The organism is Brevibacillus laterosporus DSM 25 (genome assembly GCF_002706795.1).
Lineage (GTDB): Bacteria > Bacillota > Bacilli > Brevibacillales > Brevibacillaceae > Brevibacillus_B > Brevibacillus_B laterosporus.
The window spans coordinates 2,492,501-2,550,171 of sequence record NZ_CP017705.1 but is presented as its reverse complement, the minus strand read 5'-3'; the positions used below and the strand labels follow the sequence as shown (position 1 = coordinate 2,550,171).

The 57,671-nt window shown below is 41.1% G+C and carries 55 protein-coding genes, 11 tRNA genes, 1 rRNA gene and 1 pseudogene (2 of these 68 running past the window's edge); 7 read left to right on the top strand and 61 right to left on the bottom strand.

The window, feature by feature from the left end:
- The 6 genes from alr to pstB (BrL25_RS12235) form a co-directional block, all read right to left on the bottom strand.
- Window positions 1-391: the start of an alanine racemase gene (alr, locus tag BrL25_RS12260; RefSeq protein ID WP_018673804.1), read on the bottom strand. Its footprint begins 815 nt before the window's first position; the window shows 391 of its 1,206 coding nt (coding positions 1-391); its start codon is at window positions 389-391; its stop codon lies beyond the left edge, outside the window.
- Window positions 392-394: 3 nt separating this feature from the next.
- Window positions 395-838, bottom strand: coding sequence for a hypothetical protein (locus BrL25_RS12255; protein WP_018673805.1), 444 nt, complete (start codon window positions 836-838; stop codon window positions 395-397).
- A gap of 232 nt (window positions 839-1,070) precedes the next feature.
- Window positions 1,071-2,102: a DUF4367 domain-containing protein gene (locus BrL25_RS12250; RefSeq protein WP_018673806.1), complete on the bottom strand. Its 1,032-nt coding sequence runs from the start codon at window positions 2,100-2,102 to the stop codon at window positions 1,071-1,073.
- A 347-nt stretch (window positions 2,103-2,449) separates the two neighbouring features.
- A complete protein-coding gene (locus tag BrL25_RS12245) occupies window positions 2,450-2,782 on the bottom strand; it encodes a gamma-type small acid-soluble spore protein (RefSeq protein ID WP_018673807.1) in 333 nt (110 codons plus the stop codon).
- Window positions 2,783-2,989: 207 nt separating this feature from the next.
- Complete coding sequence (locus BrL25_RS12240) at window positions 2,990-3,322, bottom strand: ArsR/SmtB family transcription factor (protein WP_018673808.1); 333 nt, start codon at window positions 3,320-3,322, stop codon at window positions 2,990-2,992.
- A 185-nt stretch (window positions 3,323-3,507) separates the two neighbouring features.
- Window positions 3,508-4,260: a phosphate ABC transporter ATP-binding protein PstB gene (gene pstB / locus BrL25_RS12235; protein ID WP_018673809.1), complete on the bottom strand. Its 753-nt coding sequence runs from the start codon at window positions 4,258-4,260 to the stop codon at window positions 3,508-3,510.
- A gap of 193 nt (window positions 4,261-4,453) precedes the next feature.
- On the opposite strand from pstB (BrL25_RS12235), the gene BrL25_RS12230 reads away from it, so the two are divergent.
- Window positions 4,454-4,648 carry a DUF378 domain-containing protein gene (locus tag BrL25_RS12230; protein WP_018673810.1) on the top strand — a complete coding sequence of 65 codons (195 nt, stop codon included), beginning with the start codon at window positions 4,454-4,456 and terminating at the stop codon, window positions 4,646-4,648.
- Between the two features lie 102 nt (window positions 4,649-4,750).
- Here the strand turns inward: BrL25_RS12230 and BrL25_RS12225 are convergent, their stop codons facing one another.
- The 6 genes from BrL25_RS12225 to BrL25_RS12200 form a co-directional block, all read right to left on the bottom strand.
- Window positions 4,751-5,272: a GerMN domain-containing protein gene (locus BrL25_RS12225; RefSeq protein ID WP_018673811.1), complete on the bottom strand. Its 522-nt coding sequence runs from the start codon at window positions 5,270-5,272 to the stop codon at window positions 4,751-4,753.
- A gap of 21 nt (window positions 5,273-5,293) precedes the next feature.
- Complete coding sequence (locus BrL25_RS12220; protein WP_018673812.1) at window positions 5,294-6,970, bottom strand: N-acetylmuramoyl-L-alanine amidase family protein; 1,677 nt, start codon at window positions 6,968-6,970, stop codon at window positions 5,294-5,296.
- 269 nt (window positions 6,971-7,239) lie between these two features.
- Window positions 7,240-7,665, bottom strand: a complete 426-nt coding sequence (locus BrL25_RS12215) for a hypothetical protein (RefSeq protein ID WP_018673813.1) — start codon at window positions 7,663-7,665, stop codon at window positions 7,240-7,242.
- 71 nt (window positions 7,666-7,736) lie between these two features.
- The gene (locus tag BrL25_RS12210; protein WP_018673814.1) at window positions 7,737-7,994 is read right to left on the bottom strand and encodes a stage VI sporulation protein F; all 258 of its coding nucleotides are present in this window, start codon (window positions 7,992-7,994) and stop codon (window positions 7,737-7,739) included.
- A gap of 156 nt (window positions 7,995-8,150) precedes the next feature.
- Complete coding sequence (locus BrL25_RS12205) at window positions 8,151-9,770, bottom strand: peptide ABC transporter substrate-binding protein (protein ID WP_018673815.1); 1,620 nt, start codon at window positions 9,768-9,770, stop codon at window positions 8,151-8,153.
- Between the two features lie 183 nt (window positions 9,771-9,953).
- Window positions 9,954-11,591 carry a peptide ABC transporter substrate-binding protein gene (locus tag BrL25_RS12200; protein ID WP_018673816.1) on the bottom strand — a complete coding sequence of 546 codons (1,638 nt, stop codon included), beginning with the start codon at window positions 11,589-11,591 and terminating at the stop codon, window positions 9,954-9,956.
- Between the two features lie 657 nt (window positions 11,592-12,248).
- On the opposite strand from BrL25_RS12200, the gene BrL25_RS12195 reads away from it, so the two are divergent.
- Together BrL25_RS12195 and BrL25_RS12190 are read left to right on the top strand one after the other, a co-directional pair.
- Window positions 12,249-13,409 (top strand): HesA/MoeB/ThiF family protein, encoded by a 1,161-nt coding sequence (locus BrL25_RS12195; RefSeq protein ID WP_018673817.1) that lies wholly within the window; start codon window positions 12,249-12,251, stop codon window positions 13,407-13,409.
- 15 nt (window positions 13,410-13,424) lie between these two features.
- Complete coding sequence (locus tag BrL25_RS12190; protein ID WP_018673818.1) at window positions 13,425-14,648, top strand: PqqD family protein; 1,224 nt, start codon at window positions 13,425-13,427, stop codon at window positions 14,646-14,648.
- A 140-nt stretch (window positions 14,649-14,788) separates the two neighbouring features.
- Here BrL25_RS12190 and BrL25_RS12185 read toward each other — a convergent pair whose 3' ends face one another.
- From BrL25_RS12185 to BrL25_RS12075, 23 genes are all read right to left on the bottom strand, one after another.
- Window positions 14,789-15,643 carry a MetQ/NlpA family ABC transporter substrate-binding protein gene (locus BrL25_RS12185; protein ID WP_018673819.1) on the bottom strand — a complete coding sequence of 285 codons (855 nt, stop codon included), beginning with the start codon at window positions 15,641-15,643 and terminating at the stop codon, window positions 14,789-14,791.
- A 36-nt stretch (window positions 15,644-15,679) separates the two neighbouring features.
- On the bottom strand, window positions 15,680-16,363 hold the full coding sequence (locus tag BrL25_RS12180) for a methionine ABC transporter permease (protein WP_018673820.1): 684 nt from the start codon (window positions 16,361-16,363) through the stop codon (window positions 15,680-15,682).
- Window positions 16,363-17,394 (bottom strand): methionine ABC transporter ATP-binding protein, encoded by a 1,032-nt coding sequence (locus tag BrL25_RS12175; protein WP_018673821.1) that lies wholly within the window; start codon window positions 17,392-17,394, stop codon window positions 16,363-16,365. Before BrL25_RS12175 ends, BrL25_RS12180 begins: the two co-directional genes overlap by 1 nt.
- Window positions 17,395-17,617: 223 nt before the next feature.
- Window positions 17,618-18,658 (bottom strand): LCP family protein, encoded by a 1,041-nt coding sequence (locus tag BrL25_RS12170; protein WP_026315336.1) that lies wholly within the window; start codon window positions 18,656-18,658, stop codon window positions 17,618-17,620.
- Between the two features lie 125 nt (window positions 18,659-18,783).
- Complete coding sequence (locus tag BrL25_RS12165; RefSeq protein WP_018673823.1) at window positions 18,784-19,062, bottom strand: hypothetical protein; 279 nt, start codon at window positions 19,060-19,062, stop codon at window positions 18,784-18,786.
- 51 nt (window positions 19,063-19,113) lie between these two features.
- Window positions 19,114-21,822, bottom strand: a complete 2,709-nt coding sequence (locus BrL25_RS12160; RefSeq protein WP_051088623.1) for a calcium-translocating P-type ATPase, SERCA-type — start codon at window positions 21,820-21,822, stop codon at window positions 19,114-19,116.
- Between the two features lie 259 nt (window positions 21,823-22,081).
- Window positions 22,082-22,729 carry a sporulation membrane protein YtaF gene (gene ytaF / locus BrL25_RS12155; protein ID WP_018673825.1) on the bottom strand — a complete coding sequence of 216 codons (648 nt, stop codon included), beginning with the start codon at window positions 22,727-22,729 and terminating at the stop codon, window positions 22,082-22,084.
- Window positions 22,730-22,941: 212 nt separating this feature from the next.
- Window positions 22,942-23,373 carry a BrxA/BrxB family bacilliredoxin gene (locus BrL25_RS12150; protein WP_018673826.1) on the bottom strand — a complete coding sequence of 144 codons (432 nt, stop codon included), beginning with the start codon at window positions 23,371-23,373 and terminating at the stop codon, window positions 22,942-22,944.
- A gap of 84 nt (window positions 23,374-23,457) precedes the next feature.
- The gene (rnjA, locus tag BrL25_RS12145) at window positions 23,458-25,056 is read right to left on the bottom strand and encodes a ribonuclease J1 (protein ID WP_236847786.1); all 1,599 of its coding nucleotides are present in this window, start codon (window positions 25,054-25,056) and stop codon (window positions 23,458-23,460) included.
- 378 nt (window positions 25,057-25,434) lie between these two features.
- A complete protein-coding gene (gene pstB / locus BrL25_RS12140; protein ID WP_018673828.1) occupies window positions 25,435-26,211 on the bottom strand; it encodes a phosphate ABC transporter ATP-binding protein PstB in 777 nt (258 codons plus the stop codon).
- A gap of 17 nt (window positions 26,212-26,228) precedes the next feature.
- The gene (gene pstA / locus BrL25_RS12135) at window positions 26,229-27,119 is read right to left on the bottom strand and encodes a phosphate ABC transporter permease PstA (protein WP_018673829.1); all 891 of its coding nucleotides are present in this window, start codon (window positions 27,117-27,119) and stop codon (window positions 26,229-26,231) included.
- The gene (gene pstC, locus BrL25_RS12130; RefSeq protein WP_018673830.1) at window positions 27,119-28,105 is read right to left on the bottom strand and encodes a phosphate ABC transporter permease subunit PstC; all 987 of its coding nucleotides are present in this window, start codon (window positions 28,103-28,105) and stop codon (window positions 27,119-27,121) included. The genes pstA and pstC overlap by 1 nt, the downstream gene beginning before the upstream one ends.
- A gap of 50 nt (window positions 28,106-28,155) precedes the next feature.
- The gene (locus BrL25_RS12125) at window positions 28,156-29,088 is read right to left on the bottom strand and encodes a phosphate ABC transporter substrate-binding protein (protein WP_018673831.1); all 933 of its coding nucleotides are present in this window, start codon (window positions 29,086-29,088) and stop codon (window positions 28,156-28,158) included.
- A 244-nt stretch (window positions 29,089-29,332) separates the two neighbouring features.
- The gene (locus BrL25_RS12120; RefSeq protein ID WP_018673832.1) at window positions 29,333-29,953 is read right to left on the bottom strand and encodes an SCO family protein; all 621 of its coding nucleotides are present in this window, start codon (window positions 29,951-29,953) and stop codon (window positions 29,333-29,335) included.
- Between the two features lie 10 nt (window positions 29,954-29,963).
- A complete protein-coding gene (locus BrL25_RS12115) occupies window positions 29,964-30,386 on the bottom strand; it encodes a hypothetical protein (RefSeq protein ID WP_018673833.1) in 423 nt (140 codons plus the stop codon).
- A gap of 19 nt (window positions 30,387-30,405) precedes the next feature.
- Window positions 30,406-30,717: a rhodanese-like domain-containing protein gene (locus BrL25_RS12110; protein ID WP_018673834.1), complete on the bottom strand. Its 312-nt coding sequence runs from the start codon at window positions 30,715-30,717 to the stop codon at window positions 30,406-30,408.
- Between the two features lie 117 nt (window positions 30,718-30,834).
- A complete protein-coding gene (locus BrL25_RS12105; protein WP_018673835.1) occupies window positions 30,835-31,857 on the bottom strand; it encodes a cytochrome d ubiquinol oxidase subunit II in 1,023 nt (340 codons plus the stop codon).
- A gap of 19 nt (window positions 31,858-31,876) precedes the next feature.
- Window positions 31,877-33,193 carry a cytochrome ubiquinol oxidase subunit I gene (locus BrL25_RS12100; RefSeq protein ID WP_018673836.1) on the bottom strand — a complete coding sequence of 439 codons (1,317 nt, stop codon included), beginning with the start codon at window positions 33,191-33,193 and terminating at the stop codon, window positions 31,877-31,879.
- Between the two features lie 430 nt (window positions 33,194-33,623).
- Window positions 33,624-34,202, bottom strand: coding sequence for a signal peptidase I (gene lepB, locus BrL25_RS12095; RefSeq protein WP_018673837.1), 579 nt, complete (start codon window positions 34,200-34,202; stop codon window positions 33,624-33,626).
- 49 nt (window positions 34,203-34,251) lie between these two features.
- Window positions 34,252-35,295 carry a hypothetical protein gene (locus BrL25_RS12090; RefSeq protein WP_018673838.1) on the bottom strand — a complete coding sequence of 348 codons (1,044 nt, stop codon included), beginning with the start codon at window positions 35,293-35,295 and terminating at the stop codon, window positions 34,252-34,254.
- A gap of 70 nt (window positions 35,296-35,365) precedes the next feature.
- Entirely contained in the window at window positions 35,366-36,145 is a 780-nt protein-coding gene (locus BrL25_RS12085; RefSeq protein WP_236847785.1) for an apolipoprotein A1/A4/E family protein, read from the bottom strand.
- Between the two features lie 43 nt (window positions 36,146-36,188).
- Window positions 36,189-36,662: a hypothetical protein gene (locus BrL25_RS12080; protein ID WP_018673840.1), complete on the bottom strand. Its 474-nt coding sequence runs from the start codon at window positions 36,660-36,662 to the stop codon at window positions 36,189-36,191.
- Entirely contained in the window at window positions 36,662-36,979 is a 318-nt protein-coding gene (locus BrL25_RS12075) for a hypothetical protein (protein ID WP_018673841.1), read from the bottom strand. Before BrL25_RS12075 ends, BrL25_RS12080 begins: the two co-directional genes overlap by 1 nt.
- A 268-nt stretch (window positions 36,980-37,247) precedes the next feature.
- Here BrL25_RS12075 and BrL25_RS12070 point away from each other — a divergent pair.
- A protein-coding gene (locus tag BrL25_RS12070; protein WP_099327220.1) for an IS3 family transposase occupies window positions 37,248-38,410 on the top strand; the annotation gives its coding sequence in 2 pieces (ribosomal slippage) (window positions 37,248-37,527 and window positions 37,527-38,410; 1,164 coding nt in all).
- 110 nt (window positions 38,411-38,520) lie between these two features.
- Here BrL25_RS12070 and BrL25_RS12065 read toward each other — a convergent pair.
- Genes BrL25_RS12065 through BrL25_RS12055 form a run of 3 tightly spaced genes read right to left on the bottom strand, consistent with a single transcriptional unit; the run spans window position 38,521 to window position 41,869 of the window.
- Window positions 38,521-39,648, bottom strand: coding sequence for an HD-GYP domain-containing protein (locus tag BrL25_RS12065; protein ID WP_018674319.1), 1,128 nt, complete (start codon window positions 39,646-39,648; stop codon window positions 38,521-38,523).
- A gap of 45 nt (window positions 39,649-39,693) precedes the next feature.
- Complete coding sequence (locus BrL25_RS12060) at window positions 39,694-40,317, bottom strand: response regulator (protein WP_018674320.1); 624 nt, start codon at window positions 40,315-40,317, stop codon at window positions 39,694-39,696.
- Entirely contained in the window at window positions 40,289-41,869 is a 1,581-nt protein-coding gene (locus BrL25_RS12055) for a sensor histidine kinase (protein ID WP_018674321.1), read from the bottom strand. The genes BrL25_RS12060 and BrL25_RS12055 overlap by 29 nt, the downstream gene beginning before the upstream one ends.
- 276 nt (window positions 41,870-42,145) lie before the next feature.
- Between BrL25_RS12055 and BrL25_RS12050 the strand changes: the two genes are divergently transcribed.
- The 3 genes from BrL25_RS12050 to BrL25_RS12040 are packed head-to-tail and all read left to right on the top strand — an operon-like array spanning window position 42,146 to window position 45,656.
- Entirely contained in the window at window positions 42,146-43,087 is a 942-nt protein-coding gene (locus tag BrL25_RS12050; protein ID WP_018674322.1) for an AAA family ATPase, read from the top strand.
- On the top strand, window positions 43,088-44,344 hold the full coding sequence (locus BrL25_RS12045; protein ID WP_018674323.1) for a DUF58 domain-containing protein: 1,257 nt from the start codon (window positions 43,088-43,090) through the stop codon (window positions 44,342-44,344).
- Window positions 44,334-45,656: a DUF4129 domain-containing protein gene (locus BrL25_RS12040; protein WP_018674324.1), complete on the top strand. Its 1,323-nt coding sequence runs from the start codon at window positions 44,334-44,336 to the stop codon at window positions 45,654-45,656. Before BrL25_RS12045 ends, BrL25_RS12040 begins: the two co-directional genes overlap by 11 nt.
- 146 nt (window positions 45,657-45,802) lie before the next feature.
- Here the strand turns inward: BrL25_RS12040 and BrL25_RS12035 are convergent, their stop codons facing one another.
- The 23 genes and pseudogenes from BrL25_RS12035 to BrL25_RS11920 all read right to left on the bottom strand — a co-directional run.
- Window positions 45,803-46,903 (bottom strand): citrate synthase/methylcitrate synthase, encoded by a 1,101-nt coding sequence (locus BrL25_RS12035; protein ID WP_018674325.1) that lies wholly within the window; start codon window positions 46,901-46,903, stop codon window positions 45,803-45,805.
- 421 nt (window positions 46,904-47,324) lie between these two features.
- Entirely contained in the window at window positions 47,325-48,224 is a 900-nt protein-coding gene (locus BrL25_RS12030; RefSeq protein WP_018674327.1) for a LysR family transcriptional regulator, read from the bottom strand.
- A 19-nt stretch (window positions 48,225-48,243) separates the two neighbouring features.
- Window positions 48,244-49,161, bottom strand: a complete 918-nt coding sequence (locus tag BrL25_RS12025; RefSeq protein ID WP_236848105.1) for an NAD(P)H-dependent flavin oxidoreductase — start codon at window positions 49,159-49,161, stop codon at window positions 48,244-48,246.
- 235 nt (window positions 49,162-49,396) lie between these two features.
- Window positions 49,397-49,777, bottom strand: a complete 381-nt coding sequence (locus tag BrL25_RS12020; protein ID WP_018674328.1) for a cupin domain-containing protein — start codon at window positions 49,775-49,777, stop codon at window positions 49,397-49,399.
- Between the two features lie 80 nt (window positions 49,778-49,857).
- The gene (locus tag BrL25_RS12015; RefSeq protein WP_018674329.1) at window positions 49,858-50,034 is read right to left on the bottom strand and encodes a cold-inducible protein YdjO-related protein; all 177 of its coding nucleotides are present in this window, start codon (window positions 50,032-50,034) and stop codon (window positions 49,858-49,860) included.
- A 110-nt stretch (window positions 50,035-50,144) separates the two neighbouring features.
- Window positions 50,145-50,390, bottom strand: coding sequence for a hypothetical protein (locus BrL25_RS12010; protein WP_018674330.1), 246 nt, complete (start codon window positions 50,388-50,390; stop codon window positions 50,145-50,147).
- Window positions 50,391-50,602: 212 nt separating this feature from the next.
- Window positions 50,603-51,007 (bottom strand): annotated as a pseudogene (locus BrL25_RS12005) (ATP-dependent Clp protease proteolytic subunit); the annotation flags it as partial.
- Window positions 51,008-51,146: 139 nt separating this feature from the next.
- Window positions 51,147-51,797 (bottom strand): response regulator, encoded by a 651-nt coding sequence (locus BrL25_RS11995; RefSeq protein WP_018674332.1) that lies wholly within the window; start codon window positions 51,795-51,797, stop codon window positions 51,147-51,149.
- Window positions 51,776-52,600: a sensor histidine kinase gene (locus BrL25_RS11990; RefSeq protein ID WP_018674333.1), complete on the bottom strand. Its 825-nt coding sequence runs from the start codon at window positions 52,598-52,600 to the stop codon at window positions 51,776-51,778. Before BrL25_RS11990 ends, BrL25_RS11995 begins: the two co-directional genes overlap by 22 nt.
- 219 nt (window positions 52,601-52,819) lie before the next feature.
- Window positions 52,820-53,374: a signal peptidase I gene (lepB, locus tag BrL25_RS11985; protein WP_018674334.1), complete on the bottom strand. Its 555-nt coding sequence runs from the start codon at window positions 53,372-53,374 to the stop codon at window positions 52,820-52,822.
- A 551-nt stretch (window positions 53,375-53,925) separates the two neighbouring features.
- Window positions 53,926-54,906 (bottom strand): hypothetical protein, encoded by a 981-nt coding sequence (locus BrL25_RS24795; RefSeq protein ID WP_236848104.1) that lies wholly within the window; start codon window positions 54,904-54,906, stop codon window positions 53,926-53,928.
- Window positions 54,907-55,446: 540 nt separating this feature from the next.
- Window positions 55,447-55,520: transfer RNA gene (locus BrL25_RS11975), tRNA-Gly, on the bottom strand.
- 4 nt (window positions 55,521-55,524) lie between these two features.
- Window positions 55,525-55,601: transfer RNA gene (locus BrL25_RS11970), tRNA-Arg, on the bottom strand.
- Window positions 55,602-55,606: 5 nt separating this feature from the next.
- Window positions 55,607-55,682: transfer RNA gene (locus BrL25_RS11965), tRNA-Gly, on the bottom strand.
- A gap of 109 nt (window positions 55,683-55,791) precedes the next feature.
- Window positions 55,792-55,867: transfer RNA gene (locus BrL25_RS11960), tRNA-Lys, on the bottom strand.
- Window positions 55,868-55,874: 7 nt separating this feature from the next.
- Window positions 55,875-55,949 (bottom strand) — tRNA-Gln (locus BrL25_RS11955).
- Window positions 55,950-55,956: 7 nt separating this feature from the next.
- Window positions 55,957-56,032 (bottom strand) — tRNA-Thr (locus BrL25_RS11950).
- A gap of 36 nt (window positions 56,033-56,068) precedes the next feature.
- A tRNA-Asp gene (locus tag BrL25_RS11945) sits at window positions 56,069-56,145 on the bottom strand.
- Between the two features lie 7 nt (window positions 56,146-56,152).
- Window positions 56,153-56,229, bottom strand: a tRNA-Met gene (locus BrL25_RS11940).
- A gap of 18 nt (window positions 56,230-56,247) precedes the next feature.
- Window positions 56,248-56,323, bottom strand: a tRNA-Val gene (locus BrL25_RS11935).
- A 9-nt stretch (window positions 56,324-56,332) separates the two neighbouring features.
- Window positions 56,333-56,409 (bottom strand) — tRNA-Glu (locus tag BrL25_RS11930).
- Between the two features lie 12 nt (window positions 56,410-56,421).
- Window positions 56,422-56,498 (bottom strand) — tRNA-Met (locus BrL25_RS11925).
- A 46-nt stretch (window positions 56,499-56,544) separates the two neighbouring features.
- Window positions 56,545-57,671: ribosomal RNA gene (locus BrL25_RS11920) — 23S ribosomal RNA — on the bottom strand (it continues 1,802 nt past the right edge of the window).

The window sequence follows — 57,671 nt, the reverse complement described above, 5'->3', positions numbered from 1 at the left end:
CTTTTACATGAACCTCCAGTTGATGAGAACTATCTACCAATAGATTGGCAGCCTCGTGCAACCACTGAAGATGATAAACAGTCAATTGAATATTCTCTTCTACAGCGGTTTGCATAGCATCTACGGGGGTATAACCTAAAACAAGGATCGGTGCTGTAATACCTGCTCGTCGCAACACAAGCGCCTCATCTAGAGCAGCTACCGCTAGTCTGGTAGCTCCATGCGCCAGTGCTTCTCTGGCCGTATATTCTGAACCATGACCATATCCATCCGCTTTAACTACTGCCATAATTTCTGAGTGGGCAGGGATATGTTGGCGCAGGGCAGAGACATTAGCCGCAATCGCATCCAAATCAACTTCTATCCATGTATCGCGGGCATATGGCTTCATGAATTATCGCCTCTTATTCTTTCTGTTAATAACATGCAGTCTCTCATTTAAATGAGCTAGAAATTTATGAGATATCATGAGGGGCATACGTTTCCCATTAATACGGTACATATGTCTCCCTTCAATAATCGGCTCTACTTGCGTTAGTGGATACGCTGTTTCTTGTCCACGAATATTGATAATGAGATGAGATTTCGTCACAGTGTAAACAGGACGAAGGCTCCATTTATAAAAGAAAGGAGCTAATCCCACCAGTGCCACGGCACTTGCAATGGCGAATACCTTAAATACTGTGCTATCCCGATCTCCAAACAAACCCGAAAGCAGAATCATTATTATCACAAAAAGTACTGTTTCCATAATTCTCATCTTTGCATTTTTACGTAAGAATAAATCTGAATAGGTCGCTTTTTCGTGATAGAGTACCTCACCGTATTCATGTTTCATCTAAGCTGAATCACCCCTTATAAATAACTCGTTACGTATCTTACCGTTTTTTTAGGGAGCCTGTCAATGAAGCAACATGAAATGTCAGAAAAATTTGTATATATTTGTCGGTTTGATATTGCTAGGATAGACACCTAAAATCCCTAGATAATAAATATTTTGGTACTTTTTATAGAACGACAACATAGAAAAAGAGACGAAGACTTCCTTCGCCTCTTTTAGCTTTAACATCTTATTTACCGCCTACTCCATAAGTAGATTGTGCTACTTTTAGCATTTCATCTTCAGGAAGATCGCCAGATAGTGTGAATTCGACACCATCCAACTCCCATTTCAGAATGCGTTTTTCTTCAGCAGTCTGATATAGAACACCAATGGTAAAACCTAGATCAACAGGCATGCCTTGTTCATAGGAGACTGTAGCAGCAGTTGGCCGGCTTTCCATCAAAGAATAGTTGTACTCTCCTTTATACTGTAACAATACGCTCTTTTCTTTATTATGCGTCACCGGTTCAATGTTGTTTAGCTTAATTCCTGCTGGTACATAAGTAGGTTGTATCACCCCAAATTGGCTCGTAGGTTTCTTCACACCTGTTTCAGCTAGACCCATAGTGGGAACAGAAGGGAGCGCACTTGTCATGTTCTTATCTTTATCGAACGCATCTTTTGGAAATTCAGGATTAAAGTTGAACTCAGTGAAATTAATCTCTACCAGCTTATTCATGTTATTATCCATAATCTCTGCTCTCATCGGTCTCAAATCATTGCTCATCCAAATCTTTTGCTTACTAAAAGAACGATTACCACTGTAATTAGCTTTTACTTCAAAGACATACTCCTTATCATCCATTTTCAATTTACGCTCAGTATCATTTACGATGCTGTTAACCAACGTTTCATATAAGTAGAGGGGTCCATTATTTTCTGGCCATCCACTTTGGAAACGGAAGCTTTTTTTGAGATGTGGGGTTAAAACAAAAACACCTTCATCATTACGTAAAATGATTTGCGTAATGTTACGCTGTTTAGAAGTGAGGGCTACGCGATAATTGTTCTGCTTAGAATACCAGACCTCTACATCATATTCTTGTGGTGTCGTACCGGTCTGCAGAGTTAACACTGCATTGGTCTTGTAACCGGTAATTTTGTCCATTTTCCCTCCTAATTCATTCACTACATCCTCTGGTGTCTTTGTCCCGAAGCATCCCGTCACGAGCAACGAGAGCACCAATAGCATGACTAAACCTAAAGCTCTACGTTTCATTACCTCAACTCCCCTTGTCTGGTTTCGACAATGAAGGGCTTGACTGTCTATTTCCTAGGAAATTTGTCAGATCGTTATCCAGTTTCAGTCAACATATACTACAAGCTGACTGAATCTTGTACATTCCGCAAATATTCCTGCGCTAACAGAACTTTAGTAAGTCTGTAGAGCTAACAGTTTCCCCTCCTGCTCTATGCGTTATATATCTATGAGTCTTCTCGTCCCAATATGCAGACAAGTTGGAGTTTGTCTTGTATAGGATCAAAAAACCTGTGTTCCTTTCATATAGGGCTTCTGTACAAGAAAAAGACCCTCACCCTGAAGGTGAAGGTCTTTCGCGAAACCTATTATTTAGTAGCGTTGTTTTGTTGTGCAGCGCGAGCAGCAGAAGCTCGATTCTTTTGCACTTGAGCTACGTTTGTTTCGCTTGCGAACTCAGTCGCTGTATTTTGTTGGGCAGCACGAGCAGCAGAAGCTTGATTTTGGTTTTGCACTTGAGCTACGTTTGTTTCACTTGCAAACTCAGTTGCTGTGTTTTGCTGTGCAGCAGCACGAGCAGCAGAAGCTTGATTTTGTTTTTGTACTTGAGCTGCGTTTGTTTCACTTGCAAACTCAGTTGCTGTGTTTTGCTGTGCAGCAGCACGAGCAGCATTGTTCAAACCTTGTTGTTTGTTTTTCATGGATATCTCACCTCCCTTGATACACATATAATTTGTGCTTAATCAAAGGGGCGTATCCACACCTTATTTTAACAGGTATATCTCAAAATGATTTTTAAACAATCATTTAAATCCTATATTTTACCCGGAATTTTTTCGCCATTTCTTTATTGCATACAAAAAAAGAGCCTCTGCTAGCACTCCTTTTAGTATGATGGTCTTCCCTATTTAACTGCTTAAGGTTACGCGCTGTTGCTTTTCAACAAGTGGCTTAACATCAGGCAAATGCTCAAGAATAAGCTTCATAACTGGAGCAGCATCGTTGTTTAGGGAGTAAAATACCCAAGCCCCACGCCGCTCTTCTTTTACCAATCCTTGTCCTTTTAGTTTAGCTAAATGCTGCGAAACGGATGGCTGAGAAGCTTGTAAAATTTCTACCAAATCACGTACACATAGAGATTGAACTTGTAACAAAGCCATAATGGTTAATCTCGTCTTGTCACCGAGTAGTTTGAATAGGTCAGCAAGCACCATCATTTGAATCATATCTGTGGTTTCCATATTCTTCCCACCTTTGTATAAACTTTCTTCACCAAGTATACTATATGGATAGTGATAATTGGAATCCAAGGTTTTGATTTCTCTGAGTAATAGCACGATTTTTACAGTTACACTGGAATTGAGGTAAAAAAAAGAACGGCTTTAGCCGCTCTTCAAAATAAAGGGGGTATAACTGTATCTCATAATCAGCCAAAACGGCCGGAGATATAATCCTTCAGGCGTTGATCTGTTGGATTCTCAAACACCTCAGTGGTTTGCTTCATTTCAATGCACTCACCTTGTAAAAAGAAAGCGGTTTGATCGGAAACGCGAGCAGCTTGTTGCATGTTGTGCGTTACCATAACCAGCGTATAGCTTTCCTTTAATTGTATCAATAGCTCCTCTATTTTAGCTGTAGCAATAGGATCAAGAGCAGATGTCGGTTCATCTAACAGGATGACCTCCGGCTCTACGGCTAACGCCCGTGCAATACATAAGCGTTGCTGTTGCCCCCCAGATAAACCATGTGCTGGTTTATGCAAACTATCCTTTACCTCTTCCCACAAAGCCGCTTTTTGCAAGCTTGCCTCAACCAATTCCTCTAGTCGCTTCTTATCTCGAATACCATGCAACTTCGGACCATATACAATGTTTTCATAAATGCTTTTTGGAAAAGGAGTAGGCTTTTGAAACACCATTCCAACTTGCTTACGTAATTGTTCCACATCCCAATTAGCGTCATATATATTTTTACCCGCAATCTGAATGCTTCCTGTAATTTTAACTTGCGGGATCATATCATTCATGCGGTTAATTGTCCGTAAAAAGGTTGATTTTCCACAGCCGGAAGGACCGATTAAAGCGGTAATTGACTTTGGTTCAATTTCCATTTCAATATGCTTTAAGGCATGGGTTAATCCGTAATAGACATGCAGGTCTTGCACCTTAATCATGCTCAAGAGTTTCGCTCCTCTCCTTGCTTCTATTCACAGATTACATTACACACATGAAGCCTGTATTAGATTTATGTAAATTTTTTTTAAAGGTGCACAGGCAAAAACGAGCTTTCGTCTGGGCAAAAGCTATTCATGAATAATCTAATTTTGAAAAGGAAATCATGAAACTACTTACAAAGAAAGGAGTGAGTAGGGCATGGATAAATTAGTATTGCTTCTTGTTATTATTGGTGCAATCAACTGGGGACTAATTGGCTTATTCCATCTTGATCTGGTTTCCACCTTGTTTGGGGGTATGAACTCTATCCTAAGCCGTATCATTTACACGATAGTTGGTATTGCTGGAATTTATGCTATCAAGTTTTTTGGGAGTGACCGTCAACGTACGTAGAAAAATAGCTTAGACATGTAAGCCAAATCATATAAAAGCGGTGCGTCATTTATAGACACACCGCTTTTTGATTCTATCTTCATTCTTTCCAGGGTTGTTCTGTTATGGTGTAGAGCGAGTTAACGGTTCATCAATACTAACATGCCCCATTAGGGATTCTGTCTTCTTACCATCTACTAAGATAATGATTTTCATAACCTCTGGGAATTGAAACATGGTCTGTTGTAAGGCATCAATGGCAAAAGCTTCGCCACTAGAACCCAGATTATATTGGTTTGTCCCTTTAGCATCAATCGTTAACGTACCATTTTCAAACGTAATGGAGTGGTATTCAAAATTTTTCCAAAGAGCATTATGTTCAGGCTTGGATGGTTTTCCCAACAATTCCATTGCCTTTTCATACTTGTCCTTATCAGATACAGGGTTTGTAATCTGTTGTTTCTCCTCCATTAGCTTGGTTAGATCATTATCTACGTAATAAAGGGTAAGCGTTAGTTGCTGTCCTTCCTTAGCAGGTTGTTCTGTCTTGGTATCATTCCCTGGTTCCACTGTTACAGAATTATTACTGCATGCAGCCACCAGTAAGGCCAGAATGGTACACATGATAAGAGCTATTCGTTTCATCTCACACCCTCCTTTCTTGTATTAATAGGTTTGATAATATTCAAAGATCGCATCTGCTAATGATTTTGCTACTTTGTCTTGAAATTGCGGGGACATTAACTGAGTATTTTCGATTTGATTCGTTAGAAAACCTGTTTCTGTCAATACCGCAGGCATTTTCGTATTCTTTACAACATAAAAATTGTTTTGTTTTACTTTTCGATCAGGAAATTGAGTGGCCGCTAGCAGATGCTTATGAACAACACGCGCTAAATCCAAGCTGTTCTGATTGTAATAGTATGTTTCGGTTCCTCTCGTTTCCGGATTAAAGGAGTTAGCATGCACGGAGATAAATACATCAGCATCTATCTCATTAGCTATATCTGTACGCTCCTTTAACGTCAAATACGTATCGTTGCTACGGGTTGCGATCACTTGAAATTCTTTATGCTGCTTTAGGTACTCCACTAAACGATTAGCTACAGACAGATTAAAATCCTTTTCATAGTTTCCAACCGTTCCCTTGGCTCCCACATCATGACCACCATGTCCTGCATCTACAACAATGAGGTATCCTGTTTTCTGTGGCTGTGCTTGCAATTGTAGTTTTACACCATCACTTGTCGATACTAGCTGATATTTACTTGATCGATTCAATTCCACTACGACTCTGACCATTTTTGGATTGTCTTGATATTGGCTGTATCGAATTGAACGAATAAGCGGTTGAGTCTGTTGGCTAACTGTACTAAAAGATGCATTATCGGATTCTTCATCACTTTTTTCCAGTCTTTCTGGACTATCCATATTAGAGGAGTAATAATCGGAGGTTCCACTACTTTTCCCTTGATCAATCACAATCTCTTTACTTTCATCATCGCGCATTTTATTGGATAGTTCCATTTCCGGGAAATCCATTACAATCCGATAGGGATTTTGTAAGACTGACACAGTTGGCGATACCTTATATCTGGTTTCCATCTGCACGCTGTCTTCTTGTGGTTCAATACCTGACAATCTGTTCATTCGAGTGATAACCACTTCATTTCGCTTTTCATCCCACTCAGCGACATCTGTTCCGATACTTTCTTCTATATCTTGTAACGATACAACTGTCGTCGTAGAATCAATTACTTTCTTCAAGCTGGCTTTAGCTGTTAGCTCGTCTTGGGAAACCCCCAGCTTGTCTGCAATTGTCTTCGCTGGTAATAAAATTTTGTCCTCCCAGCGATATACTTTTTCACTAGCCGATAGGGTTTGTCCATTAATTTGCGCTTGAACTGGTTGATTGACAATCACAGTCCGACTATCATTGTCCCATCCTATCGTCGCTCCTAGTGCTTCTCCCACAAATCGGAGAGGCAATAACATTCGATTATTAACGAGCTGGGGAGCGGCCTCCAAGGTTTGCGCTTTACCATTTATGTAGGCTTTCTTGTTGCTTAGCTGCAATACAACCTCTCGATTATCTTTCGTAATCTTGGCTTTTCGCTCCTCCTGATTCCAATCAATTTTTGCTCCCAAACCTTCTGCAATAACACGAACAGGGACAAGGGTGCGTCCATTGGAGATGAGCGGAGGAACTTCCGCATTAACGCTCCTGCCCTCTATCCGTAATTGAATATTGCCCTGTGTCGACTGTCCTGCGGCATCTATTGCTTGAGGCGCCATCCAAATAAAACTGCTCAAGGCAACCAAGCCTAATACAAACTTTTTCAAAATTTCTCCTCCCCTATCTTGCTGTTCATTACTTTAGACGTAACTTGTCGAAAAAAGTTTTTAGGCTTTTGGTACTAAAAATCCTCACGCTTGTATTTCAAGTGTCGACAACTTATGATAGCAGAACAATCAAGTTAGTGGTTCGTTTTTAGCCCCTTACCAACATAAAAAACTGCCCCAAGGGTCGTTCACTTGAAGGGGCAGCTTTTTACCATACTCTTTTTTACATATTTAACTTTTGTTTTAATCAATAATACAAATCTTTTTCGTTACCCTTTTTTTATCGTATTTTTAACTGGAACTGGTAGGTTGTTTGTTTGAAGGTTACCTAATAACTGTTGGACCACACTAGCTACGGCAGGATTAGAAAGTAACTGCATAGTATCCTTCATCTTAGATTTAGATAATTTAGGCATCATTTTACTAATTTCCGGCATTATTGAACTTAGCTGAGGGAGCAACGGTAGTACTTGCTCCAAATTAATTCCGAGACTTGGTTTTGGTGCTTCTTGCACAATGACAGGCTCTGGCGGCTTCCTTCTCCTAGGAAAAAGACTAAAGCTAAGCCGTTTACGTTCTGGCTCGTTAGGTTGTAATCTCCCCAGCATGTTTTTTATTTCGTAAATTTCTTGTCGGAGATGGGCCATTTCCTGTTGAACATGTACATACTGGTTTTGCTGGAGTGTAGATAGCATCTTTAGTTGGTTGCTCTGGGTTGGATTTCGCCGTTTAAATGGTGTCTTTTTAGAAATGACAACCCTCTCCTTTACTTCAGCCCTTTTTTGATTTTGTCTATATCACTTTGATCCAGGCCTTTTTTCTTTAATTGATCCAGCATACTGCCAACGTCTTTTTTCTGCATGAATTTCTTTACCTGCTCCGTATAATTGTCTAAGTCCCTTTTTGATAAATCTTTGCCTGATCTACTGGCTAAATCCTTGATAACATCACGAATACCTGATTCCGTTTTTAATTTATTCTTGTCAACTGTCGCTGCCATTTTCAAAATCTTTCCCCAGTCCATAATCATCCTCCCCTGTTATCATCGTTCTCTTTACTCTATGAAATAGATGGCGAACTCGCTTGGTCATTTGTCCTATCAAAATGAAAAAAACAGAATTCCCTCTGGAACTCTGTTTTTTTCTGTTACGATTTATACGGTTTTTCACGTCTTACACGTTTATTCAAAAGAAGTCCACTTGTAATCTACATTACCCATGGCATCTACAACAACGCCTTTAAGGTTGTCATTTTGTAACCAAACGTTAGAGTCAAAGTAGATCGGAATAATCGGCATTTCATCAATTATAATTTTCTCTGCATCTGCCAAATACCCTTTACGTACCTCTGGGTTTGTTTCAGCATCAGCTTTATTTAGCAATTCTTTGTATTTTGGATTTTCCCACTTGGTGTCGTTGTTACCACCTGTTTTATCTTTATAAATCTGCAAGAAGCTAATTGGATCATTGTAGTCGGCATTCCAACCATTGCGACCTACTTGGTAGTTACCTCTGTGCAGGTCATCAATAAATACTTTCCATTCTTTGTTAGTAAGCTTCACGTCAATATCAAAAGCCTTTTTCCATTGATCTTGAATCGCTTCTGCAATCTTCTTATGTTTTTCTGCTGTGTTAAAGGAGATTTCAATTGGTGGAAGCTTCGTTAAGCCTTCTTCCTTCATACCTTCAGCAAGAAGCTTTTTCGCCGTATCCACATCACCATCTTTAAAGAATCCTTCTTTTGCTAAAGCCATAGTTGGTGGCAGCAGATTAGTAGCAGGGGTTTGGCCAGATTGTGTAATGTTATCTGTGATTGTTTTGCGATCAATTGCGTATGCAAAGGCTTTACGGATTTTAGCATTATTAAACGGTGCCTTTTCCGTATTAAATTTGTACCAATAGATACCTGCCTTAGGCTGAACGTGCGCCTTGCCAGATGCCATGTTAGGAGCAATTGCATCAATTGGTAGCATACCATTAGGCTGACCTGCCCAATCGAGATCTCCATTTTCAAACATGGATAACTCTGTATTTTCATCATCAATCATTTGGTAGATGATTTTTTCTAATTTCACATTATCTTTATCCCAATAATTATCGTTTTTCACAAGAACAATTTCGTTTTTGTGCTTCCAGGATTCCATTTTAAATGGTCCGTTCCCAATATGCGTGCTTGCTTCCCCTGCCCACTTATCGCTAGATGCCACAACTTTTTCATTTACAGGATAAAGCGTATAGAATGCTGTTAGCTCCAAGAAGAACGGGGTTGGATTGTTCAGGGTTACTTCGAGCGTGTGCTCATCAAGTGCTTTTACACCGACGTCCTCAGCCTTTGCTTGACCTTTGTTATAAGCTTCTGCATTTTTCAAATAATACAATTGATAAGCATAAGAAGCCGCTGTTTTCGGATTAAGTACTCGTTTCCAAGCATATTCAAAATCTTTTGCTGTTAATTTTTCACCGTTTGCCCATAGTGAATCACGTAAAGTAAATGTATAAGTTTTGCCATCTTCAGAAACTTTATAATCTTTCGCTACAGAATTTGTTACTTTGCCGTCCTTATCTGAGCGCATCAAACCATCAAAAGTAGCTCTCAAAATGGCAGAAGAAGCATTGTCATCTGCAAGACCAGGGTCCGCAGTAGGTGGTTCTGAATGTAGATTCACACGTAGAACTTGTTCATGAGTAGTACCACTAGCCGCTCCCGTTTTATTCTCAGAGGCTGTACCGCCACCACAGCCAGCTAATGCTGTACTAAGAACTAATATGGAGCTTACAGCTGTAAAAATGCTTTTATTCATGTGTATTATGCCCCCCTAAAAAAAGATATATAGAAGTAAATATACCTTGTTTTTTTCGAGAACAAACACTTTTATAACAAAAATTAATTTTAATTTATGTTACAAAATTTACATTTATATGTTCAAAAAAATAAAGAGGAGCATCATTTGCCCCTCTTTTTATCTATCTGTTTTCTATCAACCTTATTGTTCTAAATCTGCCCATTTCCAGTCAATGTTACCCCTAGCATCAAAGCTTACACCCTTCAGCTTAGGATTTTGCACCCAAGAATCGGTGTAGAAGTAAACTGGGATAACTGGCAGTTCGTCCATAAAGATTTCTTCTGCTTTTTGTAGTAACGCATCACGCTTCGTTTTGTCTAGCTCTTTTTGAGATTCGTTCACAAGTTTTTTGTATTCAGCATTTTCCCAGTTGGTATCGTTGTTTCCACCCTTTTTATCACGGAACAACTCAATATAGTTAATTGGATCGTTAAAGTCAGCGTTCCAGCCCATACGTCCAATTTGGTAGTTACCTTGGTGAAGTTTATCCAAGTATACTTTCCACTCGGAATTCTCTATCCTCACATCAACATTCAGACCTTTTTTCCATTGGTCTTGAACTGCTTCGGCAATTTTTTTATGGTTTTCAGAAGTGTTGATCGAAATAGTAATTGGAGGAAGTTTATCCAAACCCATTTCTTTCATACCTTCTGCTAATAATTTTTGAGCTTCTTCAACATTATTGTCTTTAAAGTAGCCCTCTTTTTTAAATGCCATAGTAGGTGGTAGCATACCCATTGCCGGAATTTGTCCTGATTGTGTTACGTTCTTAACGATCGCATCACGATTTACAGCATAGGCGAATGCTTTACGAATTTTGGCGTTATTGAATGGTGCCTTCTCTGTATTCATTTTATACCAATAAATGGATGCTTTTGGTTTTGTAATCAACGAATTATTTTGTTGCAGGGCAGGGATAGAGTCCAACGGAATATTGCTTAGAGGGGCACCTGCCCAATCCAATTCACCGTTATCATACATGGAAAGCTCTGTATTTTCATCCTCTACCATAGAGAATTCTAGCTTGTCGATTTTCACTACATCGGCATCCCAGTAGTGTTCATTTTTCTCAAGAGTCATTTTGCTCTTATGTTCCCAGTTAGTCATTTTAAATGGTCCATTACCAACGATAGTCTTAGCTTCTTTTGCCCAATCCTTGTTGGATTCAACCAGCTTCTTATTTACAGGATAATACGTATAGAAGCTAGTAAGCTCCAGGAAGAATGGTGTTGGGTTTGCCAATTCTACTTCCAGGGTCTTATCGTCAGTCGCTTTAACACCTACATCCTCTTTCTTACCTTTTCCAGTGTTAAATGCTTCTCCACCTTTAATGTAATACAGCTGGTAAGAATAGTTAGACGCTGTCGCTGGATCTAATGCACGCTTCCAAGCGAATTCAAAATCATGCGCTGTTAGAGGCTCGCCATTACTCCATTTAGCATCTCTCAAATGGAATGTATATTTCTTTCCATCAGGTGAAACGTCAATTTTTTCTGCTACGGATGGTTGAGGTTTCCCCTCGCTATCGGTACGAGTCAAGCCGTCATAGATTGCGCGTACCACTGCACCAGAAGTGGAATCCTCCGCAATACCTGGGTCAGCTGTTGGTGGTTCAGTGTGCATGTTCAATCGTAATACTTTCTTCTCACCTTTTGAAGCTTCCTGTTTTGATCCATCAGCAGGAGTCGGTGCTGATGTACTTGTATTACCTCCGCAACCTGCTAAAGCTGCACCTAAAACTAAAACGGAACTCATTAGTACAAAAATATTCTTTTTCATCTTTTTGTGTCCCCCTTTTTTCTTTCTCATATGCTTTACTATACTCTTTATCAGAATAATATAATATAATTTTCTTTTACATTTAATTATTTTTTATTAATTATCAAGATAAATAAATAAAAATAAAGTGTATTTTTGGTAATATAGAACTAAAGATGAATTTCATGGAAAATTGTAGTTCTAATTTACTAAATAAAAGGTAGATTTTCAATTAGATAACTCTGTCAAATTGTAAAATGAATTCCATTTAGGTAACCAAAAGATTAGGCTCTACTTCTAGTTTTATCCTTCCCTTTTAGCTAAAAAAGTACCTTTTTGAACACCTTTCATCCACTGACTGTCTTTCTACCAACACGAAACATAAATGAACAATTGGAATAACGGTTCATTTTGTTTATTTTCTCGTCCAAACATGGGGTTACATGCATCTTCTTCTCTACTTCACTATATGGAAAGAAGCGTTATTTATACAGTTTTGGACTGATTACTGAAAATTGTAAATTTATATTGAAATAAGCATGATAAAAGGATACAATTTTCGTTAGATAATTCTGACAATTACTTTTTTATCACCTGCTCGTGCTTACCAGATGTGTTATGGATAGTTGCCTAAGCTACCCCTATCCTTGTTTCTATACCTAAAAGGAGATGGATTGTATGGAACAAAAACCTATCTTAAAAGAAATTCATCCTATTATTAAAATTGGATCCGACACTCTCCAATTTGGACAAGTATCTGGCTTTCTCAATCATATTCCCGATGAAACTGGGTCCATCAAAACATTAATTCCGTTACTTGATGGAACACGCACTACTAAGGAAATACACCAGGAGCTTGTCAGCAAACACCCCGAAGTCACATTTGAGGAACTAACCGAGGCAATTACTGCTCTTAACTCTCTGGGATATCTTGAAGATAAGACATGGGAAGAAACAACTACTCTATCAACAGCTCAAAAGGATCGATACCGAGCAAATATTCGTTTCTTTTCGATCTATTCAGATATAGACAATCCTCCTAGTAAGATTCAGGAGGTTTTATTGCAAAAGAGAGTAACGATTCTTGGATCAGGTGCCTTTGGCTCTACTCTCCTGTCTAACTTTGCTGGTCTAGGCATTACAAATGTCCGTATTGCCGACTTCGACCGTGTGGAGCTTAGTAATTTAAATCGCCAATTACTTTTTAAAGAGGATGATATTGGTCGATTAAAAATCGAAGTAGCCGAAGAATTCGTTACAAAACGCAATTCAAGCATGTCGGTAGAAACCATTATGAAAAAAATCTCCTCTGCTACTGATGTCAAAGAACTTATAGCAGGTAGTGATCTTGTTATTTTAGCTGCTGATACGCCCTTTTTCTTTATTCAAAGATGGGTAAATACAGCATGTGTTGAATTAGGAATCCCCTATATTGCAGGAGGAGTCAATTTAACAGAAGGAACTTTTTATCATATTCACCCTGGAAAAACTCCTTGCTTGGATTGCTTCCATCTGCATCACTATGATCAAAATCCAGATCATTACGAAGAAGAGGTCAAGTATTTGGTTGATTCAGGATACCATCTTCCTACAGCCACTATCGCTCCAAATTTAGCCATTATTACAGGGATTATCGCTTCTGAAGCATGCAAAATTCTTACAGGCACAAGTCAAGTTCAATCGCAAGGTAAATTTGTGTCGATCAATTTCTTAACGTATGAAACCAAAATTCTTTCAGAAATAGAACGAAAAGAATTAGATTGCCCGACCTGCGGCGAAGGAAATCGAACACTTTCTATCTTCTCGTTGGAGCAACCAGTCGAAGAAGTGCTTAGCTAACGGAGGAATTAACCAATGGAACTAACTAATAGTAGCATGTTGCGTATGCATCCCCTACAAAAACGCCAAGTAAATGAAGAAGAAACCATAATTGGCAGACCCGATAAAAGTGAATATATCATGCTACCTACCTTTGCTGTTGAAATTATTGAGATGTTAGATCAGGGACAAACCATTACCCAAGTAGCTGAAGAAATGGAAAGACGCTTTGGTGAACCTGTCGATGTTCATGATTTTGCACTTGATCTGATAAACGAATATCAATTTGTATATACAGTAGATGGAACAGTAGTTAATGAAAAAGAGATACGCATCGATCATTTTCCATGGATATCCGAACGGGTTGGAAAAGTACTTTTTAACAAATTGACATTCTCTATCTCTATTGCCTGCTTTTTATCTGCTGTTACTCTTCTCTTTTTTCAGCATGAATATTTTCCTGTCTTCACCGATATTTTTAGCTCGCCGTCTTTGACCGCTTCTCTTTTGTTAGCAGTTGTTGTTAACTATCTTTTTTTGTTTATACACGAGACAGCTCACTTAACGGCTGTGCGTTCTCTAGGGGTAGGTAGTCGGATTGGTTTTAGCCATCGCTTATTCTTTCCTGTGGCAGAGACAAACATGTCAGACATCGTTCTAGTTGAACCACATAAGCGTTATACAGCCTACCTCGCTGGCATGTCTGGAGATGCGCTCTTTTTTAGTATTGGTGTCTGGCTCTTGTATGCTAATGATGTAGGAACCATCATGCTATCTGATTTTATGCTCTCCTTTATCAAATTAATGAACTTGAATTTCTTAATGGCTCTGGGCTTTCAATTTATGTTCTTTATGCGAACGGATATTTATTATGTATTCACTACCTTTTTTGGCTGTAATAATTTATTTGATAATACCCAGTTGTTCTTACGTAAATTTTACCGCAAGTGGACTCCTGCTGATCAAGAGCTATGGGACACGGTAGATATGCGAGAAAAACAAGTGATCCGCTGGTACTCCATCTTCTTTTTGTTAGGCTTTTGTTTCGCACTCTATTTCTTCTTCAATTTCTTCTTGCTTCAATCAATCGAGATTATTCGTCGAATTACGACTGATTTCTTGCAATATCCCATTCTCTCTTGGCAATTCGTTGATGGCATTCTCTTACTTCTATTAACATTGCTTCCATTTGGTATTGTACTGTGGTCATGGAATCGCCAAAGAAAAATGACCCGTAACGTAACCCGCCAAGTATCGTGAACCTTGTAAATATAAGTAGGCTGGAAAATTCAAGCAAAAAAAGATGACCCAGGATTATTCACAAGGTCATCTTTTTTATATTTTGTATCTCTTTTCAGCTAAAAAACTACCGGTTTTATCCGACAGTTTTTTCGACATTATTATTTAAGCTGCCCGACAAATACTACTGCCCCATTATACTTCTTATCAATGAAGTCTTTCACTTCAGGGGAGGTCATCGCTTTAGCAAGCTTCTTAATTACTTCACTATCTTTGTTATCTTGACGAGTTGCCAACACATTTACATTTGGATTATCTTTACCCTCTTCAATATAAATAGAGTTCTCTGTTGGTTTTAGTCCAGCTTCCATCGCAAAGTTAGAGTTAATCACAGCTGCATCAATACCTGGATCGTCAATAGAACGTGGCAACATGGCTGGTTCTAACTCTTTTAATTCTATTTTCTTCTCAACGATATCAGCTACTGTTCCATTCGTATCAACGCCGTCCTTTAATTTCAACAGACCCGCTTTTTCGAGAATGCCAAGAATACGGCCTTGTTCAGCAGAGGCATTCGTAATCGCTACTACTGCGCCCTGTGGAAGAGCTGCTACATCTTTATATGCTTTTGATTTATTAGAGTAAATTCCCATTGGCTCAATGTGGATACCCGCTACATACGTAAGGTCTAGACCCTTTTCTTTATTTGTTTTCTCTAACCAAGGAATATGCTGGAAATAGTTAGCATCTAATTCCTTCTCAGCAAGTTGTGTATTTGGCATTACAAAATCTTGGAATAGCACAACATCAAGATTAATGTTTTCCTTCTGTAGCATCGGTTTAACCACTTCATTTAAAATCTCCGCATGAGGAACAGCCGTTGCTCCCACCTTTAGGGTTACTGGTTGTCCTTCTTGTGGTGTAGCTGTGTTAGTATCCGTTTTATTACCAGCACCGCACGCCGCCAAACTTAAAGCTAATACCCCAATCGCTAGTGTAGAAAAAACCTTTTTCATCCTTTTACCCCCCTGTTTTCATTCATTTCATTATTATCAACGATGATCCAGTCTCCGCGAGATCGCGTCACCAATCATCTGAATGATTTGTACAAGAATAATCAACATGACAGTAGTAACCAGCATGATATCTGGCTTAAATCCATTAAAACCGTAGTTAAATGCCATTGCTCCTAAACCACCCGCGCCTACGACACCTGCCATCGCTGTATATCCTACCAAGCTAACAGCAGTAACCGTAATTCCTGAGACAATGCCTGGCAGCGATTCTGGAATTAAGATTTTATAGATGATTTGCCAGTTGCTAGCACCCATGGATTGAGCCGCTTCAATAACACCTCGATTTACTTCACGAATAGATGTTTCCACCAGACGAGCAATAAACGGTGCTGATCCGACAACAAGACTTAGAATAGCCGCATTTGGCCCGATTGAAGTCTGTATTAGTGCGCGCGTAACTGGGATAAGGATAATAATCAATACAATATAAGGAATGGATCGAAAGATGTTCACAATAAAACTAAGGAATTGATACAAAGCTGGCATAGGCTTTAGATGACCTTTACTTGTAACTACGAGTAGAATGCCCAACGGAATACCAATAAGTGCAGCAAATAGTAATGAAAACAAGACCATATAACCTGTTTCCCAAATGGCCTTCTGAATAAGATCCCAGAATTTCATTACGTTTGGTAAATAAGTTAACAAAAAGTCATTCATCAGCGATTACCTCCTTCAGCGCCTCGAATGACATCGACAATAACGCCACTCTTCTTTAAGTAGGCAATTGCTTTTGATTCTGTATCAATATCACCTGGTATCTGAATGTATAGAGTACCAAAGGTAACATCTTTTAAACGTTTAATCTGCCCCTGTAAAATATTTGCCTGCACCCCAACCTCGCTGACTAACTGACTAATCATAGATTGACTAGCTGATCCACCCAAGAAGGTAAGACGCAGGACTGCACCCGGTCCCAAACTATCCAGAAATTCAGGAGATAGCTGATCGTTACCCGATACTTGACTCAAGAATTCCTTAGTTGTAGTTGTTTTAGGATGGGAGAACACTTCTACGACATCACCCGCTTCAATGATTCGTCCACTTTCCATTACAGCTACCTTGTCACAAATTTTTTCGATCACATGCATTTCATGCGTTATTAAAATAATGGTTAACCCTAGTTTGCGATTAATATCCTGTAACAATTCCAAAATAGAATCGGTGGTTTTCGGGTCCAGGGCTGATGTTGCTTCATCACATAAAAGCACATCAGGCTGATTGGCCAATGCACGAGCAATACCTACACGCTGCTTTTGACCACCAGATAATTGAGATGGATACATATCCGCCTTATCAGACAACCCTACCAATTCTAATAATTCTTTTACCTTTACTTGATGCTGTGACTTTGGCACGCCAGCAATCTCTAATGGCAATGCTACATTATCTGCTATAGTACGCGACCATAGCAAGTTAAAGTGTTGAAAAACCATACCGATCTTGCGTCTTGCTTTACGTAATTCTTTTGGTGTTAAATTATGGAGATGTGTGTCACCCACAGTAACTTCACCGCTTGTTGGCGATTCTAGTAGGTTAATCATACGTACTAGCGTTGATTTTCCAGCTCCACTGTATCCAATGATGCCATAAATATCTCCCTGTTGGATTGTCAAATCGACACCATTTAGGGCTGTAAAGGTTCCAAAACGATTTTTAAACACCTTTACAATGTTCGTCAGTTTAATCATGAGAGTAGAATCGCCCCCTGCTTCACCCACGGCTCTAACCGAATGGGCAATCAAATTACGTGATACTTTTCGAAATCTTCGAAATTTTGAAAGATATATCAATTCCTACACAATCACTAGGAATTAGGTACTATAAGAATAAAGAATTAGAAATCTGGTGTCAATGGAAAAATGATAGGAGATGGCCCGTCATGAACCATCTCTATCAAAATAAATGACTCTCTTACGAAGCATGCTTTATAGAGGAGTCTTGATGGGTGTTAGAGGGATCTTCTTGTTTACCTTCCTTATCCTCTACCACGTTGCTTTTGTTTAGCTGCTCGTCCACATATTTGATGACGTCTTTTTCGGATGGGAGTAGCACAGCGCCTTTCCCAGGGACATTCGCTTCTTGGAACATATGCATTGGCGGTAATTGATGACCACCTTCTCCTGACTGTTTAAGTGACATCCCCAACGAGCCTAGCTTAATCATATCAAGTGTGGCAAGATTGGTCTGGATATAAGGTTGGACACTATCCAAAATTTTGGGAATTTGAAAAATAGTGGTGGTAGACTTTAATTCTGTAGCCAGAGCGCTTAGTAGCTTACGTTGACGTTCTGTACGAGTATAGTCAGAAGTGGCATCATGTCGGAATCGAGCATATTGCAATGCCTTCTCACCATCTAAGTGTTGTAATCCCTTTTTTAAATTAATATCGTACTTTCCTTTATCTGTTGGGTCATGATAACGCATATTCTTTTCTACATCTATCTCAACACCCCCAACAGCATCTATCAAGCTCTTGAAGCCTTCAAAATCAGTTATTAAATAGTAATGGACTGGTTGTCCTACAAAATCACTGACTGTTTCCATGGCAAGCTCAGGGCCTCCATACGCCAACGCTTCATTTACACGCGTTTTCCCATGTCCAGGTATACGCACAAGCGTGTCGCGCATAATGGAGAAAAGATCATACGTTTTTTTCTGTGGATCAATACTCACTAGCATCATGCTATCAGAACGTGGTAACTCATGTGGACGCATCTCTCGTTTGTCTACACCCATTAGCAGAATGTTAACTCGTTCGGTACCCGTCCATACAGGTGGAGCTTCTGGTTTTGTGGCAGTTGGATTCGATGTTGGCGGAAATAATGTCGTGTCTTGAATCCCTGACAAAAAACCAAAGATTTTATATGCAAAAAAAGCCGCCGTAATTAAAATCAGAAATACACATAAAAATAGAATTCGCTTTGTTCGAATACTCAAACTGGATTTCACCATCCTTGTCAGTCCGTGTCAAAATTTGTTGGCTTATTTCATCCTACTAGTATACTCGAAACAGCTGTTTTGCGAATCATTTTTCTTTACCACTTTTGGAGAATAGAAGAAAAGGAGCCACCTGATGGTCAGCTCCTTTTTTGCATTTTCTCTTCATGGTATTGGATATTCACGCGCGATTCCTGTTCTTTCGGGACTTTAACCTTGTATACCTTTACCCAAGCATGATTTTCATGAATCAAGTGTTTTTTACTATGATACTCGACGCCTTGTTCCTCAAGATGCTTACACCATTGGACAAATTCCTTCTTATCAGTAGTACGAAGTAAGGTTACCCATAATCGCTCTTCAAATAAGTAAGCGATGAGCGAACAGACGAGAGTCATCACAAGAAAGAAGATTTCCATAGCACCCCCTCCTGTTGCTACTGTATGCATACTGGCGAGAGTACGTTTCTACTAGTTGATTTTATAAGCCTCTTTGGGCTGTGAGGAACGCAGAGCTCCCCCCATACCAGCAACAAAAGTAGGAATTCCTGCTGCGACAAAGATTAAAGCCCAATCCCGTAACGAGAGATAGGTTGTTTTAAATACTGGCTGCATTACATCCCAGTAAATAACGACTAGTACTAAAGCCATTGACGATAACACTGCCCAGACCAAGTACTTGTTGCTAAATGGGTTGCGGTGGAAGACGGAATGCTCACTACGACAATCAAATACATGAATGAGTTGTGCAAGAACTAAAGTAGCGAACGCTACCGTTTGGGCGTGAGTTAGATCATTCGGATTTTCATGATACGCAACGACAAACGCTCCTAGAGTCATCAATCCAATTAAAAAACCCCGACTAATAATCTTCCAGCCCAATCCACGGCCAAAAATATTTTCATGTTTTTTGCGCGGTTTATGTCGCATAGTGTCTCCTTCAGACGGATCGATCCCTAATGCCATAGCAGGTAGTCCGTCTGTTACCAAATTGACCCACAGGATTTGAATGGGAAGTAATGGTAATGGGAGTCCCATTAGCATAGCGAAAAACATGACTAAAATCTCTCCGACATTGGACGCAAGTAAGTAACGAATAAATTTTCGGATATTATCATAGATGTTTCGCCCTTCTTCTACAGCAGAAACAATGGTAGCAAAATTATCGTCTCGCAATACCAGGGATGCTGCTTCCTTGGTAACATCTGTTCCCGTAATTCCCATCGCAATCCCAATATCAGAAGCCTTGATGGCAGGTGCATCATTTACACCATCACCTGTCATTGCTACAATATGACCACAGCTTTGCAATGCCTTGACAATACGCAACTTATGCTCCGGAGACACACGGGCATAAACATATACCTTGTCAACAGTTCGCACCAGTTCCTCCTCAGTCATCTCATCAATTGTGGCTCCTTCCAGCACATGGCTGTTCCCTTCTTGAAACAGACCAATCTGACGTCCAATCGCTTCTGCGGTTATTTTATGATCTCCTGTTATCATCACTGTTTTAATTCCTGCTTGGCGGCACAACTGGATAGAAGACTTTACTTCTTGACGTGGAGGATCTATCATGCCAACCATCCCCACAAATATGAGATTTGTTTCTAATGCAGATGGTGTTTCACCTGTTATATAGTTTTGGAGTGATCTGTATGCAAAGCCTAGAACTCGCAGGGCCCCACTCGCCATCTCTTCTGTCTGCTTAGCAACTGCGATACGATGAGCAGTTGTAAGAGGTACAATCTCCCCTTGCCAGTATATGTGGGAGGAGTGCTGTAGCAGAGCCTCGACAGCTCCTTTGGTTAGCAATTCGGTTTTTCCATCTGGTGATTGTTCTACCACAGACATCATTTTACGTTCAGAGTCAAATGGTAATTCATCAATACGAATGGTAGGCTCGTCTTGTTTTTTACCCTCCTTCAATCCCTTGTAAGCTAAAGTAAGTAGGGCTCCCTCAGTCGGATCTCCAATTACATTCCATGTCGAAATATTCTTAGATAAAAATAGCTTGGAGCGTTCCTTTTGCTGAGCATTTACTAATTTTGCATTATTGCATTTTTCTGCTATTTGACAAATTTGGGATAGCCCTTGATCTATCGTTATTTTGATTGATTTTCCTTGCCATATAATTTCCCCATTTGGCTCATAGCCATTACCAGTTACATCAAAGCTTTTTCCGCTATGCCAAAGATGAGTTACTGTCATTTTATTTTCAGTAAGGGTCCCTGTTTTATCAGAGCAAATAACTGACGCACAACCAAGGGTTTCGACGGAGGGAAGCTTGCGAACGATAGCATTTCTCTTGATCATTCTCTGCACACCTAGAGCTAGGGCTACTGTTACAATTGCAGGCAATCCTTCTGGTATAGCAGCTACAGCGAGGCTGACCCCTGAGAGAAACATTGTCATTAATTCTTGTCCATGCCAAACCCCTGCTACAATGACAAAGATCGTGAGTATTAGTGCAATCCAGACGAGCGTTTTCCCCATCTGCTCCAATTTAATCTGTAAGGGAGTTTCTAACTTATCAGCTTGATTGATCAAGTGCGCAATTTTTCCTATCTCGGTAGACATGCCTATTTCAATAACAATTCCCTTTCCAGTTCCGCCAGCTACCATAGTTCCCATAAAGGCTACGTTTTTCTGGTCACCTAGTGGAACCGCTCCTGTTGATTCAATAACGTTAGCTGTTTTCATTACTGCTATCGATTCTCCAGTAAGCGTAGACTCCTCTATCTCCAGCCGATTGGCATTAATCAGTCTCATATCAGCAGGAACACGGTCACCTGCTTCAAGAAGTATAAGATCCCCTGGGACCAATAAAGAAGCAGGTATCATGTCCAAGTTTCCGCTACGAATCACACGAGCCATTGGAGATGCCATATCTTTTAAAGCGTTTAACGAACTTTCTGCTTTAGCTTCCTGAATAAAACCTAATACGCCATTTAAAAAAATGATAGCAATGATAGTGATAGCGTCTAGGTACTCCCCTAAGAAAAAGGAAAGGATGGTGGCAACCACTAGAACTCCCACCATAAAATCTTTAAACTGATTCATAAATACAACATAGAGTGGAACTTTTTCGGCCTCAGCAAGTTGATTTTTACCATATTTTTGTCTACGAGTAGCCGCTTCCTCCTGTGTTAAACCGTTATGAACATCACTGCCTGTCATACTGGGTAATTCCGCTAGAGGGACTTGGTACCACGGTTTATTCGGCTTCAATACAATCTCCTCCAATGCTCTTCTTCAACTTATTCTCATATCTATGCAGACAAGCCGATTAGTATGAAAAAAGCTTAAGATGAAAAACATCGGACGTACGAAGCTCTTTTACAGCAGCAATCCCATGTGATAGTCGACAGTCCATTTGATCAAAAAAGCTTCGGTTCCTTCACTTGAGAATGGATACCGAAGCTTTCCGTTCGTCTCCTCACCATTTAAAAAGACCAATACCTATTAACAGGATCGCTGGAAGAAATGATAGCCTCTGGAACCATCCGACCGACGAAAAACGACGTCCCACCTTTATTCCCGCCCACAGTAAGATAATACTGGTTAAGGCCACCCATAGAGAGGTGAATAGAGGTGCAAACCCCAATAACGTTAAACTAATTCCAGAACCAAACGCATCAAGAGACAATGCCAAACCTAGCATAACCGCTTCCGTGCCTACGATATGTCCCGAATGATCTGTATCCGCTCTGGCTGGATCACGTAAAATGTGTATCATTAATCCAAACATTCTTATCGTCCAGCGAAACTCCCGATATGTTGGCCTCTCCTTTACAGGTAGAATATCGGATGGCTTCTGTTTTCCTACCATTATCTTCCAAAAAGTTAAACCGCCAATCAGAATAAGTACGGTTGCTCCAATTTTAGAGCTTAGTTCAGACGTTACCCAATATTGAAGCCATTGTCCTATTGTCATAGAAACAAAGATGACGGTAAAGGAACACAGACCAATTACCATAAAAGAAAGAAACGGCATCTTCATTTTACGTAAACCGTATGACATCCCAACGCCAAAGCCATCCAAGCTGATCGCTAAACAAATCAGCATTAGCGACAATACCCCCATGTCGATATCCACCTCTGCTTTCATCCCATCATATGAAAGAAAGCTGGGGGCTGGTTCCTTTAGCGCCTAAAGTATTTTTGCCGTTGTCTATGCACCACTGTACGCCTTCTAGGCATTCGTATCACGTCTTCCTTCATACCCTGTACAAAGGGATACGTCATAAATGAAAAACGTCCATTCCTATTTGGAATGGACGTTACATTTCCTACTATCTATTTACAATGTTGATCAAAGGCATCAGTTAGGAGCTTCGCAATGGATTCAAGTTCATTGCCTTCAATTTGATGGCGTTCAACCATTGCTACCAGCTTACCATCCTTCAATAGCGCATAAGATGGTGAAGATGGTGGGTATCCTTCAAAATACTCGCGAGCTTTAGCAGTTGCTTCCTTATCTTGACCAGCAAAAACCGTGTAGAAATGGTCTGGCTTGGATTCATGGCGAGTCGAATAGATAGCTGCGGGACGAGCCAATCCTGCTGCACAGCCGCATACAGAGTTAACCACTACCAATGCAGTTCCTTTTAATTCCGAGAAAGTCGCTTCTACTTCATCTGCTGTGCGAAGTTCTTCAAATCCAGCATTAGTTAGCTCATCTCGCATTGGTTGAATAACTTGGCTCATATATGCTTCATAAGACATCATAATCGTTCAACTCTCCTTTACATACATACATTTCTTCTATTATACCTGTTCTCGTATCAATCGAGTACAGCCGATCTGCATTTATTACACTTCCATTACAATGGTAAGAATCATCGGGTTACGTCCGGTTTTTTCAAAGATGAATGGCTTTAATACCTGGTTAATCTGGGATTTCAATTCAGACCACTCTCTCACTTTGCGGTCTAATGCTTCCAATAACTTGTGTTTGACTAAACCAGTAGCTTCCTGAATGAGAGATTCAGAACCCCTAACATAGACAAAACCACGACTTACGATATCTGGTCCAGTTAAAAGCTTGAATTGTTTCATATCGATACTAACCACAACAACCATTAAACCATCCTCTGCAAGATGCTTACGATCGCGTAACACGATATTACCAACATCTCCAATACCGCTACCATCAATAAGGACGATACCTGCTGTCACTTTGCTCGTCACACGCCCTGATTCTCGGGTGCAAGAAACGACATCCCCATTATCAATAATAAAGATGTTCTTAGACTCTACGCCCACCTGTTCAGCTAATCTAGCGTGTTGTTTGAGCATCCGATACTCTCCATGGATTGGAATAAAGTATGTAGGACACAAAAAGCTCAGCATAAGACGCAATTCTTCACTACTACCATGACCCGAAGCATGAATATCGAATGCAGTGTTTTGTACCACATTAGCCCCAGCACGATATAACTTATCAATAATGCGGCTTACATTGACCGTATTTCCCGGAATTGGCGACGCAGAGATAATCACTGTATCGTCTGGATAGATATGAACAGAACGGTGTGAACCAGACGCGATACGCGTTAACGCCGCCATCGGTTCTCCCTGACTACCCGTACAAATAATTAATACCTTGTTATCAGAGTAATTATCAATGTTTTTAATATCAATCTGACATCCCTCGGGCACCTGGATATAGCCTAGTTCCTGTCCAATCATGAAGGCTTTTTCCATGCTTCGACCGATAACAGCAATCTTCCGGTCATCCGCCACTGCGGCATCCACAACCTGTTGCAAACGATGGACATTGGAAGCAAAGGTAGCCAAGATAATACGACCTCGTGCTTTGCTAACAACATCCATAATGCTATCGCCAACCGTACGCTCTGACATTGTAAAACCAGGGCGTTCGCTGTTGGTGCTATCAGACATCAAGGCTAGTACACCATTTTTTCCGATGCGGGCAATTTTTCCAAACTCAGTAGGACGTCCTACTGGTGTCAGGTCAAATTTAAAATCCCCTGTGTGAACTACTGTTCCTTCTGGAGTTTCAATCGCAACGCCAAACGAATCAGGAATACTATGATTAGTACGGAAGAAAGAAACAGAGAGATTTTCAAATGGTAAGATCGTATCTTCAAACACAGGTACCATCTTTACATCATTTTGCATACGGTGCTCTTCAAGCTTAGCCTTTACTAATCCAAGTGTCAGGCGTCCACCATAGATCGTTGCCTGGATTTGTTTTAACACATAGGGAATAGCACCAATATGATCTTCATGTCCATGAGTAAGTACCATAGCCTTGATCTTGTGCTGGTTTTCAATTAGGTAAGAAACATCTGGTATCACCAAATCTATCCCAAACATTTCAGTCTCAGGAAATTTTACGCCACAGTCGATGATGATAATCTCATCCTCGTACTCTACGCAATACATATTTTTACCAATTTCCCCCAGACCACCTAAACCAAAAATTTTAACCTCACTCAAAAAAATACCTCCTACAAATACGATGTGGGCCGTTCTATGCACTCTGCTTTTATAGTAACATAATTTTCATATGGATAGTTGTATTCTCCCAAGGCTTTCACACTTTCACTTTCCTTCCACTAAAAAATTAGTATACTCATTTCGTCTATAAAACAGACTAAAAAAAGAAAGAATCCGTAAAAAACAGGCCATTGTCATGCCTAATCACAAAAAAAGCGGATTTGTACCCTTACAACCACCATATATCGTTATGCTTTCCTGTTATATAAAAAAACCAGCAAGGACTAAAAGCCATGCTGGTTTTTGCTTTTGTATTACTTTATTTTAACCAAAACGGCCACTAAGATAATCGGCCGTTTCTGCTCGCTTCGGATCATTGAATAAATTGTTAGTTGAAGCTTTCTCCACTAGCTCTCCCATGAGAAAGAAAGCCGTCTCATCTGCTACTCGTACAGCCTGATGCATATTATGAGTCACAATGACAATCGTATAATCGTGTTTCAACTGGATGATGAGCTCTTCAATCTTCGAAGTAGAAATTGGGTCTAACGCTGAACACGGCTCATCTAAGAGCAGAACTCCCGGCTTCATTGCGATTGCTCGTGCTAAGCATAGACGTTGCTGCTGACCACCAGACAGAGCTAGGGCGGAATCATTCAACCGATCCTTCACTTCATCCCATAGTGCAGCCTTTCGTAAGCTTTCTTCCACTATATAGTTCAATTCGGCCTTATTTGACGTCCCGTGAAATCGTGGTGCAAATGCAATATTTTCATAGATGGATTTTTGGAAGGGATTCGCACGTTGGAACAGCATTCCCACCGATTGACGAAGTCCCTCCTTTTTTACTGAAGAACCATAAATATCCGCTCCATCTAGCAAAAGTCTCCCTGTCACACGACAACCTCTAATCTCTTCGTTCATTCGGTTAATCGTGCGTAAAAAGCTAGATTTCCCACAACCCGACGGACCGATCAGCGCCGTTACTGTATTGCGCTCCATTTGGATGTTAATATTTTTTACAGCATGTTTATCACCATAAAACACGGACAAGCTCTCTGCTTCAATAATAGCTGTTTTCTGGGCGATTGTTATTGGCATATTGATTCCCCTCTTCCTTACGCGGCAATTTTGGTTAAACGTTTATGCAACCAACGGCCAAACCAACGTGCCCCACCATTAAACAGTAGAACTGCGATCACTAGAATAGCTGCCGCTCCATCCGCAATTTCCCGTGCATCTGCAACGAGACCTTCCGCATTAATTTTCCAGATGTGCACAGCCAAAGACTCTGCTGGACGGAATACGTTCCATGGAGAAGAAGGGCTACTTAGGTCAAAGTTATTGAATTGTATATCAGGGGAGGTCATACCCGCTGTAAACAGTAACGCCGCCGCTTCTCCAAATACGCGCCCAGAAGCAAGTACAAATCCTGTAATCAAGCCAGGCAATGCAGCAGGTAATAGGACCGAAACAATTGTTTTCCATTTCGTTACACCTAATGCATAGCTGGCTTCCTTCTGGTCTTGTGGGACAGAACGCAAGGCATCCTCTGTAATACGGACGATTAACGGTAGATTAAATACAGTCAGAGCCATCGCACCAGAGATCAATGAATATCCCCAGCCTGTCATACTAACAAAAAGCAACAGTCCAAACATACCTACAACAATGGACGGCAGGGAAGAAAGTACCTCAATAGACATACGAATCATTTGCACCCACTTTCGATCAGGTGCGTATTCAGCCAAGTAAATTCCTGCGCCAAGCCCAATAGGAACAGCGAAGCACATAGTTAAAACCAATAAATATAGGGAGTTAAATAGCTGTGGACCAATTCCTCCACCTGCGTTTAACATGTCAGGCGGGGATGTGATAAAATTCCAATTTAATTTTGCTGCCCCTTTGCTGATCACAAAACCTAAAAGACCAATCAACATAGCAATTAAGAGAACAGCAATTCCAGTTAGTAGAAAGGTGGCAATTTTATCCTTTTGCTTGTTAGTCATTATTTTGCCCCCTTCTTTCTACCGATTAAGCGAACCACCAAGATAAACAATAGGGACATAGCCAACAGAACCAAGCACATGGACCAAAGCGCATTATGGTAGGGAGTACCTGGGATCGTATTTCCCATATTTAATGTGATACCACTTGTCAGAGTAATCGACGGATCGAATAAACCTCCAGGTAGCTTCATCGTATTTCCGATAACCATTTGGACAGCTAACGCCTCACCGAAGGCCCGAGCCATACCAAGAACAACACCTGTCAGACAACCAGAACGTGCTGTATATAGCACAACATGGCGAATCGTTTGCCAACGAGTAGCACCTAGCGCTAGCGAGGCATTGCGTAATTCCTGTGGCACAGTGGCGATTGCATCAGCGGCAACACTGGTCACAGTGGGCAGGATCATAATTGCTAGAACAATTCCCCCTGCAAGTAAGCTAAATCCTAAAATATCAAATTGACTGCGAAGAAACGGAACAAGCAAGGTAAGACCTACATATCCGTATACAACCGATGGAATTCCAACTAACAACTCCATAACTGGCTTCAATACCTTTTGACCAAACTTGGGAGCAATCTCAGTCATATACACAGCTGCTCCAATACCTAAAGGGGCTGCAATCATTGTTGCAATCAATGTAACTCCAAAGGAACCTAGTATAAAGGCTACTGCTCCAAATTGACCTGGCTCTGCTTCCGGGTCCCATTTTGTACCGGTAAAAAATTGCGACACGCTAACCCCGTCCACCATAAAGGTAGCGAGGCCACGCGAAGCAATAAAATAGAGGATGGAGAGCGTTAGAAGGCCTAACAATCCCGCACAGACAGCTGTAATCAGCTTCCCTGCTTTTTCTTCCCATTCATGTTTTTTATTGATGTGGAACCGGTCGGAAAGTTTTTTGGCAGAAGCGGAGTTTCTCATTTGCCCCGCTCTTACTGGTGTTCCCTGCTGTAACAGTGTTGTTCTTTGCTCAGCGCTCACTAAACGCTCCCCCTTTAATTAGTTAACCTTTTTCTGAGCTACACGTTTCTCTATTTTTGTGTAATCTCACCCTTAGCTGTTCTTTCCACCTTCATGGCAGAGGCTGGGATGTATTTCAATTCTTGTACGATTCCTGTTTGTACTTCGTCACTTGCCATGAATTCCAAGAACTCTTTTTGCGCACCAGTTGGCTCACCTTTTGTATACATGTGCTGATAAGCCCACACTTTATATTTATTCGTTACGATGTTTTCTGTTGTAGCTTCTACACCATCTAGTTTTACTGCTTTAACAGTGTCATTTAGATATGAAGTACCAAGGTATCCGATTGCCCCAGGTGTTTCAGCAATAATTTTGCGAACTGTACCGGAAGAATCCTCTGTGATACCTTCAGCTTCCTCTGCACCATCCAAAGCATATTGTACGAAAGTAGCACGAGTACCAGAGTTTTTCGGGCGGTTGACCAATGTAACCTTTTGATCCGCTCCACCGACTTCTTTCCAGTTCGTTACTTTGCCTGTAAAGATATCAATTAATTGTTGCTTTGTTAGATTATCTACACCCGCCTTAGGATGAGTCACGGCTGCCATACCTACTACAGCAATTTTGTGATCTACCAATTGGTCAGCAGGAATTCCTTTCTTTTCTTCCGCAAAAATATCAGAGTTTCCGATAGTAGATGCACCATTGGCCACCTGGCTCAAACCCGTACCACTACCTCCACCTTGCACTTGAATTTGCACTTGCTGATTTTTCTCCATAAATTTCTTAGCTGCTTGCTCTACTAACGGCTGCATTGCTGTGGACCCTACAGCTGTGATAGAACCGCTGCTGGCTGTATTTGTATCTGTTTTCGTTTCTGTTTTGGCTGGTGCTGGTGTAGCCGGTGCTGTCGCATTAGAAGTGCCTCCCGCTCCGCAGCCAGTTAAAAGTAAACCTACAGATAGCATACCTGCCATAAGAATGGATGAAATCTTTTTCAAAGGAAATCCCCCTCGTCGCCTTCAATCATTTGATTTCTTTTACACTCTCATCCTACCTCCCTAGCTTAAAGCTAGGATGAACGTAACGTAAAAGGAGTGTTAAGGATTGTTAAGGTTTTATGTAGGTGGGTTTGAAGGAAGCGCTTTTTGGGTAAGAAAAAAGCTGCCATATACTCTTGGCAGCTTTCACATTCTTTTCTAGCTATTTTCAAGGAATTGACTACTTCAACAGCTATTGAATCTCTTACTCTCTGACTAGTTTTTTCATTTCTCGCAAAATCTTTTCTTTATCCATATCATCCGCCATACCATATATCTGACGAATATTTTGATTTTTGTCTAACAGGAATGTCTTCATGGTATGTACATATAAGCCGTCTTTTTGCTTCTCTGCCCCGATCCAGAAATCGTTCAATATAGGCTTCATAATGTCATCTGGTCCACGTAGGAATTGCCAGCCGCTTGGATCAGCTTGAACTGCTTTCGCATATTTCTGTAATGCTTCTGGAGTATCGTTCTCATAATCAAATGTGACCGAAATAAACTCTATGTCTTTTCCATACATCCCATCTTCTTTTAATTTATTCTGTAAATCCACCATATGTTGCGTGGTAAGCGGACATACGTCGGGACAACGTAAAAAAATGAATGAGACGAGGCGGACTTTACCATTGGAATCAGAAAGTTTGACATTCTGCCCGTCCATACGCTCCAACGTAAAATCTTGAACTTTCTTAATAATTGGCATATCAGCCGTAGAAAAATAGCTCTTGTACAAAACACTGCCTACAGCGATCAGAATAATAATAACTCCAAAGATGGGCAACCACTTTCGATAGAGGCTCCCTGCTGTTACATCCTCCATTTTTATCCCCCTACTCTTTTATCTCGTAGTTGTATAGAAACGTGTGCACTTTGCCTTGATCATCTTTCCATTCCAGCGTGCTCTGCCATTCGCCAGGCATCATAATATGAGGGCCGGATTCTTGCCAATGTGTTTCCTTTTGCTTCTTTAACTCCTTTTCACTTTTACCATGAGTATCCATGCTAGGCATCTCAAAATGCAAGACAGCTCCTTGCCCTGATTCCGCTTGCGCTTTGTCATTGGTAATCGTGACTGTGTACGTATTAATTCCAGCTATTCCCGGCTTTATTTCCAGCTTCGCCTGATAACCATCTTGGGTGGCTTGCAATTCGATAGTGCCTTCCTTATTATCGCTGCCACCACAACCGGTTACGACGAGTAACAGAAACATTGCTCCAAGCCAGCCCAACCATTTCATCTGTTGTTTCGGCATGTTACTCCCCCACTTTACTTTAGCGAGCAATCTCTCCTGGCCAAGCCAGCATGCCGCCTTCCATATTGACTGCTTCAATTCCATTATGCTTTAAAAATTCACAAGCATGGTAGCTTCTTGCTCCACTTCGGCATACCATGATGATTTCTTTGGAAGTATCAAATCGGTCCAGAGAAGCTGGTACATCATTTAAGGGAATTAAGATCGCTTCTGCAATATGACCTGCTACCCACTCTTCTGGTTCTCTCACATCAATAATTTGAATAGCAGCCTTCTCCTTTACTTTCGTCAACACCTCTTCAGGTGTAATTTCCCTCACGATATTACTCATCAATAATATCCTCCTCATTTTACGATAATTCAAATATATCATATGTCCCCTATAGAAAAAAAAGAGAAGCAGCCCCAAACTGCTGGAGTACTTCTCTTGTCAAAAATTGTTAACAAATTACTGGTTTTTCTTGTCCCCTTTGACGTATTTAGCGTCAAATAAGAAGAGCCTCATCAACAAAATAAGCGAAGGAACTAATAAACACAGCCCTGCTATGAATCCAATGACCAGTGCTTTCCCCATCTCTGGACTGTTAATACTATCAGTGATTGTGATGTAGGGATACAACAAGTAAGGTAAATGCGCTTTACCATATCCGAAGAAAGCAAAGAAAAACTGTAGCATGACCGCAATAAACGCCCAACCATACGCGCGTCGTTTATACAATAAAAAGGTGGCTATCATAAACCAAATAAAAGATACGACGAAAAACCAGCCGTTTTCCAACATTTTGGCATAATGCTCTGGGTTATGAATCTGAATGGTCCAAAACACAAGCAAGCTAGCAATTATAGTTGGAAGAGACCAGATCATTGCATAAGAGTGCAACATCTTGGTCGCGCCCTTGTCACCTGCTTTGTTAGCATAAAAGGTCAAAAAGGTTGCACTAATAAATAATACGCTGACTAAAGCAAGTAATATAACAGCATATGTGTAAGGTGTTGCCAGCATTTTGCCCATTAACAGATGGATCTTATTGCCTTCTTCCACAATAAATCCACCCTCTGATGCTACAAGAACGGTAGATAAAGCAGCAGGAAGCAACAAGCCCGTAATCCCATAAATTCCATAATAAAATGTACTGTCTCTAGCCCCGTAATGCGCAAATGCATAGAAAGAACCACGTAATGACAACAACACTAAAGCTAAACTACCGGGGATTAATAACGCTGTGCCGTAATAATAAGCTGTGTCTGGGAAAAAGCCGACAATCCCCACAATAAAGAAGATTAAAAACACATTTGTAACTTCCCAGACAGGAGACAAATAGCGCTGAATAATTCCGTTCACGATGTGGTCCTTCTTGCGGCGTCTAGAATAGTAAGCAAAAAATCCCGCTCCAAAGTCAATGGAAGCAATGATCAGATAGCCATACAGGAAAATCCACAGTATGGTAATCCCTAGAAGTGCAAGCGTCATGTATTCCTACCTCCCCGTCCTATTTTTCCAGTTCCAATTCGACTGGTTTATCTTTGAACATTCGCTTCAGGACAAGGGCGCACACCGTTCCCAGAAAGGCGTACAGCAAGCAGAAAAGAATGAGCATTTCACCGACATTATTTGCCGTCGTCGCTGCATGCATCGTTCGTAAATAACCATTTAATATCCAAGGTTGTCTACCAATCTCCGCAAACATCCAGCCAAATTCAATCGCTAAAAATCCGAGTGGAGCTCCAAGAGCAGAAGCCCACAAAATCCATTTAGGTGGTACTCGCTTCCGTACTTTTACAATCAAGAAGTAAAGCACTGGAACTAATGCCATATATCCGCCAATGGTTGCCATACTATCAAACAGATAATGAATAAACAGTGGAGGCCATTCATCGCGGGGAATGTCATTTAACCCTACCACTACGCCATTTGGGGAATTAGTCGCTAAAATACTCAAGGCATAGGGTACCTTAATTGCATACTTAACCTCTTGCTTTTCTTTATCCAAAACACCACCAAACACAAATTCTGCCTTGTCAGTGGTTTCAAAATGCCATTCTGCTGCCGCTAGCTTCGCAGGTTGATACTCGGCTAGGAATTTACCAGCGATATCTCCCCACACAGCAGTCCCCATGGAAAAGATAAACGCAAGTGTCAGTGACAGGTTAAGTGCCTTTTTGTGATAGGAATGCGTCTTCCCCTTTAGCATGCTTAGGGCAGCGATTGCAGCCATCACATAGGCACTAGTGGCATAAGCAGCAAAGACCATATGCCCCACCTTAGAAGGTGTAGCTGGATTAAACATCGCTACCATCGGTTGAATATCACGCAGTACTCCATCCACTAGGGTGAAGCCCTGCGGCGTATTCATAAAAGCATTCACTGTCATAATGAAGAAAGCAGAACCAGTGGAACCAATTATCACTGGAATAGAGATAAGCCAGTGAAGATACGGATTCTTAAATCGGTCCCATGTATAAATATAAATGCCTAAGAAAATTGCTTCAAAGAAGAACATAAACGTTTCTAAAAACAGCGGTAATGCTATTACCTCTCCGGCCAATTTCATAAATGATGGCCACAAAAGACTTAATTGTAACCCGATACAGGTTCCTGTCACTACCCCAACTGCTACTGTCACAGTGAATCCTCGTGTCCAACGGCGTGCCATTAATAGATAAGCTTTGTCTTTTTTACGAATTCCAATAAACTCGGCAATAGAGATAACCAAAGGAATACCTACACCCATTGAAGCAAAAATAATATGAAACCCCAGTGTCACGGATGTTAGTATTCGGGCTAACATAGTGCTATCCAGATCCAATCGTACTCCCCCCTCATACCATAAATCATTCTCTTACAGTGTGAATTTTATCACACATACTCAACATTTATGTTAAAAACTATCGTTATGTTGTGAACAATGCAGGGCGAATTTTTGTCGAATTTGTAGCTAGTGTTTATTTGTGAATAAACTATGTCTAGCCCATGCCATCTTTTCTAAAACTGATTAAATAAAGCTTGATTTCCTTCTACTTCTATCAATCTATTTATAAAAAATTGGGTGATGTAAACAAAATATTTTACTCATTTATCGCCATATAGATATCAGGATTGGGGAATGGACTAGCTTTCTTAGTATAGCTAGCCCAAGCTACTATTATGTTTAAGAAAAGAAAAATCCAGCCTTATGCCAAAGGCTGGATTCTACAAGTATTCGTTATCGATACTTCAAAACAGTGTGTTATATTCTTTTACAATTCTAAAGGCTTAGCTACTTGATAAAAGGGAAACAGCGATAAGGAAACATAACCCTTAATATCTGTAATAGGTATTTGACCAATGCTAGGATCACGGCTATCCATACTTTCACCCAATGTTCGATTATCTCCTAACACAAACATGTGATCCTGAGAAATTGTAAGTAGAGCTATATCCTCCGATACGCCTTGCGTATATAGTTCTGGCAGAGGGCTATCATTCACATAGACGACTCCTTTTTCAATTTTCACCGTATCACCAGGCAAACCAATAATTCTTTTTATGATTTCGTACCCCTTCGCTTCCTCGTGAATAACCACTACATCACCAAAAGCTGGCTTTGCAAAATGAGTCGGAATTTTATTCAACAGGACGATACTTCCATCCTGCATGGTAGGATCCATCGAATGACCAACTACCCTTGTAAGACCAATGCTATTTATCATAAGAAAGTAACCGACTGCTAATACCAGAAAAAAACGTAGCCAACTGAAAAGCTCAGATTGGAATGACTTTTTAGGTTGGTTAGGTGTGGCATCATTTTCTTTTGTTTTTAGTTTTATCATTTCCATCCTTAACACCTTTTTCTTATAGAGTTGTAGTTTTCTCATTATGAATAGATCATGGTGTTGAAAGTGGTTCTTGCGCTGTGTTTGTTGGGTCTGGAATATCTGCTGGGCGCTCCTGACTCTCTCTTGGATCAGGTCCCTCTACAGTTAGGATTGGCTTCTCATCTGGTGGCATTTCCTGATGTTGTTCAGATGCCGGCTGTTGCGATTCGCTCGGGTTTGGTGCTGGTGCCGGCTGGTGCGATTCGCTCGGGTTTGGTGCTGGTGCCGGCTGGTGCGGCTCGCTTGGGTTTGGCACTGGTGCCGGCTGGTGCGGCTCGCTTGGGTTTGGCACTGGTGCTGGCTGTTGCGGCTCGCTTGGGTTTGGCACTGGTGCCGGCTGTTGTGGCTCGCTTGGATTTGGCACTGGTGCTGGCTGTTGCGGCTCGCTTGGGTTTGGTACTGGTGCCGGCTGTTGCGGCTCGCTTGGATTTGGCACTGGTGCTGGCTGTTGCGGCTCGCTTGGATTTGGCACTGGTGCTGGCTGGTGCGGCTCGCTTGGGTTTGGTACAGATACGGGTGGTACTTCTGGCGTTGGAACCGGCGTGCCTCCCTTTACAGGTGGTGGGGGTGGAGTTGGAATAAACTCCAGGGAAGGAGCTTCATAACTGTCCGCCAGGTCCTTCATTGCATGTTTAGCGCTACTTAGAATGGCATCCATTTTTCTTTCTACTTGCCGTTTATCCTTTTCATTGGAGATATCCAAATTATCGATTAGGGTACCGGAATAATCTGCTAAAGATGTAAGTCGTGCTGCTTTTTCTTCCACAGTAAATTGCTTTAAATCTTCAGCCGATTCTAGAAGTTTTCGTTGGATTTCTGCCTTCAAGCGCTCCTTTTGTACTTGCGTCTCCGTTTTTAGGGCATCAGTTACCGATTGCTTGGCTGTCTCGGCACTTTGTGTATACCATCCTTGTAATAATTGCGTAACATCCACATCAGCATAGGCAACACCCATCGTTAGACCAAAACACATGCTTAAAGAAACAAATCCAAGGAAAATTCGTTTTCGCACCTTATTACGTCGCTGCTTTTCTCTTTTCGATCTACTTAACACATCTTTTCCCCCTTAATGGGCATTGTCAGAGCTTACAACAGAAGCTCTGACAATGTATGATAATAGTTTTTTATTTAAATTGATCGGCTACTAGTTGATCCAAGCTATTCTTTGCATCCTTTTCAGCCTTAGCACCTGTATCTTTAATAGCATCCTTCACTTGTTTCTCCAATAATTTAGCGGATTCGTCAACTACTTTTTGGATTTCAGCAACTTTTTCGTCAATAAAGCGTTTTGTTTCCTCTTTAGAGCTAGCTTCTTTCTCGCGAATCAAACCATTAATCGTATTCTTAGCATCGTTAATCGCACTGGTTAGTTCTTGCTTTGCTTTGTCTTGTGCACTAGTAACGTTTGTTCTTACTTCTTGTTTTCCTGCTTCTCCAGCGTGGTTCACTTTATTTGTAAGATCGACGATCGAATTGACTTTTGTATGATTGGCTGCTTTGTTAATTTCCTGCTTTAATCCCTCTACCTTCTGGTTGTATTGGTTCTGCATATTGCCCTTGATTTCGTTCGTTTTGCCTCTCAAAGCATTCAAATAATCGTTTTTAGCAGCTGTTACTGAAGCGACGGCACGATTTGCTTCCTCGCTACCCGCTTGCTTAACACGGTCAGCAACCTGATTCTTTAGCTTATTAATCTCACCTTCTGTAATTGCCTTTTTCTCGTTTCCGTAATTAACCGCTTCTTTCGTAATAGACGATGCTGAAGCAGCGAATTGTTTATCATACCAATTTTTAAGCTGGCCACCTACATCAACGGCCGCAAATGCAGTACCTAAGCTACCAATCAGACCAACTGCTAACACACCAATCACGATTTTACTTTTTACTTTTTTCAACCTCTTCATCTCCTGTCTTTTTTTAAAGGGGATTTAAGGAAACAATGCCCTTCTATTTGTCAAACACCTGTTGTTCTGAAGTAAATTTATGAAGGAAATCAATTGTTTCTTTATCTAGTTCTTCATTGATGTTCTCATTGGATTGTTGTACAAATTGTTTGAACTCCGTAGGTAATTCTTGCTGTTCTAATATGTTTTGTTTTTGATTCAATCGTGTTTTCTGACGGTCTACGTACTCATCAATTGATTTTTCTCCTGTTTTGGACACTTGAATCATTTCTTGTTCCAGCAAGAAAAGGGCTTTATCAGTTTTGAACTTTGCTTCTTCTACCACTTTGTTATTACTATTCTGCTTATAAGAGTCAGTTGTTTCTTCAATTGTGTTACTCGATGCCCTCATCTTCTGGTTGTACCAGGTACTTAACTGATTCTTTACATCAATCCCAGCAAAGCTTAAACTCACAGCTACGGAGGAGACCAATACAGATAGGATGGATATAATCTTTATCCCTTTTCCTTTTATCATTACGGTACTTCCTCCTTTCGAAATGTAGAGACAAAAAAAGGTATCAGGAGGATAGGCATCAAAGCTAAACTGGAATGCAAACCGGCTATTAATACATGCCAGTTTGATCGTGTGTGTTCATCCTCATCTTCCAAGTTCACACTATGACGGTACGTAATGAAACAATGATTAATGTGGACATATTGATACAAAATGTGTAACTCAGCCGCAAGTTCAACCATCTCATCATGTGTTAAGCGCTCTGAATCTTTTTCCACAAATAACGTCTCGCCGTCCAGCACGATCTCCCATGTGTTTAGTTTTTTTGTTATAAGCATCAGCCTTCCCCGCTTTACTTTTCTTGCTCTTATTGTAAGAAAAACCCAAAATCTTTTCCTCCACTGTGAGAGGTACTTTATCAGATAAACAGGATGATCTTTATCTACAACCCATGAAGGAGGATGAAATCATACTTTGTGAATAATTTCACTTATAAACACAAAAAAAACCGGGCTACAAGGTGAAGTGACCCAGTAAATTGAGACAAGGAAAAAGCACCTCCTGAATCGTATTAAACAATATGATTTGATGGGAGGTGCTTCTTTCATGGGTACAAGAGTTTCTTATCCAGAAGAGGTGAAGTGGCAAGTCGTAAAGATGAAGCAAGAGGGTTATACGAATAAACAGATTATGGATGAACTTGGTATCAAGGATAAATCTCAGATAAAGACATGGATGAAGTGGTTTCGTAATGGAGAAACGTATCGGTTTGCTCAACAGGTAGGCAAACAATATATGTATGGAAAATACGGACAAGATCAGCTAGACGAGATAGCTACCAAAGACCTGAGAATTCGTCAATTAGAGTTGCAGATAGAAGTCCTAAAAAAGTATCAGGAATTTCAAAGGAGGTGAAAAAATCGAGCCTAATTGACGTTGTAGAGAGCTTTAAAGATCGGTTTACTATTACGGAGATACTAAAATTGTTTGCTGTACCACGAGCAACGTATTATCGCTGGAAAGCGAAGTTTCAAAACACAAGTACAGAACTTGAATACCTAATTGAACAACTCTGCTTGAAGTATCACTATCGTTTTGGTCATCGCAAGATAACTGCTTTACTAGGTCGTATTTATAATAAAAAAGTGAATCGTAAAACAGTGCAGAGGGTTATGCAAAGGAAAAATTTACAATGTCGTGTAAAAGTAAAGCGCAAGACGTTTAGTAGTGGCGAGAGTAAAATGATTGTTTCAAACAAGCTGAACCGGGAATTTATAGCTTTAAAGCCAAATGAAAAGTGGGTAACGGATATTACGTATTTACCTTACGGTCAAAGCATGTTGTACTTATCTTCGATAATGGATCTATATAACAACGAGATCATTGCTTACCGAATAAGTGACAGACAAGATGTTTCTCTCGTTCTAGAGACGCTTGAACAAGCCACGAAAACTAGAGACGCGCGAGGTGTCCTTCTCCATAGTGACCAAGGTTCAGTTTATACCTCATACGCTTTTCAAAATAAAGCAAAAGAAAACAGCATTACCACGAGCATGTCCCGTAAGGGAAATTGCCATGATAATGCTGTCATTGAATCCTTCCACTCCTCGCTAAAGTCGGAAGAATTCGCCTCTCCGAAGAGAGAGTTCCTAACAAATCTAATGGTATTACAAAAAGTAGAAAATTACATCTGTTTTTACAATCAGGAACGAATTCAGGAAAAATTAAACTACCTGTCCCCATACGAGTATGGAAAACAGGTAGCATAGGTGTTTTTTCAATGTCTCATTAACCTGGGTCAGTCCAAGGTCCCGAGGGTGTTTACCTATCGATTTCTACGTTAGTATGGCTTGAAAAAAAGAGGAATAATGCCCATGAGCTACTCTCTCTCTAGCTCCTGACCTACTACTGCTTGAAATAGTGCATCAATGACATCAGCTCGAAACGATTGATCTTTTAATAATTGTAACTCTTTAAGCGCTTCTTCCGTGCTAAAAGCATTTCGGTAAGGCCTCGGTTCAATCATAGCCAAATAAGTTTCAACAGCCCCAACAACCTGAGAAAGCAAAGGAATTTTATCACCCTTCCATTGTTTTGGATAACCACTTCCATCATATCTCTCGTGGTGATAACGCATCGTTTCAATAATTCGTTGATACTGTGGCAAATCATCAAGTAGTTCCTTTGCTATCATACAATGCTTCTGAACCATCTCATACTCATAAGCAGTCAACTTTTCTTTCTTTTCAAACAAATAGTCCGGCCATTTTATTTTACTGACAAAGTGTATAAGTGACAGACACTGTAGCTCCCAGTCTTGTACATCGATAGGCATCTTTAACAGAGAAATGGTTCTTTTTAAAAGGGAACGCATCTGCTCAATTTGTCTACTGGAAGTTTGCGATTTCCGCTCCACTGTTGGCACAAAAGCGTATAGCATTCGATATAAAGTAGCTAAATGATTGCGTTCCTGCTCCTCTCTCATTCTATGCTCCTGCATGGTAAATAAACGCAACCATAATATTGCTAGCAAATAGCCCACAATAGCAAATACCAATACAGGCAGAATAACAGAAAACGCTTTTTCTACGTGGCCCATATAAGCTTGCCAAGACAGTGACATCATTACTACTACAATATAAATGATACTTCCTGTATGCATGACCTTTCCCTGTCTTGTCATACTGAGTAATAGTGGGTATGCCAAGACCAAGCACCCCATTTTTATAGTAGAAAGAGGTGGAGCTAACAATACAAACAAAAATAAAAATAAAACACAGAATGAAACCATCCAGTCTGAATAAGAGTAAGACTGTTGATACATGCAATACAAAAGATAAACACCCCAACATACGCAGAGGTAAAATAGCCAGCTAAGAAAAGACGGAATCCAGATATCTTTCTGTTCAAGACCATGTGCAAGTAGGGTGAGGGTTAAAAACAACGAAGCCAGATAAACTGCATATCGCATCATCTGTTTAGCCAGCTTCTCTTGTTCAAACTTCATTTTGTGAAACTCCTCTCCTATTCCTACCTTTATCCAACCAAACCTTTACTTCACTTTAACCAGTCCCTGTTTCAGTGCGTATAATACCGCCTGAGACCGATTTGGTTGTCCCATTTTACGTAGGATACTGCTTACGTGAGTTTTTACAGTCGCCTCGGTTATGTATAGCTTCTCAGCGATCTCATGATTACTCAAATTATCAACAATAAGCTCAAATATCTCTCTTTCCCGTTCTGTTAATTGAAGCTGTGATGTTTGTGTAGACTTCTTCCGTTCTAATTTAGGCTGAAAGCAGGAGTACCCCATCAAAATCATGTCGATGGTATGCAAAATTTGCTCAGGCATCGTATCTTTCATTATATATCCATCAATTCCACCATCGAGAGCTTGAAAGATATCCTCACTATCATCAAAGGCTGTCAGGATTAAAATCTTAATAGCTGGGAGCTGCTCTTTTAGAAGCTTCCCACTTTTAAGCACGTTTTGCCCAGGCATTTTAAGATCAGAGATAATCAAGTCCGGTTGGCAATCCAATGCTTTACTATACAATTCATCCCCATTAGCTGCTTCCCCTATTATTTCGAATTTACCTGCCATCTGTAGAATCATCTTGACTCCTTCGCGAACAATCCTATGATCGTCAGCGAGAAGAACCTTTATTTTCTCCACCACTAACTCCTCCTCTAGGGATAAACGCCGTGATTTCTGTACCCTGTTGTTCCACGGAACGAATTGTAATCGTACCACCTACACGCTTCATTCGTTCTCGCATATTTGAGATTCCAAATGAACGGTTAGAAGCATGTACGCTGTCTGTAGTAAATCCAATTCCATTATCCTTTATCTGTAATGTCCATTGTACAGAGGTAGCTTCTAAATAAACTTCGACTTGATCTGCTTTAGCGTGTTTTAGCATGTTGTATAATGCTTCTTCTACCACACGATAAATCGCTTCCTCTACCGCCAAGCTCTCTTCCAGCACTATTCCTTTCGTCACATAATGAAGCTGTACCCCTGTACCTTTTAAAATACGTTCTCCCATGTCACGTATCGCATCAAAAAGAGGTTCTGCTTCCCGATTAAATCGTAAATGCTGGATATACCCACGTACTTTGAGATGACATTCTTTCATCTGTTCTTCCATTTGATCAATAGTGGCCGACATCTCCTCATTCATGACAGGATAAAGCATTTGTTTTACATAATATAGCTGGGCCGATAGAAAAAATAATTGTTGTGCTAAGCTATCATGCATATCCTCCGCCATTTGCTTGCGGGTCTCTGCATCCGTACGGAATACCAATTCCTCGGTATCCTTAATTTGGCGCAAATGGCTAGATGTCACGATCGCAAAGCTATGTAAAAAAAGCAATTCAACGATAGACAAAGCCTCTGCCCTTTGTCCAATAAGTAGAATAGCTCCTTGGTGTTTACCTTTTTGACCTAATGGAAAATACAGTACATCCTCTGGTTGACCAGTGAAGTTACTCACCGTTATCGTTCCATGCTGCTTTAGTTCTTGCCAATTACTTTCTAATAGGGCAAGCTGGTAAAACTCTCTTTGCCAATCCTTCTGTACTCTCGTATGATTAAACCAAAAAACATACGATCTTTTCTTAGGAAAAAGTCGTTTCAAAAACCGTTCGCCTACACGGCATAAGTCACTGGACTCTTTATTTTTACGTAACAGCTTAATATATGACATAAAGGATAGCCAGTGCTGAAAGTAAACTTTGCATTTTTTATGAAGAATGTGGATTAATCCACACAAAATGGTTGTAGTAACGAAATGCGTACCTAAAAGCCCCTCTGCACGTAGAGTAGAATTATCCGCACTGGTCAGTCCTCCACAGATAACAAAGAGAATTGCACTTCCAAATCCCAATACAAGGATTCCTAGCATATAACGCAAAGGTAAACGCAAACCCAATAGTATTAAGGACGTATAAGTAAACCACAAATCAGAAATTCCCCACATTTGTTGTATTACTTCCCAATACAACAGAAAGAAAAATTCAGCTATTAGCAACACTTGCCTGACCATTACGATTCGGTACAGTGTTACTATACTTAGTAACGTTTGTATCACAAGTAACACATACACAGGAATGGACAAGTAAATATTTGTTGTATCAGTGGTAGCATACAACATAATGAGTAAAACCCAACGAAACAATACGATAAGCCACTCAACATTTCTAACCAGAAGATTAACGATCATGAAAAACTCCATTATTTTAAGTTTTAGGTAAATTATAACAATTGTTACTGGATAAAAATACATATTTTTGTGACAGAAGACTTACAGATCGTCTATAGCCAAGTGCCCTAGCTTATTTTATCAGCGCTTTTAATAGACTAGAAAATAAATCCAAGTTGCACTTCCTTTATTTTCTAAATTTTTATAACATTTTATCTACTTGTAAATTGCCTTTGCTCGATCTTTTGTTATATCGTTATGGAAAATACATTACTGGTGCTAAAAAAGGAGGACTCTATGCAGCAAGATAAGATTCAAAAACTTCTGGAGACAATTAACACAGTTGTAGTAGGAAAAGAAAAAGAAGTTCGCCTACTCGTAGCTGGGCTACTGGCACGTGGCCATGTTTTATTGGAGGATTTACCTGGCATGGGAAAAACCGTGTTGGCAAAGACACTTGCTCAAACAATTGGAGGAGCATTTCAACGATTGCAGTTTACAGCTGATCTATTACCATCTGACGTTGTTGGGCTCCATTATTTTAATCCGAAAACAAGTGATTTCGAACTGAGACGAGGACCGGTATTTACAGATGTTTTATTAGCAGACGAAATTAATCGTGCCACTCCACGTACACAATCTGGTCTCTTGGAGTGTATGGAAGAGCGTCAAACGTCTATTGAAGGAACAAGCCTGACCTTATCCCCAGCCTTTTTTGTTATTGCAACTCAGAATCCGATTGAATCTGAAGGAACTTACCCTCTTCCAGAAGCACAATTAGATCGGTTTCTCTTCCGCTTATCGCTCGGTTATGGAACACGGTCAGACTCTCTGGAAATGATGCGCCGCTTTCGTAATGATTCTCCACTTGATCAGGTATCAGCAGTCGTAACTATCGAAGAGATTCTATTCATGCAACAAGAAGTACGACAGGTACATGTAAGCGAAGCCGTGGAGACTTACATCATTGACCTGACTGAAGCAAGTCGCACGCATCCTTCTATCGAAATCGGAATAAGCCCACGGGCGATGCTATCACTTGTGCGCGCTGCCCAGGCAGTTGCCTATGTAGAAGGTCGAAATTACGTACTCCCTGACGACGTAAAGCTTGTGGTTCCTCCTCTCTTCACACATCGAATTCGCTTAACTATGGAAGCAGAGCTTTTACTCATGGAAAGCGATGTTGTACGCGAACTGCTGCTCTTAGTACCTGCTCCTGTTGAAGAGGGAGTTCGGTAAATGGTGACTGTGGATTCGTTTCGATTGATGGGAGGCATTTTTCTTTTGGTCGCACTCCTATCTGGTCAATTGTTTTACTTTGCTCTAGGTGGGTTCTTCTTCTTTTTAGTATACGTTCATAGATGGTGGATAAAACAAATTCCAAAGCTTATTCACATTACTTGTACAAGTGATCAGGTGCGTGTCATGCCACATACACCTATCACCTTAAAGGTCTTAGTTCAAAATCATTCCTATTTACCGTTGCCCGCTACCAAGCTTGTCCTTACATTACCTCTCTCTGTCAAAATAGAAGGGGCTGATTCCTGTAACGAAGAAAACAAGCAGCACCACGTTCAAATATTCATGCACATCCCACCAAGGGCCCAAGCCACGAGAGAGATTACATTGGTTCCTAGTAAGCGTGGTGTCATCTGGTTCAGCGAAATAAAAGTAGAGCTTATCAGTCCATTTGTTACAGAGGTTTGTAATCAAACGCTACCAACAACTTATACTCTGTTAGTCTATCCCGAGATAATTCCGATTCCTCCGTACCAACAGGGGGCATTTGAGCCTTTAGGTAAACATTTATCTAGGCAACGCCTGCAAGACGATCCCTCCTTTATACGTGGTACTCGTACCTACATGCCAGGTGATCGCCTCAAAAATATCGATTGGAGAGCAACCGCTAAAACATCTTTCTTGCAAACCAGATTATTTGAATATACCTCTCAGCAAAAATGGATGATTGTAGGTCATATCCTTCCAATCTATGAAGCAAAGCTTCAGCGCTTTCATGATCTGGAAAATGAAAAGCTGATTTCAGCTGTAGCCTCTGTTGCCACAAGATTTCGGCAGGAGAAAATCCCCTACACGCTTTATCTGAATGTGAGACAACGTGGAAAAGATGTCTTACAGCTAGCAGAAGGTAGTGGCAAAGCTCATTATGTACATGTCATGACGCAACTAGCCAAAATGCATCAATTCATGCCAACGTCCATAATAGGAGCATTGCGGCGTTTGGAAATACATACACAAAAGTTGTCCATTCTGCTTATCTCTTCGCGTTTTGATGAAGATATGGCACTTGTAACTAAACGGCTCATATTGCGTGGTCATGAGATCATCCTGTTGGACATGGCCGATGAAAACCCAGTTTTTCGCTTGTTAAAAGGCAAGCCAGTCTCGAATAAACGCGCTACTACACCAAAACCAACTTCTAGTCCGGCTGATTCGTCTTCTTCGGGAAAGGAGTGTGTCAGCTCCCATGATGGGTAAGACTTCGTTTCGCAATACACTACTATTAACCCTTGAGGCACAGATCATTACGCTTTTCTTCTTCTTAACAGCTTTTCTACCCTTTACGTTTAAAGAAGGAATAGGTTTATTTATCTGCATCTCTCTTCTATTTGCAATTGGTACCTGCTGTTACGAAAAAATAAATCAAAAGTTTGTCGGATTACTCATGTTATATGGGATGGTAGCCCTCGTAGGAATAGTAGCTTTCCTCTATTTTAATTCCATGCTTCTTGCACTTCTGGGGGCAGGCATTTACTATTGGCGGCTTCACGCTATAGCAGATCATGATGTAATACTTCCCGATCTCATGAAACGCTTCACCATTATCATGTTGGCCTATGCCTACTTTTTGCTTTTTCAAAAGCTGAGCGCTGACCCTCATCTGGGAGATACTCCCCTGTTATTAACCGTTTCTATGATTTGGTTTCTAATGATTTGTTATATGGAATTCATTACACGATATAAAAGGATGAGTCTTACATCTGGCGGTACATTATCAATATTAGTTACACAACATTGGGGATTAGAGACATTACTACTAGGAGCTTATGTAGTAGGAGCAAGCCTTGTTTATTCTCTGGTTTCCCTTGGTTGGGGTCTATTGTTAGGTCCTATTGGAACTGTAGCTAAAAATTTACTTACTCCTATCTTGCTATGGCTAGATCGTGTCATTCAAAACCTGCAAGAAATGGCTTCTTCTAATAGCTCATTAACCAACTACCTAGATGACCAAAAACCAGAAGATAAGAACTGGGAAGCTCCTTTAGATAATAGGGATGACATACTTTCACTCCTTGAGCCTTATCTCATTTCAGCTTTTGTGATCTTGATACTTGTATTCTTGAGCTGGAAAATCTGGAAGCATTCTCACCAGAAAAAAAAGCAGGATATTCAATCCAATATGTTCTCTCATGCTACAACTCAGATCGACAAATTGAATCAGTCTGCAAAATCAACAAAAGAAGATAGTCAAAAGGAGTTACAAACATGGAAAGTGCAAAAAGAAGACAGCATTCGCTACGCTTATTATCAGTTTCTCATGCATATGGGTAAAGAAGAATTTCTCATCTATCCAGAGGAGACAAGCAGCGAATATTTGCACCGCCTACAAAGCATATGTCCTAACCAACAAATGGTTGAGCTTGCTAAACGCATCACTACTGCCTATGAGGCTCACCGCTACGCAGGCGTAACATTATCCGAGCAGGAAATCTCGCTTTTGCAAGCAGATGTTGGACAGCTTTGCTCTTTATCCAAGACTTTATCCTACTCACTCAGCGACCATAAATAAAAAAAGAAAAAAGCTTTTCTCCTCAATAGGTATTCTACCCAATGTTGGAAAAGCTTTTTTCTCGTTGAATCAATTACTTTTTCGTATTATTTTACGTTTATCATTTTTCTAGGAAGTTTGAATAGACGCTTCTATGTTCCTCACGATTAAGATTTCGGCATATTTCCTGTATATTCTGATTCCGGACGGATGATTCTATTACGACCCGCTTGATCCAAAATGTGTGCACACCAACCTACTGTACGACTAACAGCAAAGGTGGGGGTAAACAATGATTCGTCCAAACCAACTGCTCTCATAACCGCAGCAGCAAAAAATTCTACATTGGTATGCAGTTTGCGTTTTGGCTTATACTCCGCCAATAATTTTGTTCCTACTTGTTCCACATGGGTAGCTAAATCAAACCATGGGTCATCTGCCGCTAATTCTGCCGCTACCACACGAAGTGCTGTAGCCCGTGGATCAATGGTTTTATATACACGGTGCCCAAAGCCCATTAAACGTTGTCCGCTCTCCAACCGTGTCCGAATCCATTCTTCTGCCTTATCTTTACTGCCAATCGCATTAATCATCTCTGTAACTTCAGACGGAGCGGCGCCATGTAAGGGACCTTTCAAAGCACCGATTGCTGCTGTCAGCGCAGAATAAATATCCGATTGAGTGGAAGTTACTACCCGTCCAGCAAAAGTAGAAGCGTTCATCCCATGTTCTTGAGTCAAAACTAGATACGCATCTAATGCTCTGACATGTGCGTAGCTGGCTTCTGTTCCCTTTAACATATACAGATAGTTTGCCGTGTGACTAAGCTCCATCCGAGGCTCTAGCGGTTCCCTGCCAGCTTTTCGAGCTTCCCGATAAGCAATGATAGTTGGCATTTTTGCTGTGATGGCAATAGATTGCTCTAAAGTAGGAGGCCAGCTTTGCTCAGCACCCCCCAGAGCAGAGACAGCCGTCCGTAATACTGTCATCATGTCTCGATCATGGGGAATAGCGTCTATGACCTGTTTTACCTCTTTAGGTAGGGCTCTTTGTTGAGCTAATGCTGTGTGAAAACCGGATAATTGTTCTTCTGTAGGCAATGCACCAAACCATAACAAATAAGCGACTTCTTCAAATGTATGGGAAATGGCTAGATCGCGAGCCCAATGACCCCGATAAACCAATAATCCGTTTTGTCCATCAACTAGGCTTAAATCCGTTTCTGCAACAACAATTCCTTCAAGCCCAATCGCCAACATTTTTTCCATTCACTTCCACTCCTTTCTTTTCATTACAGTATACCAATATGTTCAGAAAAGTAGAAATAGATAGTAAATGAGTGATTGATTACAAAACATAATTAAGGAACGTTCATTTGAATGGTTATGTGCGCTCTATTTTATCTTTAATTCTGTATTAGTAATCGGAGTTATTTTAGAATTTATTACTAAACGGTATACCTGTATGAAGCTTGTATCTTCATGGCACACTAATCAGAATTACTTCTAATACAAACAACTAGCTTTCCTAATACAAGAAAGGAAGATTACATTATGCCAGCAAAAGAAAAACAAGCTCCACTTCGCTACATTGTCTACGTCTTTTTTGGTGTCACGATCTTTCTAGGTGCCCTATGGGGGCTTTTAATGGTTCTTGATATTTTTAGTCGTTAACCCAGCTTTCCTAATCTTAGGTCACTTTTGGTAATGGAGCATATAATGTCGCTAGAATATCAACAAATCGTTGTCCGGATGCTATCAAATTGTTATTTGGCAAAATGACATAGGAAGCCACTTTTGGTAGCTCTAGGCCTGGGGTTGGTAATTCCATAAAGCGATTTTCGAACAACTCACGTAAAATGGCAGATCGTGGTAAGAAGGAAATACCCAGTCCTTCTTCAATAAAACGTTTGGTCACGTCCACATGCGTAACTCCCATCGTGCGAATAGCAAATCCTCGCTGTCTGAGCGATGTTAAGAGAGGGTCCCAATAAACCGGATGATTATGCGTTAGCAACCTCTTGGTAATTAACTCCTGCTCCCAGTCAGGTAAGGGAGCATCCATATCTCCACCATAATGAGGCACAGCAAATACGATCGGGTCCGTCTGCATGAGATAAGCAGCCAGTTGCCCTTCGTAAGGAATCATTCGAGATAATCCCAAGTGAGCCTGTCCACTTTGGACCAAGAGACCAATATCAATGGAGTCGGCAACTTTAATTGTAATATCTACCTCAGGGTGCTCTTTGGTATAACGATGAATAAGCGAAGGGAGTGAGGTGCGAGCAATGATCGGAGAGACCGCGATACGCAAAATCTCCTTGTAGCCTTGCTTCCATGTCACCATCTCTTCAACACCGGCGTGCCATTGTGACAAAATCAATTTTGCATGCGACAAGAAGCGCTTCCCAGCTGCTGTTAGCCTCACCCGTTTGCCTACTCGTTCAAATAAAGCGACATCCAACTCTTTTTCTAATTGACGTATATGTTGCGTCACGGTAGGTTGAGCGATATATAGCGTTTCTGCCGTCTGGTGAAAGTTCTCACAGGATGCCGCTACTTCGAACGTTTGCAGAAGCTTTATATCCATACGACTCACCTCAAAGCATTTATTTTACATGCATCCAGTTTTGTAATCTGCTAAAGCTTTGCTGTGCCTCTTCCAATAAAGCATGCATGATATCTGCTGCTGTCTCTTCCTTTTGGAGCATACCTACCCCTTGACCAGCCCATAACGATAGATAGTCAGCATCTAAGGCCTTTCCGGCTGCTTGGCGGATCTCCTTGGTTAACTCATTCTGAATGGGGTATACCAACGATCCTACTTGACTTTTAGCAAACTCTTTCATAAATTGATTCACAACTCCACGCGCTGGTCTGCCCGAGAAAGCTCTTGTAACAGCTGTATCTGTCTCTTTTGCATGAAACAATCGTTCCTTATAAGCCTTGTTGGCCGTACTTTCTGAACATCCCAAAAACCGAGTACCCAATTGCACAGCTTCGGCACCAAGCGCTAAGGCCGCTACTAAGCTTTGACCATTCATAATCCCACCCGCTGCAATGATAGGCACCTCACGAATAGCTGAAGAAAGCTGAGCCACTAAGGGTAACGTACCTATACATTCTCCAGGTCCATCTTCCCCTGCATTAAAAGTACTCCGATGGCCACCAGCTTCACCACCTTGTGCCACGATCGCGTCGACGTGCTGACTTACTAATTGCTCAGCCTCTGCCTGTGTGGTCGCCATACCTACAACCTTCATTCCTGCTGCCTTTGCACTTTCTCCATATTTACCTGGCAATCCCATCGCACAACTGAATACAGCAGGCTTCTCTTCTAAAATGACCGTAAAACAATCGGTAATCTCGTCTTGAAGGGTTGGCCAGTCACCTGTCCATGGTGGAAGATTGAATCGTTCCCTTTGTTGATTAAGCCACTGCCTAAAAGCAGGTGTTACTTCCTGCTGTTCTGGTTGTTCAAATAAGAGTAGGTTCACAGCAAAAGGGCGATTGGTTAGAGCCCTCACTTCACGAATTCTCTCCCGTAGAGCTTGAGGTGTAACATATGCTCCAGCAATGGTTGTCTAAGCCTCCTGCCTCTGATACTGCTGCCACAAGTGAAGCTGAGTTTATATTGCCAGCCATTGCTGCAAGTATAATTGGATTTTCAACTCCAAAGATATCGCAAAACCTGGTCTGAAACTGCATGGACATAGTCGTCTCCTCCTGTCTGTATAATTCTGTCTTTTCAGATCATTCTCGTTATGTGTTGCTATTTCCTTCTTCTGTATACTCCAACATCGATATTCTTCCAAACAGGTCGTTTGCTTCTAAAATAATCGACATCATACCGGACTCTGTAATGGTTTCATGCCATTCCCCCGGTTCCCAATAGATAGCATCTCCACTTTGTACATAAACATAGTCACTTGTATCTGTACGTACCCATCCATCCCCACTGAGTACCAACAATAATTGAGGTAATGTAGCCTGATGATAGCCGATTTTTCCTTGAGGAGATAAATAAGCACAATTCATATAGGTATTTGCTGGTAGCCTCCCAATTCGTGACATTATCAGGTGTAGACTATCATAATGAGTGATACTTTTCCCATACGTTAGAGCAAACGAAAATCTTTTCATCCTACTCTCCCCTTTTTACGTAATGAGTGCTGGTTCTCAAACAAAAAGCCAGTTGCTAAGGTGGCAACCAGCTTCCATGTTTATTCAATCCTGATATTCTTCATTTCTTCTTCCATCTTGCTGTTGCACAATGGGCAACGTGGGTCCTCAACGATCACAAACTCTTTTCGCGACCAACAGTTACAAGCTGTACACTGCCATACAAGGGTATCCTCATAGACGTGTTCCTTCATCGTACGTTTTGAACGATATGCCATTGTGTCCCCCTATCTTTTCACAAGATTCTTTACTACTTTATGCCGTATTACTTACATCTAGAACTTTTCCAACCTCTTCGTAGTGTTAAATCCACTTATGCCCTGACTGTTTATGACAGATCCACATCAGAAGATCGCTCTTTTGCTCGGTTTAGGAGCGTGCTTACCGTCGACGATTTTTTTCGTTTTCTTTTTCCCTTTTTTTTGCCTAAACTAACAAATGCTAAAATAAGTAGACAAAGAGTGAGTAATTGACTACTATGCATCACTTCTTTACCAAATAGTTCTCCAATCCCAAGAAGATGAACAAGAATGGCTAACAAAATGACTATTTTACTGATTTGAATGGAGCTCAAAATGCCTTCTCCTTTCTATTTACTAACAGGATCAATTCAGTCAAATACATGCAGAAAAAACCAGCCTATTTTTGCTGGTTTTTTTATAGATATCACATGTTTCTTAAATAATTGATCATCTCTAAAAATCCTTCTATTTGTCGCCGGTATTGCTCATCGTAAATTAGTAACCTTTTCATACTCCTTTAATGTAGTAATTCGATAAAAGATTCCTAACTCCTGTCTTTCTTTTCGATTACTTTATCAACAATTCCATATTGTACTGCTTCCTCACCTGACATGAAGAAGTCTCGATCAAAATCTATGGATACTTTTTCAACACTCTGATTCGATCGCTCTGCAATGATGGAGCAAAGTAAGTCTTTCGTTTTTAGTATACGTTCTGCTCTAATTTGAATATCTGAGGCTTGCCCCTGTGTTCCCCCCCATGGTTGATGAATCATTACTTCAGCATTAGGCAGGGCGTAACGTTTTCCAATTGCTCCGCCCACCAGTAGAATGGCGCCCATGGATGCCGCCATTCCTAAGCAGATCGTGGAAACATCTGGCTGGATGAACTGCATGGTATCATAAATAGCTAATCCTGCCGTCGTTGAGCCTCCAGGGCTATTAATGTAACAAAAAAAAGCACACTGTAGGGAGGCTGTGTGCTTTTACTTTTGCTTTTGCTTTTACTTTTACTTTTACTTTTGCTTTTACTGTTACTTATACTTTTATGTATACTTATACTCATATTGCATTTATCCACTTTGACATCTAATCTTCAGAAGATAGACCATGACGCAGTGCATAGGAGGCTAGCTGCACCCGGTTTTCCAAATAAAGCTTTTCCAGTAGATTTTTCATATGGTTTTTGACCGTATGTTCTGTAATCACGAGACGCTGGGCAATCTGTTTATTCGTCTCTCCCTTTGATACATATTTTAAAATTTGAGTTTCTCGCGGAGTTAATACACTCGGGCTAGGTTCATCGATAACAGGACCTGATCGAAATTTATAGAAGAGCTTGTTTGCCAATTCACGTGAAATATCACTATTATCTTCTAGCAAAGCGCGCAAGTATGATAGCCAGTCATGTGGATTCATATTTTTTAGTAAATAACCTTGTGCCCCAAATTGCACAGCTGTAAATAGATCAGCTACATCATCCGATACACTCAGAATAACGACTTTTATATGGGGATAGGCTTGTTTAATCCGTCGTGTTGCCTCCAAGCCATCGCATACAGGCATGCTAATATCCATCAATACCACATCTGGTTGCAACTGGCTACAAAGACGTACTCCCTCTTCTCCTTGTTCAGCCTCCCCTACAATTTCAAAAGAGGAATCCTCTGCTAACATACTTTTTATAGCTGTTCGAGCCAATAAATGGTCGTCTACCACTAATACCCTGTATTTCTGCACCTTCCGCTCTCCCCTTTAAATGACTCTATCAAAATTTCTGTCCCACCCTGTGTTCCTGGACGCATCTCAAAACTAGCTCCTAATTTCCAGCTTCGCTCTCGCATCATTGTCTGACCATATCTCTCGCGTTTTAATGTTTCTGCATCAAATCCCATCCCATTATCTCTAATCAGTAGATACCAGCCTGTTCCTTGAAGTTGCCATTGAATCTCCGTATGACTCGCATCTGCATGCTTGCGAATATTAGTGAAAGATTCCTGAATAATGCTAAATAAATGGACTTGTTCCGCTTGTTTAAAATATTCATCCATTCCATCAAGATCCTGTTTAACCTCGATACCGGTGATCATGCTCCATTCGTGTAGCCACTTGCCCAAACGATCGGTTAATAATACACCCTCCTCTGGATGAGAACGGAGATTAAAAATGGCTTGTCTTAGCTGGTTATCAATTTCGGAGATCGTTGCCTTTGCTTCTCCAATTTGTTCTTGGTTTAATTTTACGTTTAAAAAGAAAATGGCTTGTGCAATATTATCATGTAGCTCTTGGGCTAAACGTTCCCTTTCTTCATACACAGCATGCTTGGCTTTTTCTTTTGCTAATCTCTCACTCATTCTTTTGATTTTTCCAAAAACCCAGGTGGCAAATATAAATGAGAGAACCAAAGTCATAATGGTAATAATGACATTTCCTTCATCCATCGTAAAATACGGTAACAAAAACTCGTGTCGCGCATATTCAAAGCCACCTATCATAATGGTAGGTAGCATGATGCTCGTTAATTTTAGCCATCGATAATTCAAGCGTATCCTCCTGACTTACCTGTAATTTACAATCATAACCAATCATCATTTGCTACTCTATATTATAGAGGAAGCACTTTACCAGCATATAGGGTCAATTTTTTGAATAAAACTAATATTAACTAGAAAGCCATGCCACTTTTATCGACAATAGAAAAAAGTCCTATGCAACACGTTGCAATAGAACTTTTCACTCATTCTCTTATCGTTAAAATATCATTATGGTGATCTCACGTTTGAAAGTGGCCAGTAAACGAAATCAGCTCTGCCAACGACCTCTGTAATAGACACAGGGCCGATCATTCTACTATCCTTACTGTTTTGCCGATTGTCTCCCATGACAAAAATATAACCTGCCTCAACCGTGACCGGCGGAAAATCCTCCGTTACCTTTTTTCCCTCTGCATGAGCTTTCTTTTTTTGCTCATCTAAATAAGGTTCTTCTACAGGTTTTCCATTAATAAATAGCTGATCATTACGCATCTCTACCCGATCACCAGCTATTCCGATCACACGTTTGATGTAGTCTTCCTTTTGGTTTGCATGAAATACAATAATTTCTCCTCGTTGTGGTTCATGCAAACGGTATACCGCCTTATTTACAACTACCTTCTCATTATTTTGCAAAGTGCTTTGCATGGATTCTCCATACACAACATAGGGCGCTCCCAGCCACGTGTACAAAGCAAATGTAACAATAAAAACTGTTATGATGGAAGTGAGCCAGTCCTTAATTGCTCTACTCCATCCGGAGCGAGGTTCTGTCTGATTCATAAAGAATTAACAGCCTCCTTTTGGTTAGTCTTACTATAAAGGACGTACTTCCTAAAAAAAGGTTTCAAAACGTAAAAAAGATAGAGATTTTGCTCTATCTTTTGAGAAATATGAAGTGGGTGATGGGAATCCACCCCACGCGACCAGCTTGAAAGGCTTTTGCTTGGTGGCTCAGCAATGAAAACTTGGCATTACTTAGATTTCCTTTATAAGTTCTGCTGCTCCTATCCACTAGCTACCCTTACCCGATCGGCAGTTCACCAAAGTGGGAACGCCCATATTTTTTATTTTACTTGTTTGGTTGCATATCTTACGAACATGTTCCACCCATAGTAGTTTACATCCTAGAAAAAGGAATTTTCCACGTATGGGTGGTGAATCCTGCTTTGTAACTACCTTTTTTGTTCTTCTCGGCTAAAAATTGGTTGATCTGTGTTGTTTGCTGTACCTAGCGGAATTCAAAAAGCCCCACTATTTTGTACAGCTCAAAAAATCTATCGACTTCAATTTCTCCCACAAAGATGTAAATAATTCTGAACCTCGTTATATGTTTACGTTAGTTTTACAATTGTAAGTGTGGTGTTTGTATTATTATGGAGCTGTGCTGGCGAATTATTTGCATTCACGAGCTGCACAGTAGTCGGAGAAGTAATATTTAAAATTATACTACCAACAATTGGACCTCCCCCGTCTCCAGCGAGTGGTGTTGGCGTTACAGGAACACCCCCAATTTCCAAGTTAAAAATTGCGCTTCCCTGATTATGAATGGCAAAATCAAACAGGTAAAAACCCGATTGTAGGATTGTAATTGTATTCGATGGAGCAGTAAAAAGAAACGCACTACCAACATTGCTACTTAAGTTTGTGAAGGTTATTGGATTAAAAGCAGGTACTGTGTCGGTTCCTGTTCCAGAGAAACTTCTGAATACACTAATAAAACTATTCAAACCTGGTCCTGTCGCTCCCGTGCCCCCTGTTGCTCCTGTAGCTCCTGTTCCTCCGGTCGCTCCTGTGGCTCCTGTTCCTCCGGTCGCTCCTGTTCCTCCGGTCGCTCCTGCGGCTCCTGTTCCTCCGGTTGCTCCTGTGGCCCCTGTTCCTCCGGTCGCTCCTGCGGCTCCTGTTCCTCCGGTTGCTCCTGTGGCCCCTGTTCCTCCGGTCGCTCCTGCGGCTCCTGTTCCTCCGGTCGCTCCTGCGGCTCCTGTTCCTCCGGTTGCTCCTGTTCCTCCGGTTGCTCCTGTCGCTCCTGTTCCTCCGGTTGCTCCGGTTGCTCCTGTTCCTCCGGTTGCTCCGGTTGCTCCGGTTGACCCGGTTGGACCTGTTATTCCTGTAATCGGGGAAAAAGTAGTAAAGTCCGACGTGCAAGAAGTAGTAAAGTCCGTGCAAGAAGTAGTTGGGGAAGAACGTTTTCGACGTGCATAGAGTTTGTTACCACTAATTGGATCGCGACGCATAAAGTCAAACAAATCAGGTTCATTAATATTACTTAATACCTGTTGTAAATCATCGTAGTTATCGTTAAACAAAAAACACACCTCCAATTATTTCATATACCATACTATGTAAGGAACGATTAATTCGCCATTCCTCTTTTAAAAATTATTCGGTATAAAATATCTAAGAATTACATTTATTTGTCTAGGGAAATTTATTATTCTATAAAATATAAATAATAGCCCTCTTTTATTTTTGGATAAAAAAAACCGCCTTTCTCAGATGAGAAAGACGTTCTACATATCTATTTGTAAAGCTGTATACAGGAGTCAACTATTGTATAGTCATGTTCGTTCTCTCATTCAAGTTTTTGAATTTTTCTTTCCAACATTGCTATTTTTTCATCTACCTGTGCAATAGCTTCAGAGACAGCAAATAACTCTGATGTAACTTTACTCTTATCTTATTCTTCTCTGATTTGAGTAAGTAGTTTCGCATTTTGTAGTTCAATAATCAATCGCCCGAATTCTTGGAATGAAAGAGGACTTGTAACCGATCGCTCTTCAAGTCGGAACCGCATGTCAATGCTTGGTAAAACAAAAAAAGCCTTGTATATCAAGACTTTTTACGATGTTTTCATATGGAGCGGGTGATGGGAATCGAACCCACGCGACCAGCTTGGAAGGCTGGAGTTCTACCATTGAACTACACCCGCGTAATGGCGTGCCCTGAGAGATTCGAACTCCCGACCTTTTGATTCGTAGTCAAACGCTCTATCCAGCTGAGCTAAGGGCACATATATGGAGCGGACGACGGGTCTCGAACCCGCGACCTTCGCCTTGGCAAGGCGACGCTCTACCAATTGAGCTACGTCCGCACAAGTGTTATATAACTTAATGTAATTAGATCTTCGATTAACTATATACCACTTTAATTTGAACCTAGCTCGTCTGTCAATGCTATAATGACCGCTAAACAAAAAAAAGTGGTGAGCCATGAAGGACTCGAACCTTCGACCCTCTGATTAAAAGTCAGATGCTCTACCAACTGAGCTAATGGCTCATGCAAATGGCTGGGGTACCAGGATTTGAACCTGGGAGTGACGGAGTCAAAGTCCGTTGCCTTACCGCTTGGCTATACCCCAATAAAAATGGTGCCGGCGATAGGACTTGAACCCACAACCCCCTGATTACAAGTCAGGTGCTCTACCAATTGAGCTACACCGGCATTTTTAATATAACCAACAGCCTATTTAATTAAAAATGGCGGAGCTGACGGGACTCGAACCCGCGACCTCCGGTGTGACAGACCGGCGTGAACTCCAACTTCACCACAGCTCCAAAATTTTGGTTGCGGGGACAGGATTTGAACCTGCGACCTTCGGGTTATGAGCCCGACGAGCTACCGAGCTGCTCCACCCCGCGACAATATGAAAATAAAAATGGTGGAGGATGACGGGATCGAACCGCCGACCCTCTGCTTGTAAGGCAGATGCTCTCCCAGCTGAGCTAATCCTCCAGGTATAAATGGTGACCCGTAGGGGATTCGAACCCCTGTATGACAGCGTGAAAGGCTGCTGTGTTAAACCGCTTCACCAACGGGCCATGTAGTTATAATGGTAGCGGCGGAGGGAGTCGAACCCCCGACCTTTCGGGTATGAACCGAGCGCTCTAGCCAGCTGAGCTACACCGCCATATTGTTCTTTCAAAACTAGATAATGAAGTCAGCATAAAGGCAATGTGGATAAGTCCTCGACCGATTAGTATTCGTCAGCTCCATGCATTACTGCACTTCCACACCGAACCTATCAACCTCATCGTCTATGAGGGGTCTTACTAGCTTGCGCTATGGGAAGTCTCATCTTGAAGGGGGCTTCACGCTTAGATGCTTTCAGCGCTTATCCCGTCCGCACATAGCTACCCAGCTGTGCCACTGGCGTGACAACTGGTGCACCAGAGGTGCGTCCATCCCGGTCCTCTCGTACTAAGGACAGCTCTCCTCAAACTTCCTACGCCCGCGACAGATAGGGACCGAACTGTCTCACGACGTTCTGAACCCAGCTCGCGTACCGCTTTAATGGGCGAACAGCCCAACCCTTGGGACCTACTTCAGCCCCAGGATGCGATGAGCCGACATCGAGGTGCCAAACCTCCCCGTCGATGTGGACTCTTGGGGGAGATAAGCCTGTTATCCCCAGGGTAGCTTTTATCCGTTGAGCGATGGCCCTTCCATGCGGAACCACCGGATCACTAAGCCCGACTTTCGTCCCTGCTCGACTTGTAGGTCTCGCAGTCAAGCTCCCTTGTGCCTTTACACTCTACGAATGATTTCCGACCATTCTGAGGGAACCTTTGGGCGCCTCCGTTACTCTTTAGGAGGCGACCGCCCCAGTCAAACTGCCCACCTGGCATGGTCCTTCCACCCGATAAGGGCGGCAAGTTAGAAACTCCGTACATCAAGGGTGGTATCCCAACGACAGCTCCACGAAGGCTGGCGCCCTCGCTTCACAGCTTCCCACCTATTCTGTACATGATGCACAAAGTTTCAATACCAGGCTACAGTAAAGCTCCATGGGGTCTTTCCGTCTTGTCGCGGGTAACCTGCATCTTCACAGGTATTATGATTTCACCGGGTCTCTTGCCGAGACAGCGCCCAAGTCGTTACGCCTTTCGTGCGGGTCGGAACTTACCCGACAAGGAATTTCGCTACCTTAGGACCGTTATAGTTACGGCCGCCGTTTACTGGGGCTTCGGTTCAAAGCTTCGCTTGCGCTAACCCATCCCCTTAACCTTCCAGCACCGGGCAGGCGTCAGCCCCTATACTTCGCCTTGCGGCTTCGCAGAGACCTGTGTTTTTGCTAAACAGT

What these genes read in the sequence shown, in the direction of transcription:
- BrL25_RS12250 (WP_018673806.1), bottom strand. Translation starts at nt 2,102, where the DNA reads ATGAAACGTAGAGCTTTAGGTTTAGTCATGCTATTGGTGCTCTCGTTG.
- BrL25_RS12110 (WP_018673834.1), bottom strand. Translation starts at nt 30,717, where the DNA reads ATGAGTAATATCGTGAGGGAAATTACACCTGAAGAGGTGTTGACGAAA.
- BrL25_RS12105 (WP_018673835.1), bottom strand. Translation starts at nt 31,857, where the DNA reads ATGACGCTTGCACTTCTAGGGATTACCATACTGTGGATTTTCCTGTAT.
- BrL25_RS12210 (WP_018673814.1), bottom strand. Translation starts at nt 7,994, where the DNA reads ATGGACTGGGGAAAGATTTTGAAAATGGCAGCGACAGTTGACAAGAAT.
- pstA (WP_018673829.1), bottom strand. Translation starts at nt 27,119, where the DNA reads ATGACTAACAAGCAAAAGGATAAAATTGCCACCTTTCTACTAACTGGA.
- BrL25_RS12040 (WP_018674324.1), top strand. Translation starts at nt 44,334, where the DNA reads ATGATGGGTAAGACTTCGTTTCGCAATACACTACTATTAACCCTTGAG.
- BrL25_RS12215 (WP_018673813.1), bottom strand. Translation starts at nt 7,665, where the DNA reads ATGCTATCTACACTCCAGCAAAACCAGTATGTACATGTTCAACAGGAA.
- BrL25_RS12185 (WP_018673819.1), bottom strand. Translation starts at nt 15,643, where the DNA reads ATGAAAAAGGTTTTTTCTACACTAGCGATTGGGGTATTAGCTTTAAGT.
- BrL25_RS12225 (WP_018673811.1), bottom strand. Translation starts at nt 5,272, where the DNA reads ATGAAACGAATAGCTCTTATCATGTGTACCATTCTGGCCTTACTGGTG.
- BrL25_RS12080 (WP_018673840.1), bottom strand. Translation starts at nt 36,662, where the DNA reads ATGATAAAAGGAAAAGGGATAAAGATTATATCCATCCTATCTGTATTG.
- BrL25_RS12230 (WP_018673810.1), top strand. Translation starts at nt 4,454, where the DNA reads ATGGATAAATTAGTATTGCTTCTTGTTATTATTGGTGCAATCAACTGG.
- ytaF (WP_018673825.1), bottom strand. Translation starts at nt 22,729, where the DNA reads ATGGGGGTATTGTCGCTAATGCTGATTTGTTTAGCGATCAGCTTGGAT.
- BrL25_RS12175 (WP_018673821.1), bottom strand. Translation starts at nt 17,394, where the DNA reads ATGATTAAACTGACGAACATTGTAAAGGTGTTTAAAAATCGTTTTGGA.
- BrL25_RS12055 (WP_018674321.1), bottom strand. Translation starts at nt 41,869, where the DNA reads ATGATCGTTAATCTTCTGGTTAGAAATGTTGAGTGGCTTATCGTATTG.
- BrL25_RS12195 (WP_018673817.1), top strand. Translation starts at nt 12,249, where the DNA reads ATGGAACAAAAACCTATCTTAAAAGAAATTCATCCTATTATTAAAATT.
- lepB (WP_018674334.1), bottom strand. Translation starts at nt 53,374, where the DNA reads ATGAATCAGACAGAACCTCGCTCCGGATGGAGTAGAGCAATTAAGGAC.
- lepB (WP_018673837.1), bottom strand. Translation starts at nt 34,202, where the DNA reads ATGGAAATGATAAAACTAAAAACAAAAGAAAATGATGCCACACCTAAC.
- BrL25_RS12200 (WP_018673816.1), bottom strand. Translation starts at nt 11,591, where the DNA reads ATGAAAAAGAATATTTTTGTACTAATGAGTTCCGTTTTAGTTTTAGGT.
- rnjA (WP_236847786.1), bottom strand. Translation starts at nt 25,056, where the DNA reads ATGTATTGCGTAGAGTACGAGGATGAGATTATCATCATCGACTGTGGC.
- BrL25_RS12085 (WP_236847785.1), bottom strand. Translation starts at nt 36,145, where the DNA reads ATGAAGAGGTTGAAAAAAGTAAAAAGTAAAATCGTGATTGGTGTGTTA.
- BrL25_RS12035 (WP_018674325.1), bottom strand. Translation starts at nt 46,903, where the DNA reads ATGGAAAAAATGTTGGCGATTGGGCTTGAAGGAATTGTTGTTGCAGAA.
- BrL25_RS12050 (WP_018674322.1), top strand. Translation starts at nt 42,146, where the DNA reads ATGCAGCAAGATAAGATTCAAAAACTTCTGGAGACAATTAACACAGTT.
- BrL25_RS12170 (WP_026315336.1), bottom strand. Translation starts at nt 18,658, where the DNA reads ATGGTGAAATCCAGTTTGAGTATTCGAACAAAGCGAATTCTATTTTTA.
- BrL25_RS12240 (WP_018673808.1), bottom strand. Translation starts at nt 3,322, where the DNA reads ATGGAAACCACAGATATGATTCAAATGATGGTGCTTGCTGACCTATTC.
- BrL25_RS12245 (WP_018673807.1), bottom strand. Translation starts at nt 2,782, where the DNA reads ATGAAAAACAAACAACAAGGTTTGAACAATGCTGCTCGTGCTGCTGCA.
- BrL25_RS12180 (WP_018673820.1), bottom strand. Translation starts at nt 16,363, where the DNA reads ATGAATGACTTTTTGTTAACTTATTTACCAAACGTAATGAAATTCTGG.
- BrL25_RS12150 (WP_018673826.1), bottom strand. Translation starts at nt 23,373, where the DNA reads ATGATGTCTTATGAAGCATATATGAGCCAAGTTATTCAACCAATGCGA.
- BrL25_RS12020 (WP_018674328.1), bottom strand. Translation starts at nt 49,777, where the DNA reads ATGAAAAGATTTTCGTTTGCTCTAACGTATGGGAAAAGTATCACTCAT.
- BrL25_RS12045 (WP_018674323.1), top strand. Translation starts at nt 43,088, where the DNA reads ATGGTGACTGTGGATTCGTTTCGATTGATGGGAGGCATTTTTCTTTTG.
- BrL25_RS12115 (WP_018673833.1), bottom strand. Translation starts at nt 30,386, where the DNA reads ATGCCGAAACAACAGATGAAATGGTTGGGCTGGCTTGGAGCAATGTTT.
- BrL25_RS12205 (WP_018673815.1), bottom strand. Translation starts at nt 9,770, where the DNA reads ATGAATAAAAGCATTTTTACAGCTGTAAGCTCCATATTAGTTCTTAGT.
- pstB (WP_018673828.1), bottom strand. Translation starts at nt 26,211, where the DNA reads ATGCCAATAACAATCGCCCAGAAAACAGCTATTATTGAAGCAGAGAGC.
- BrL25_RS12255 (WP_018673805.1), bottom strand. Translation starts at nt 838, where the DNA reads ATGAAACATGAATACGGTGAGGTACTCTATCACGAAAAAGCGACCTAT.
- BrL25_RS12160 (WP_051088623.1), bottom strand. Translation starts at nt 21,822, where the DNA reads ATGACAGGCAGTGATGTTCATAACGGTTTAACACAGGAGGAAGCGGCT.
- BrL25_RS12015 (WP_018674329.1), bottom strand. Translation starts at nt 50,034, where the DNA reads ATGGCATATCGTTCAAAACGTACGATGAAGGAACACGTCTATGAGGAT.
- BrL25_RS12190 (WP_018673818.1), top strand. Translation starts at nt 13,425, where the DNA reads ATGGAACTAACTAATAGTAGCATGTTGCGTATGCATCCCCTACAAAAA.
- BrL25_RS12120 (WP_018673832.1), bottom strand. Translation starts at nt 29,953, where the DNA reads ATGGAGGATGTAACAGCAGGGAGCCTCTATCGAAAGTGGTTGCCCATC.
- BrL25_RS12165 (WP_018673823.1), bottom strand. Translation starts at nt 19,062, where the DNA reads ATGGAAATCTTCTTTCTTGTGATGACTCTCGTCTGTTCGCTCATCGCT.
- BrL25_RS12030 (WP_018674327.1), bottom strand. Translation starts at nt 48,224, where the DNA reads ATGGATATAAAGCTTCTGCAAACGTTCGAAGTAGCGGCATCCTGTGAG.
- BrL25_RS12075 (WP_018673841.1), bottom strand. Translation starts at nt 36,979, where the DNA reads ATGCTTATAACAAAAAAACTAAACACATGGGAGATCGTGCTGGACGGC.
- BrL25_RS12065 (WP_018674319.1), bottom strand. Translation starts at nt 39,648, where the DNA reads ATGAAGTTTGAACAAGAGAAGCTGGCTAAACAGATGATGCGATATGCA.